This is a genomic window from Siminovitchia jepli (assembly GCF_047228825.1).
Taxonomy (GTDB): Bacteria; Bacillota; Bacilli; order Bacillales; family Bacillaceae_C; genus Siminovitchia.
Genome location: NZ_JBFEGN010000017.1, coordinates 1 through 51,319 on the forward strand (window position 1 = coordinate 1; position 51,319 = coordinate 51,319).

56 protein-coding genes and 1 other RNA gene are annotated in these 51,319 nt (G+C 44.2%); 51 read left to right on the forward strand and 6 right to left on the reverse strand.

Going from position 1 to position 51,319, the window contains the following annotated elements:
- The first annotated feature begins 363 nt into the window (after window positions 1–363).
- The 30 genes from sleB (at window position 364) to AB1L08_RS08795 (ending at window position 25,402) form a co-directional block, all read left to right on the forward strand.
- Entirely contained in the window at window positions 364–1,167 is an 804-nt protein-coding gene (gene sleB, locus AB1L08_RS08650) for a spore cortex-lytic enzyme (protein WP_413064261.1), read from the forward strand.
- A 14-nt stretch (window positions 1,168–1,181) separates the two neighbouring features.
- Entirely contained in the window at window positions 1,182–2,531 is a 1,350-nt protein-coding gene (gene ypeB, locus AB1L08_RS08655) for a germination protein YpeB (protein WP_413064262.1), read from the forward strand.
- 111 nt (window positions 2,532–2,642) lie between these two features.
- On the forward strand, window positions 2,643–3,293 hold the full coding sequence (locus AB1L08_RS08660) for a flagellar brake protein (RefSeq protein WP_413064263.1): 651 nt from the start codon (window positions 2,643–2,645) through the stop codon (window positions 3,291–3,293).
- Window positions 3,294–3,350: 57 nt separating this feature from the next.
- Window positions 3,351–3,518 carry a DUF5359 family protein gene (locus tag AB1L08_RS08665; RefSeq protein ID WP_413064264.1) on the forward strand — a complete coding sequence of 56 codons (168 nt, stop codon included), beginning with the start codon at window positions 3,351–3,353 and terminating at the stop codon, window positions 3,516–3,518.
- Window positions 3,519–3,615: 97 nt separating this feature from the next.
- Window positions 3,616–4,296 carry a (d)CMP kinase gene (gene cmk, locus AB1L08_RS08670; RefSeq protein WP_413064265.1) on the forward strand — a complete coding sequence of 227 codons (681 nt, stop codon included), beginning with the start codon at window positions 3,616–3,618 and terminating at the stop codon, window positions 4,294–4,296.
- A complete protein-coding gene (locus tag AB1L08_RS08675; protein WP_413064266.1) occupies window positions 4,293–4,877 on the forward strand; it encodes a lysophospholipid acyltransferase family protein in 585 nt (194 codons plus the stop codon). The genes cmk and AB1L08_RS08675 overlap by 4 nt, the downstream gene beginning before the upstream one ends.
- A 139-nt stretch (window positions 4,878–5,016) precedes the next feature.
- On the forward strand, window positions 5,017–6,159 hold the full coding sequence (gene rpsA / locus AB1L08_RS08680; RefSeq protein ID WP_413064267.1) for a 30S ribosomal protein S1: 1,143 nt from the start codon (window positions 5,017–5,019) through the stop codon (window positions 6,157–6,159).
- Between the two features lie 111 nt (window positions 6,160–6,270).
- Window positions 6,271–6,867, forward strand: coding sequence for a YphA family membrane protein (locus AB1L08_RS08685; RefSeq protein ID WP_413064268.1), 597 nt, complete (start codon window positions 6,271–6,273; stop codon window positions 6,865–6,867).
- Between the two features lie 539 nt (window positions 6,868–7,406).
- The gene (gene der, locus AB1L08_RS08690) at window positions 7,407–8,717 is read left to right on the forward strand and encodes a ribosome biogenesis GTPase Der (RefSeq protein ID WP_413064269.1); all 1,311 of its coding nucleotides are present in this window, start codon (window positions 7,407–7,409) and stop codon (window positions 8,715–8,717) included.
- Window positions 8,718–8,740: 23 nt separating this feature from the next.
- The gene (locus tag AB1L08_RS08695; protein ID WP_413064315.1) at window positions 8,741–9,793 is read left to right on the forward strand and encodes an NAD(P)H-dependent glycerol-3-phosphate dehydrogenase; all 1,053 of its coding nucleotides are present in this window, start codon (window positions 8,741–8,743) and stop codon (window positions 9,791–9,793) included.
- A gap of 369 nt (window positions 9,794–10,162) precedes the next feature.
- Window positions 10,163–10,363 carry a DUF2768 domain-containing protein gene (locus tag AB1L08_RS08700; RefSeq protein WP_413064270.1) on the forward strand — a complete coding sequence of 67 codons (201 nt, stop codon included), beginning with the start codon at window positions 10,163–10,165 and terminating at the stop codon, window positions 10,361–10,363.
- A gap of 47 nt (window positions 10,364–10,410) precedes the next feature.
- The gene (locus AB1L08_RS08705) at window positions 10,411–11,121 is read left to right on the forward strand and encodes a hypothetical protein (protein ID WP_413064271.1); all 711 of its coding nucleotides are present in this window, start codon (window positions 10,411–10,413) and stop codon (window positions 11,119–11,121) included.
- A 153-nt stretch (window positions 11,122–11,274) separates the two neighbouring features.
- Window positions 11,275–12,753 (forward strand): stage IV sporulation protein A, encoded by a 1,479-nt coding sequence (spoIVA, locus tag AB1L08_RS08710; protein WP_413064272.1) that lies wholly within the window; start codon window positions 11,275–11,277, stop codon window positions 12,751–12,753.
- A 234-nt stretch (window positions 12,754–12,987) separates the two neighbouring features.
- On the forward strand, window positions 12,988–13,260 hold the full coding sequence (locus AB1L08_RS08715) for an HU family DNA-binding protein (protein WP_413064273.1): 273 nt from the start codon (window positions 12,988–12,990) through the stop codon (window positions 13,258–13,260).
- Window positions 13,261–13,456: 196 nt separating this feature from the next.
- Window positions 13,457–14,023, forward strand: a complete 567-nt coding sequence (gene folE, locus AB1L08_RS08720; RefSeq protein WP_413064274.1) for a GTP cyclohydrolase I FolE — start codon at window positions 13,457–13,459, stop codon at window positions 14,021–14,023.
- Window positions 14,024–14,039: 16 nt separating this feature from the next.
- The gene (mtrB, locus tag AB1L08_RS08725) at window positions 14,040–14,273 is read left to right on the forward strand and encodes a trp RNA-binding attenuation protein MtrB (protein WP_413064275.1); all 234 of its coding nucleotides are present in this window, start codon (window positions 14,040–14,042) and stop codon (window positions 14,271–14,273) included.
- Window positions 14,274–14,338: 65 nt separating this feature from the next.
- Complete coding sequence (locus tag AB1L08_RS08730; RefSeq protein ID WP_413064276.1) at window positions 14,339–15,145, forward strand: heptaprenyl diphosphate synthase component 1; 807 nt, start codon at window positions 14,339–14,341, stop codon at window positions 15,143–15,145.
- On the forward strand, window positions 15,114–15,824 hold the full coding sequence (gene menG, locus AB1L08_RS08735) for a demethylmenaquinone methyltransferase (RefSeq protein ID WP_413064277.1): 711 nt from the start codon (window positions 15,114–15,116) through the stop codon (window positions 15,822–15,824). The genes AB1L08_RS08730 and menG overlap by 32 nt, the downstream gene beginning before the upstream one ends.
- 15 nt (window positions 15,825–15,839) lie before the next feature.
- Window positions 15,840–16,802: a heptaprenyl diphosphate synthase component II gene (hepT, locus tag AB1L08_RS08740; RefSeq protein WP_413064278.1), complete on the forward strand. Its 963-nt coding sequence runs from the start codon at window positions 15,840–15,842 to the stop codon at window positions 16,800–16,802.
- 75 nt (window positions 16,803–16,877) lie between these two features.
- Window positions 16,878–17,324: a nucleoside-diphosphate kinase gene (ndk, locus tag AB1L08_RS08745; protein WP_413064279.1), complete on the forward strand. Its 447-nt coding sequence runs from the start codon at window positions 16,878–16,880 to the stop codon at window positions 17,322–17,324.
- A 62-nt stretch (window positions 17,325–17,386) separates the two neighbouring features.
- Window positions 17,387–18,466 carry a 3-dehydroquinate synthase gene (gene aroB / locus AB1L08_RS08750; RefSeq protein ID WP_413064280.1) on the forward strand — a complete coding sequence of 360 codons (1,080 nt, stop codon included), beginning with the start codon at window positions 17,387–17,389 and terminating at the stop codon, window positions 18,464–18,466.
- A gap of 111 nt (window positions 18,467–18,577) precedes the next feature.
- Window positions 18,578–19,831: a tetratricopeptide repeat protein gene (locus AB1L08_RS08755; protein ID WP_413064281.1), complete on the forward strand. Its 1,254-nt coding sequence runs from the start codon at window positions 18,578–18,580 to the stop codon at window positions 19,829–19,831.
- Between the two features lie 37 nt (window positions 19,832–19,868).
- On the forward strand, window positions 19,869–20,417 hold the full coding sequence (locus AB1L08_RS08760) for a ReoY family proteolytic degradation factor (protein WP_413064282.1): 549 nt from the start codon (window positions 19,869–19,871) through the stop codon (window positions 20,415–20,417).
- Between the two features lie 102 nt (window positions 20,418–20,519).
- A complete protein-coding gene (locus tag AB1L08_RS08765; RefSeq protein ID WP_413064283.1) occupies window positions 20,520–20,987 on the forward strand; it encodes a YpiF family protein in 468 nt (155 codons plus the stop codon).
- Window positions 20,988–21,116: 129 nt separating this feature from the next.
- Window positions 21,117–21,632, forward strand: coding sequence for a QcrA and Rieske domain-containing protein (locus AB1L08_RS08770; protein WP_413064284.1), 516 nt, complete (start codon window positions 21,117–21,119; stop codon window positions 21,630–21,632).
- Window positions 21,633–21,646: 14 nt separating this feature from the next.
- Entirely contained in the window at window positions 21,647–22,321 is a 675-nt protein-coding gene (gene qcrB, locus AB1L08_RS08775) for a menaquinol-cytochrome c reductase cytochrome b subunit (protein ID WP_413064285.1), read from the forward strand.
- 53 nt (window positions 22,322–22,374) lie between these two features.
- Complete coding sequence (locus tag AB1L08_RS08780; RefSeq protein WP_413064286.1) at window positions 22,375–23,154, forward strand: menaquinol-cytochrome c reductase cytochrome b/c subunit; 780 nt, start codon at window positions 22,375–22,377, stop codon at window positions 23,152–23,154.
- 59 nt (window positions 23,155–23,213) lie between these two features.
- Window positions 23,214–23,804 carry a lipoprotein heptaprenylglyceryl N-acetyltransferase LhaT gene (gene lhaT, locus AB1L08_RS08785; RefSeq protein WP_413064287.1) on the forward strand — a complete coding sequence of 197 codons (591 nt, stop codon included), beginning with the start codon at window positions 23,214–23,216 and terminating at the stop codon, window positions 23,802–23,804.
- 80 nt (window positions 23,805–23,884) lie between these two features.
- A complete protein-coding gene (ypjB, locus tag AB1L08_RS08790; protein ID WP_413064288.1) occupies window positions 23,885–24,670 on the forward strand; it encodes a sporulation protein YpjB in 786 nt (261 codons plus the stop codon).
- A gap of 57 nt (window positions 24,671–24,727) precedes the next feature.
- Window positions 24,728–25,402, forward strand: a complete 675-nt coding sequence (locus tag AB1L08_RS08795; RefSeq protein ID WP_413064289.1) for a zinc metallopeptidase — start codon at window positions 24,728–24,730, stop codon at window positions 25,400–25,402.
- 422 nt (window positions 25,403–25,824) lie between these two features.
- Here AB1L08_RS08795 and AB1L08_RS08800 read toward each other — a convergent pair whose 3' ends face one another.
- Complete coding sequence (locus AB1L08_RS08800) at window positions 25,825–26,703, reverse strand: YitT family protein (protein ID WP_413064290.1); 879 nt, start codon at window positions 26,701–26,703, stop codon at window positions 25,825–25,827.
- A 134-nt stretch (window positions 26,704–26,837) separates the two neighbouring features.
- Between AB1L08_RS08800 and AB1L08_RS08805 the strand changes: the two genes are divergently transcribed.
- The 13 genes from AB1L08_RS08805 to nth all read left to right on the forward strand — a co-directional run bounded on the left by AB1L08_RS08805 (window position 26,838) and on the right by nth (window position 40,410).
- Complete coding sequence (locus AB1L08_RS08805) at window positions 26,838–27,185, forward strand: nucleotide pyrophosphohydrolase (protein ID WP_413064291.1); 348 nt, start codon at window positions 26,838–26,840, stop codon at window positions 27,183–27,185.
- Window positions 27,178–27,981, forward strand: coding sequence for a 4-hydroxy-tetrahydrodipicolinate reductase (dapB, locus tag AB1L08_RS08810; RefSeq protein WP_413064292.1), 804 nt, complete (start codon window positions 27,178–27,180; stop codon window positions 27,979–27,981). Before AB1L08_RS08805 ends, dapB begins: the two co-directional genes overlap by 8 nt.
- A gap of 15 nt (window positions 27,982–27,996) precedes the next feature.
- Window positions 27,997–28,710: a bacillithiol biosynthesis deacetylase BshB1 gene (gene bshB1 / locus AB1L08_RS08815; protein WP_413064293.1), complete on the forward strand. Its 714-nt coding sequence runs from the start codon at window positions 27,997–27,999 to the stop codon at window positions 28,708–28,710.
- A gap of 3 nt (window positions 28,711–28,713) precedes the next feature.
- Entirely contained in the window at window positions 28,714–29,841 is a 1,128-nt protein-coding gene (bshA, locus tag AB1L08_RS08820) for an N-acetyl-alpha-D-glucosaminyl L-malate synthase BshA (RefSeq protein ID WP_413064294.1), read from the forward strand.
- A gap of 18 nt (window positions 29,842–29,859) precedes the next feature.
- Entirely contained in the window at window positions 29,860–31,044 is a 1,185-nt protein-coding gene (locus AB1L08_RS08825; protein ID WP_413064295.1) for a CCA tRNA nucleotidyltransferase, read from the forward strand.
- Window positions 31,029–32,015 (forward strand): biotin--[acetyl-CoA-carboxylase] ligase, encoded by a 987-nt coding sequence (locus AB1L08_RS08830; protein WP_413064296.1) that lies wholly within the window; start codon window positions 31,029–31,031, stop codon window positions 32,013–32,015. Before AB1L08_RS08825 ends, AB1L08_RS08830 begins: the two co-directional genes overlap by 16 nt.
- Window positions 32,016–32,454: 439 nt before the next feature.
- Window positions 32,455–33,291, forward strand: a complete 837-nt coding sequence (gene panB, locus AB1L08_RS08835; RefSeq protein ID WP_413064297.1) for a 3-methyl-2-oxobutanoate hydroxymethyltransferase — start codon at window positions 32,455–32,457, stop codon at window positions 33,289–33,291.
- A gap of 1 nt (window position 33,292) precedes the next feature.
- Window positions 33,293–34,138: a pantoate--beta-alanine ligase gene (gene panC / locus AB1L08_RS08840; protein ID WP_413064298.1), complete on the forward strand. Its 846-nt coding sequence runs from the start codon at window positions 33,293–33,295 to the stop codon at window positions 34,136–34,138.
- 123 nt (window positions 34,139–34,261) lie between these two features.
- Complete coding sequence (gene dinG / locus AB1L08_RS08845) at window positions 34,262–37,063, forward strand: ATP-dependent DNA helicase DinG (RefSeq protein WP_413064299.1); 2,802 nt, start codon at window positions 34,262–34,264, stop codon at window positions 37,061–37,063.
- Between the two features lie 179 nt (window positions 37,064–37,242).
- Window positions 37,243–37,719, forward strand: a complete 477-nt coding sequence (locus AB1L08_RS08850; protein ID WP_413064300.1) for a cell wall elongation regulator TseB-like domain-containing protein — start codon at window positions 37,243–37,245, stop codon at window positions 37,717–37,719.
- Window positions 37,720–37,740: 21 nt separating this feature from the next.
- Window positions 37,741–38,925, forward strand: a complete 1,185-nt coding sequence (locus AB1L08_RS08855; RefSeq protein ID WP_413064316.1) for a pyridoxal phosphate-dependent aminotransferase — start codon at window positions 37,741–37,743, stop codon at window positions 38,923–38,925.
- Window positions 38,926–38,997: 72 nt separating this feature from the next.
- A complete protein-coding gene (locus AB1L08_RS08860; RefSeq protein ID WP_413064301.1) occupies window positions 38,998–39,726 on the forward strand; it encodes a DnaD domain-containing protein in 729 nt (242 codons plus the stop codon).
- An 18-nt stretch (window positions 39,727–39,744) separates the two neighbouring features.
- Window positions 39,745–40,410: an endonuclease III gene (gene nth / locus AB1L08_RS08865; protein WP_413064302.1), complete on the forward strand. Its 666-nt coding sequence runs from the start codon at window positions 39,745–39,747 to the stop codon at window positions 40,408–40,410.
- 47 nt (window positions 40,411–40,457) lie between these two features.
- On the opposite strand, the gene AB1L08_RS08870 is transcribed toward nth, so the two are convergent.
- Together AB1L08_RS08870 and recU are read right to left on the reverse strand one after the other, a co-directional pair.
- Window positions 40,458–43,139, reverse strand: a complete 2,682-nt coding sequence (locus tag AB1L08_RS08870; RefSeq protein ID WP_413064303.1) for a PBP1A family penicillin-binding protein — start codon at window positions 43,137–43,139, stop codon at window positions 40,458–40,460.
- A gap of 47 nt (window positions 43,140–43,186) precedes the next feature.
- Window positions 43,187–43,789, reverse strand: a complete 603-nt coding sequence (gene recU, locus AB1L08_RS08875) for a Holliday junction resolvase RecU (RefSeq protein ID WP_413064304.1) — start codon at window positions 43,787–43,789, stop codon at window positions 43,187–43,189.
- 424 nt (window positions 43,790–44,213) lie between these two features.
- On the opposite strand from recU, the gene AB1L08_RS08880 reads away from it, so the two are divergent.
- Together AB1L08_RS08880 and AB1L08_RS08885 are read left to right on the forward strand one after the other, a co-directional pair.
- Complete coding sequence (locus AB1L08_RS08880; RefSeq protein ID WP_413064305.1) at window positions 44,214–44,420, forward strand: hypothetical protein; 207 nt, start codon at window positions 44,214–44,216, stop codon at window positions 44,418–44,420.
- 94 nt (window positions 44,421–44,514) lie between these two features.
- Complete coding sequence (locus AB1L08_RS08885; protein WP_413064306.1) at window positions 44,515–44,886, forward strand: YppE family protein; 372 nt, start codon at window positions 44,515–44,517, stop codon at window positions 44,884–44,886.
- 109 nt (window positions 44,887–44,995) lie between these two features.
- On the opposite strand, the gene yppF is transcribed toward AB1L08_RS08885, so the two are convergent.
- A complete protein-coding gene (gene yppF, locus AB1L08_RS08890; protein WP_413064307.1) occupies window positions 44,996–45,202 on the reverse strand; it encodes a YppF family protein in 207 nt (68 codons plus the stop codon).
- Window positions 45,203–45,487: 285 nt separating this feature from the next.
- On the opposite strand from yppF, the gene AB1L08_RS08895 reads away from it, so the two are divergent.
- Entirely contained in the window at window positions 45,488–45,892 is a 405-nt protein-coding gene (locus AB1L08_RS08895) for a YppG family protein (protein WP_413064308.1), read from the forward strand.
- 76 nt (window positions 45,893–45,968) lie between these two features.
- Here AB1L08_RS08895 and AB1L08_RS08900 read toward each other — a convergent pair whose 3' ends face one another.
- Complete coding sequence (locus AB1L08_RS08900) at window positions 45,969–46,436, reverse strand: Hsp20/alpha crystallin family protein (protein WP_413064309.1); 468 nt, start codon at window positions 46,434–46,436, stop codon at window positions 45,969–45,971.
- A gap of 286 nt (window positions 46,437–46,722) precedes the next feature.
- Here AB1L08_RS08900 and AB1L08_RS08905 point away from each other — a divergent pair, with 286 nt between their 5' ends.
- The 5 genes from AB1L08_RS08905 (at window position 46,723) to AB1L08_RS08925 (ending at window position 49,933) form a co-directional block, all read left to right on the forward strand.
- Window positions 46,723–47,022: a CotD family spore coat protein gene (locus tag AB1L08_RS08905; RefSeq protein WP_413064310.1), complete on the forward strand. Its 300-nt coding sequence runs from the start codon at window positions 46,723–46,725 to the stop codon at window positions 47,020–47,022.
- A 176-nt stretch (window positions 47,023–47,198) separates the two neighbouring features.
- Window positions 47,199–47,504 carry a cell division regulator GpsB gene (gene gpsB / locus AB1L08_RS08910; RefSeq protein ID WP_413064311.1) on the forward strand — a complete coding sequence of 102 codons (306 nt, stop codon included), beginning with the start codon at window positions 47,199–47,201 and terminating at the stop codon, window positions 47,502–47,504.
- A 67-nt stretch (window positions 47,505–47,571) separates the two neighbouring features.
- Window positions 47,572–47,962: RNase P RNA component class B (rnpB, locus tag AB1L08_RS08915), an RNA gene on the forward strand.
- A 140-nt stretch (window positions 47,963–48,102) separates the two neighbouring features.
- Entirely contained in the window at window positions 48,103–48,282 is a 180-nt protein-coding gene (locus tag AB1L08_RS08920; protein ID WP_413064312.1) for a hypothetical protein, read from the forward strand.
- Window positions 48,283–48,421: 139 nt separating this feature from the next.
- The gene (locus AB1L08_RS08925) at window positions 48,422–49,933 is read left to right on the forward strand and encodes a carboxypeptidase M32 (RefSeq protein WP_413064313.1); all 1,512 of its coding nucleotides are present in this window, start codon (window positions 48,422–48,424) and stop codon (window positions 49,931–49,933) included.
- A gap of 59 nt (window positions 49,934–49,992) precedes the next feature.
- Here AB1L08_RS08925 and AB1L08_RS08930 read toward each other — a convergent pair whose 3' ends face one another.
- Window positions 49,993–51,081 (reverse strand): bifunctional 3-deoxy-7-phosphoheptulonate synthase/chorismate mutase, encoded by a 1,089-nt coding sequence (locus tag AB1L08_RS08930; RefSeq protein WP_413064314.1) that lies wholly within the window; start codon window positions 51,079–51,081, stop codon window positions 49,993–49,995.
- Window positions 51,082–51,319: the final 238 nt, after the last annotated feature.

Sequence of the window (51,319 nt, forward strand, 5' to 3'; positions counted from 1 at the left end):
TTTCGCAGGGAAATCGTTCAGGCAGCAGGCGTATTTGTGTCTCACGCCAGGCAAATCCTGTTAAAGATACAAGAAGGTTACCTTCATAAACAGGCTTTTAGATTCATGGTTCAAAGTGTACAACAACTTGAATGAACAGCTGTAACTGAATAAATTGGAAGTTATTGGCCCCTTCATTTTGGGGAGGGGGGAGAACTGTCCAATTTTCCAGTTTCTCTTAAATTTAGTACCCAGATTTGTAAATTGTTCCCAAAAGAGCGCTGAATTAGTTTTCGGCAAATTTACTTTCGTAATTTGGGTGAATAAAAAATGTGTCAATCCTAATAATATCTTCATGACAATCTAATCTTTGGAGGGTATGACATGAGGTTTGGCGCTAAATATAAGCTGGTTCTTATCATTTTTTTGTGCTGTATCGGTTTATCAGCCGTACCTGCCCCAAAAACAGATGCCTTTACGAATCAAGTGATCCAAAAAGGAGCTGTCGGGGATGATGTGATCGAATTACAGGCGCGGCTTCAGTATTTGGGCTATTATCATGGAAAAATAGATGGCGTATTTGGTTGGGGCACATATTGGGCACTTAGAAACTTCCAGGAACGTTTCGGATTAAAAGTGGATGGTTTGGCCGGTGAAGACACGAAAGCGAAGTTGGTAAAAGCATCCAAGTACAACAAGCAGTATGTTAAGGAACAGATCAATAAAGGGAAAAAGTTCACCCATTACGGTGGAACGGACGTGTCAAAGCAGAAGGGATCGGCTCCTTCGCCCAAAAAGCAGACGCCAACAGCGGTAAACACCCCTGCCGGTTTTTCGCAAAATGATATACGGCTCATGGCAAATGCTGTCCACGGTGAAGCAAGGGGCGAACCTTATGAAGGGCAGGTTGCAGTGGCAGCCGTAATATTAAATCGTGTCAACAGTCCGTTATTTCCAAATACAGTTTCAGGAGTCATTTTTGAACCGGGTGCATTTACGGCGGTGGCAGACGGACAAATATGGCTGACGCCAAACGAAACGTCAAAACGTGCCGTGTTGGATGCCATTAACGGCTGGGATCCCACGAGCAGCGCACTGTACTACTTTAATCCTGACACTGCAACGAGCGCGTGGATCTGGACAAGACCGCAAATTAAACGAATAGGGAAACACATCTTTTGTAAATGATGGAGGTGCCACAATTGCTTAGAAATATATTATTGGTTGTTCTTGCCATTGCCGCGGTCGGGGCCGGTACGTGGGGATATCAGGAACATCAGGAGAAAAATGCCATCCTTATAAATTCCGAAAATAACTATCAGAGAGCGTTCCACGATTTGACGTACCAAATGGATTTATTGCACGATAAAATTGGCAGTACACTCGCCATGAATTCCGGCAAGTCATTGTCGCCCGCATTGGCAGACGTTTGGAGGATTACTTCCGATGCCCGGGGACAGGTGGGGCAGTTGCCTCTTTCCCTGCTTCCTTTTAATAAAACGGAGCAATTTCTGTCCAACATCGGTACTTTCAGCTATAAAACGGCCGTCCGAAATTTGGACGATGACCCGCTTTCTGCAAAAGAGCAGCAAACATTGAAAAAACTATATCATCAAAGCGGGGAAATCCGCAATGAGCTAAGAAAAGTTCAGCACATGGTCCTCAAAGACAACTTGCGGTGGATGGATGTTGAATTGGCAATGGCATCCGGAAAAGAAAATGCAGACAATACGATTATAGACGGTTTTAAAACCGTCGAGAAAAAGGCAACAGGGTATGACGAAAAAAACCTGCAAAATCCGTCCATAGTCAATTTTCAGGAGCGTGACGAAAATTTTGAGCACTTAAAAGGAGAAAAGATCTCCAAAAACGATGCCGTGAAATTGGCGAAAAAATATAGCGGGATTCAAAACCCGCGGGATATCAAAGTAAACGAAAACGGAAAAGGAGCGGCATACGGGTTTTACAATGTCGTATTGAGTAATGGGAAAGGCCATGAGGCTACACTGGATATTACGAAGACAGGTGGATATCCAATCTGGTTTATCGATAACCGCACGGTAAAAGATCAAAAAATCAGTTTGAATGAAGCAGCCAGGAAATCGGAACAATTTTTAAGAAAACACGGTTATAAACAACTTCAGCTCGCAGAGAGTGTCCAGTATGATTCGACCGGACTGCTGACATATGTTACGATGCAGGATGATGTTCGTATTTACCCTGAATCCATTAAAATCAAAGTAGCACTCGATAATGGGCAAATTGTCGGCTTTTCGGCAGACGATTACTTGAAAAGCCATCGGAAGCGGGATCTTCCTTCTCCGAAAATCACGCCAAAAGAGGCCCGCGGGAATTTAAATAAGAATGTAAAAATCATGGAAGACGGCCTTGCGGTCATTACGAACGATCTTGGGGAGGAAGTGCTCTGTTACGAATATATCGGTACCATGGATGACGATACGTATCGAATATATATCAATGCAAAAAACGGCTTTGAGGAAAAAGTGGAAAAAATGCAAAATGCCGAACCCGTATATGAAAACGTAATTTAAAGCAGCCAGCCTATGGCTGCTTTCTTTATAACCAATCGGAATGTTATGTGGAAAAAGTGGCCTTTTCGTGACATAATAGATGTAATTAGAACGATTAGGAAGTGCTTGCCCATGCTGTATATAGGATTGGATTTAACAATGGAATTGCATGAGGAAGGAATGGTAAAAAAATATAAAGGAAAAATTGCCGATTTGAATGATGCGCATTTTTATATTTATTATCCGATCAACATTGATACAAAAAAAGTGGCATTCTTACCGCCTGGTACTAAGCTGACCGTTTTTTTTACAGATGAAAACTCGGCAAGTTATTGTTTTCGTACGGAAGTAAACCGAACCGTGAAAGATTCTGTTCCATTGGTTGAGCTTACCCACCCCGGCGATCAAATAAAAAGAGTGCAAAGACGTGAATACGTCCGGGTGGAAGCAGCGGTCGAAATTTCCTTTCATTTCCCGGAAAGGGATATTGATTTTTCAACTTTTACTGATAATATCAGTGCAGGAGGCTGTGCCGCCATCCTTCCCGACGGCATACATTTGCAAAAAGGTGACCGCGGAACCGTTGATTTGTCCATTAAAATGGAATCCGGCAAACTGTATCAATTGACGTTTCATTGTGTAGTAATCCGAATATTTACAAAAGGAGATAAGCAGTATATTTCCATAAAGTATGCTAATCCCGATCAAAAGGATCAACAAATCTTAACGAAATTCTGTTTTGAAAGGCAGCTTGCCTACCGCAGAAAAGGATATTGGCATTAAGATTCACCGAATAATACTCCCGAATTTATCGCATAATATGTAAAAAGGAGGGAGTCCATGTCTGCTTTTGAACGGGTATTATGCAAATTGGTCATTGTTCACCTCTTGATTCTCATTCTTGTGCAAGGTTTTTTTCACCCGTCTACTTATCTTTTAAATTTAAACAAAGTATTTCTATATGAAGGGGTATCTTCAGGGATGTCCGAACCACCCTTCAATTTATGATCATCATTTTCGGGATTTTTTAATATTTGTTTGTGATGGGCGTGTATAGATTATGGTAAAATAAAACATGTCCATAAACAAAAAGCAGGTGAACAGGTTGACAAAAAAAATAAGCATTGCCATTGACGGTCCTGCCGGAGCCGGGAAAAGCACCGTGGCAAAGATTGTGGCGGATCGTCTTTCCTACACGTATATTGACACCGGCGCCATGTACAGGGCGTTTACATACAAGGCAATAAAGGAAAATATAAACATGAGCAGCGAAGAAGAACTGGTTCGCATGCTCAAAGAAACGACAATCGAATTAAAAAATGGCGGAGGAAAACAGCTCGTACTCCTTGACGGGGAGGATGTTACGAAAGAAATCCGCCAGCCGGATATAACCAATAGCGTTTCCGAAGTTGCTGCCCATCCATTCGTTCGGGAAGAAATGGTTGCCCGCCAAAAAGCTTTAGGTGCTGAAGGCGGCGTTGTGATGGATGGAAGGGATATCGGGACAAATGTACTGCCGCATTCGGAACTGAAAATTTTTTTGTCGGCGAGTGCGGATATCAGGGCCACCAGGCGCCATAAGGAGAATATTGAAAAGGGCTATCCGTCCGATCTGGCCAAAATCAAAAGCAACATTATGGTTCGGGACAAGCAGGATACGGAGCGCAAAGTATCGCCGCTCAGAAAGGCAGAAGACGCCATCGAGATAGACACTTCATTTCTTTCTGTGGATGAGGTCGTTTCCCGAATCATTCAATTGGCAAAAGAAAGGATCGAAGCGTCTTGAAGATTTATATGTTTGCCAAAACGGTCGTGAGCGGCATTTTGAAGCCTTTATACCGCATTGAAACAAAAGGCATTGAACATTTGCCGAAGTCAGGCGGGGTACTGCTTTGCGCCAACCATATCTCCAATCTTGATCCCCCTGTTGTAGGGATTACCTGCCCGCGCCCGGTCTTTTTTATGGCGAAAGAAGAATTATTCAAAGCTCCGATTTTAAAATGGGTTTTGCCTCATTTGCAGGCATTTCCGGTAAAAAGGGGCATAAGTGACAGGGGAGCATTAAGAACTGGATTGAAAATATTAAAAGAGGGGCATGTAGTTGGCCTTTTCCCGGAAGGTACACGCAGCAAAACGGGGGAACTGGGCAAGGGGCTTGCCGGAGCCGGATTTTTTGCTTTAAGGTCAGAGGCGAGTGTTTTGCCTTGTGCGATTGTCGGAACGTATAAACCTTTCCGGAAAGTCAGGGTCATTTACGGGCCTCCCATCGACTTTGAAGAAATGAGAAGAAATAAAGTTTCTGTGGAAGAGGCAACCGAGGCCATCATGGCGCACATAAAAAAATTAATAAACGAAAACAAAGGCTGACGTGTATTGCTTGACAAAGGTTCTTATTTGTAAGAAGTTAATAACAAGACGATTTTAAAGATTGTGCCGATTGGGTGTTCCCCTTTTGCTCGGGGAATCCTTTCACACGCACCTTTAAGCCGGATAGGAGGAGTAAATAGTGTCAGAGGATATGAACAATGTTGAAGTAATAACATTTAACGAAGGTGACAAGTTAAAAGGAACAGTTACAAAAATTGAAGAAAAGCAAGTGCTTGTGGACATTGAAAACAGCAAAGTAAATGGAATTATCCCGATCAGTGAACTTTCCAGCCTCCATGTTGAAAAAGCATCTGATGTTGTATCCGTGGGGGATGTCCTTGATTTAATCGTTACGAAAGTGGAAGAAGATTTGCTCATTCTCTCAAAGCGCAAGGTAGATGCTGAAAATGCATGGGAAACATTGGAAAGGCGCTTTGAAAATAATGAAATGTTTGAAGCAGAGGTTAACGAAGTAGTCAAAGGCGGTCTTGTGGTTGACCTGGGGGTTCGCGGCTTTGTTCCGGCGTCTTTGGTTGAAGATTATTATGTTGAAGATTTCAGCGAATATCAAGGGAAGACCCTTGCTTTTAAGATTGTGGAGCTGGACAAAGAAAAAAACAGGCTCATTCTTTCGCATCGCGCTGTCGTTGAAGAAGAAAAAGAACGTGAAAAGAAGCAATTGCTGGAAAATCTTGAAGTTGGCCAAGTACTTGAGGGAACCGTTCAACGCATTACCGACTTCGGTGCATTCGTCGATATTGGAGGGGTCGATGGATTGGTGCATATTTCCCAGCTTGCCCACCATCATGTTGAAAAACCTTCAGACGTCGTAACGGAAGGCGAAAAAGTACAAGTAAAAGTATTGTCCGTTGACAGGGAAAACGAAAGGATTTCCTTGTCCATAAAAGAAACTTTGCCTGGGCCTTGGACAAATATATCGGAGAAAGCCCCGAGGGGAACCGTTCTCGAAGGAACAGTGAAGCGCCTCGTATCATTCGGCGCCTTCGTTGAAGTCTTTCCGGGTGTAGAAGGACTCGTCCATATTTCCCAAATTTCCCATAAGCATATCGGCACTCCGCATGAAGTGCTTCAGGAAGGGCAAACAGTGAAAGTAAAAGTTCTTGACACGAACGAAAAGGAACAAAGAATGTCATTAAGCATGAAGGAATTGGAAGAACAGGATTACAGCCGGGATAATCATTATGAACCGGTTGAAGAGGCAAAAGGGTTTCAGCTCAGTGACATGATCGGCGACAAACTGAAAGATTTTAATAACGAATAAGCCTGTCAACCTTCCGTTGTACGACGGAAGGTTGTTATGTAAAAAAACGCTTAACGGTTTGATTAAAGCCCTCATTTGTATCCCATAATGAGACAAATGGGGGTGATTTGCATGTCAGGAATGATATTTATATTTTTTTTATGGAGCGCATGGATTGTTTCCACCTTTATATTAAATAAAGAAGATCCGGCAAGGCTGCCGATTGCTGCGCTTTCTCTGTTGCTGCTCATTTTTTCATCGGTGTCATTTTCCGTAAAATCCATTACCGTAAACGGAGCCGCCATATTGCTCATAACGGGAGGCTGCATGGTGATCTCGAAATGGCCCCTTGTAAAAAAAGTGTATTTCTTCTTTTCGGCACTGACGGTCATGGTGGGCTATACAGGTTTTTATTTACTGGAATTATACGATCCCGTGTGGGTTCTTATAGATAGAAGGATCGTCCTTTCGTGCGCTCTGTATATCGTTGGCTATCTTCTATATCCCGCCTCATTTTTTAACCGGTTTTTGGCAATTGTTGTTGGATCCTTGTTTGGAGAGGTTTTTTTGGGAATTTTTTTGTCCCGATGGAGCATGCCCTACACCGTTGGATCGATGGAATATTTGGACATCCTTGGACTGACCACCGCCCTGCTTTGCGGTTCCCGTGTATTGGCAGCCTTCAGGGGAATCATGAAGCAAAACACCGGTCAAAGGATGATGCAGTGAACCGCCCTCAGGCGGTTTCTTTTTGCAAGCAAAGTATAACTTGCTAAGAAATTTTTTTCTTCAAAAAAAGCTTTACTGTGTCCAGCTCCGACGCCCAGGACGGGCTAGTGCAGGCGAAGCGATAGGACGTCGCTGCCTGAGCCTGCCGACGCCCAGGACGGGCTAGTGAAAGGCGAAGCGGCAGGACAAGGAAAGCTTCGACAGCATCATCATCGCACGAAGAAAAAAGTGTAAGCTTTTTCGAGGACGCCGCTGCCTGAGCCTGCGTTCCTCGCCGTGTTTCCTTTATCTTCTCAGAGGCACTCTGTCTAGCTTTCAACGCCCAGCCCCTCGAGGTCATAAGCCAATTCCCTGCGGTGGCTGGATTACACCCTCCTCGGGAGCCGTTTTATGCTTGCCGGGGCTGATCAAGGCGTTTTCGCATTTCGGTCCGGTCTGTACGTCGCTGGACAAGGCGCTTGCACTTTTCTTAAGCGCTGGGATACCATGTATGAATGTTATATAATAAGTTCTGATATTGACTAAAGTGAGTGATGAGAATGGCAATGCCGACCGTAGCAATTGTTGGAAGGCCCAACGTTGGAAAATCTACGATCTTCAATCGGATTGTAGGAGAAAGAATTTCAATCGTTGAAGACGAACCGGGCGTAACGAGGGACCGGATATATGGAACCGGAGAGTGGCTGACAAAATATTTCCATGTGATCGACACCGGCGGAATTGATATCGGTGATGCTCCATTTCTTGATGAAATCCGCCGGCAGGCCGAAATTGCCATAGAAGAGGCCGATGTCATCATTTTTATCGTCAATTCCCGTGAAGGGATTACGTCGGCCGATGAAGAAGTGGCAAAAATTTTGTTCAGGTCCAAAAAACCGGTCGTCCTGGCAGTCAATAAAGTGGACAATCCGGAAATGAGAGCGGAGATTTACGATTTTTACTCCCTCGGTTTTGGCGAACCTTTCCCGATTTCAGGTTCTCACGGTTTGGGACTCGGAGATTTGCTTGATGAAGTCGTGAAGCATTTTCCGGCTGATCCCGGAGATCCCTATGATGAAGATGTCATTAAATTTTGTTTGATCGGCAGGCCTAATGTCGGAAAATCCTCCCTTGTAAACGCCCTGCTGGGCGAAAAAAGGGTCATTGTCAGCCCGATTGCGGGTACAACCCGCGATGCAGTTGATACCCCATACATATTTGACGGACAGGAATACGTTATTATTGATACAGCCGGCATGCGCAAAAAGGGAAAAGTATATGAAAGCACGGAAAAGTATAGTGTGTTAAGGGCATTAAAAGCAATTGAACGATCTGATGTTGTTCTTGTTGTGCTGGATGGGGAAGAAGGAATCCGGGAGCAGGACAAACGGATTGCCGGATACGCCCATGAGGCCGGGCGTGCTGTCATCATTGTCGTTAATAAATGGGATGCCGTTGAAAAAGATGAGAAAACGATGCGAAATTTCGAAGCGAAAATAAGAGACCAGTTTCAGTTTCTTGATTACGCACCGATCGTCTTTCTTTCCGCCAAAACAAAGAAAAGGATCGGAACCTTGCTTCCGGCCATTCAAATGGCCAGTGAAAATCACGCCAGGCGTGTCCAATCAAGCGTTTTAAATGAAGTGATTTTGGATGCGGCAGCGATGAATCCGGCGCCAACCGATAAAGGAAAAAGATTGAGAATTTATTATGCCACCCAAGTTTCAGTCAAGCCGCCAACCTTTGTTGTTTTTGTAAATGAACCGGAATTAATGCATTTTTCATATGAAAGATTTCTTCGAAACACGATTCGGCAAGCATTCGGATTTGAAGGGACGCCGTTAAATATTATTGCCCGCAGAAGGAAATAAAGCAAAAGAAGGTGAGTCTAGTGATCAATCATAAAGAAACTGTCGCAGTGATCGGTGCCGGGAGCTGGGGAACTGCACTGGCACTGGTTTTGGCTGATAACGGACACCAGGTAAAGCTGTGGCTTAGAAATAAAGAGCAGCAAAAGGAAATAAATGAACAGCGCACCAACCCCAAATATTTGCCGGGGGTTGAACTGCCCGAGAGCATTCAGGCATTTGTTTCCCTGGAGGAAGCCCTGAAAGGAGTCGAAACCGTCATTATCGCTGTTCCGACAAAGGCAGTGAGGGAAATGGCAAAAGAGATTTCAGCCATCACTGCCAAGCCGCTGACTGTTGTTCATGTAAGCAAAGGGATTGAGCCGGATACACATAAAAGAATATCGGAAATGATCGAAGAGGAGATCCCGGCGCATTTGCTGAAAGATTTGGTCGTCCTGTCGGGGCCCAGCCATGCGGAAGATGTAAGTGCGAGGCATCCGACAACAGTGACGGTTTCCTCCAAGAACATGAAGGCTGCCGAAAAAATACAAGATTTGTTTATGAATCAGCATTTTCGGGTGTATACGAATCCTGACCTCATCGGGGTGGAAATAGGAGGAGCGCTAAAAAATATTATCGCGTTGGCAGCCGGCATTTCAGATGGACTCGGATATGGAGATAATGCCAAAGCGGCATTGATTACAAGAGGACTTGCCGAAATATCCCGGCTGGGAACGAAAATGGGCGCCAATCCATTAACATTTTCCGGATTGGCAGGCATCGGTGATCTGATCGTTACGTGCACCAGTGTCCACTCCCGCAATTGGAAAGCCGGAAACCTGCTCGGAAAAGGGCATAAACTCGATGAAGTATTAGAAAATATGGGGATGGTTGTGGAAGGTGTACGCACAACAAAAGCCGCCTACCAGCTTGCCAAAAAATATGAAACGAACATGCCGATCACGGAAGCGTTATACGATGTATTGTTTAACGCTGTCAGTCCGAAGGATGCAGTCGACCAATTGATGGGAAGATTAAAGAAACATGAAATGGAAGATCTCGTAGGCATACTGAGTGAGCAGATGGAACAAAGATAGCGTTCATGGGCATACGAGGATGCGTTCTATTTCGTGCAACATATGCTGTATTGAGATTCGCATAAACCGTGGGCTTGGGTTTTTTTGTCCAAATACTTTTGATGAAGCAAAAAATCCAATTTTTTTGCTTCATTTTTTTGTAAGTAAAAGATGACTTGCTAAGCAAATTTTTCTGCAAAAGAAGTTTTCTGTGTCTGGCGCCGGCGCCGGCCCCTCGAGGTTATACATCAAAACACTCCGGAGGAGGCGGTCTCCTGCGTGTTTCGCCTTATTTGCCCGTACTGTATGGATTTTCATTTTCCGATAATTGCCTGGGGATATGTTATAATGATTTCGAACTTAAAACAGAGTGTCTGGGGGGACTTTTTCGTGTCCGTATCAATGCAAAAAATGTGGATATCGATTATCGCCATGGTGCTTATGGCACTTGCCATGCTCACCATATATATTAGCAGATTCAAGCTTAATAAAGGATTTCTAAAAATTGTTACCGCCCTCACCGCATGGGCATTCATGATTATCGGGGGATTGCTCATGCTGTTTGTCGTATTGTCAGGCCCGACTTATTAAGGAACAGAGTATCAAGATCAGGCGCAGGTTAAGGGGTGTACATATACATGAAAAGGCGATTGTTAAAATCACTGCTTACGATGGCGGTTGTGCTCGTTTTACCCGGATGTTTTTTTCCTCAGGAACGGAAAGTGGAAAATCAAATCCCGTATGAAGAGCAGATTGCAACAGTACAGCGGGCAGTGGACCAATATCAGGAAGCAAGCGGAGGGCTGCTTCCCATTAAAACCAGGGAGATGGACACACCCATTTATCAAAAATATCCGATCGATTTTGCAAAGCTGACTCCGCAATTTTTAGAAGCCCCTCCAGGCAACGCTTATGAAAGCGGGGGGGTATTCCAATATGTATTGATTGATGCAGAAACAAATCCAACGGTCAAAGTGTTTGATCTGCGCATGGCGGAAAAAATAAGGGAGTTAAAGATCAGGATGCAGGCGCACCGCTACCCGCCGTTTAAAGATGCTCTGGCGGATAATATCTATACTTTGGATTATAAAAAGCTGGGATACAAAGAGGAACAATATGTCACCTCTCCTTATACGAACAATAATCTGCCATTTGTTGTAAATGGGAAAGGTGAAATTTTTGTAGACTACATTTCGGATCTTAATAGTGCTCTGCAGAATGAGAAAATAACATTCAAACAGGGAGACGATATCAGGCCGGTTTTACACAATCACTCACCGATTGTGCCTGCATTTTCCCTTCCCTATACAATTGATGAGAATAACAAGCCAATATATATGGTGAAATAGGCATAATCCTTCTTCTGCTAAATATAATGTGGAAGAAGGATTTATATTATCATCAATTAAATTTAAATCGGACAACATCATGCACCTTCCAGGTCTTGCTTCGATAAAACGGGATCATGTTGTCCCTTGAACTCTAGGATAGGAGGGAAACTCTTGGAAAAGGTCGATATTTTTAAAGACATTGCGGAAAGAACGGGCGGGGATATTTATTTGGGAGTTGTAGGGGCCGTTCGAACAGGAAAATCCACTTTTATAAAAAAATTTATGGAATTGGCCGTAATGCCGAATATTAAAAGTGAAGCCGACCGGGCACGTGCCCAAGATGAATTGCCGCAAAGCGCCGCGGGCAGAACAATCATGACGACTGAACCGAAATTTATCCCGAATCAGGCGGTTTCTGTTCATGTTGACGAAGGGCTTGAAGTGAATGTAAGGCTGGTGGACTGCGTAGGGTATACTGTACCTGGCGCAAAAGGGTATGAGGATGAAAATGGGCCGAGGATGATCAATACCCCATGGTATGAAGAACCGATTTCCTTTCATGAAGCTGCTGAAATTGGAACAAGGAAAGTGATTCAAGAGCACTCTGTATTGGGAATTGTCATTACAACGGACGGAACCATTGGAGAAATTCCCAGGCAAGATTATGTAGATGCTGAGGAGCGCGTCATCGAGGAATTAAAAGAAGTGGGCAAACCGTTTATCATGGTCGTCAATTCGGCAAGGCCGCATCACCCGGAAACAGAAGCGCTCCGCGGCGAGCTTCAGGAAAAGTATGACATTCCGGTGTTGAGCATGTCTGTCGAAAACATGAGGGAAGATGATGTATTGGATGTATTAAGGGAAGCGCTCTATGAGTTTCCGGTACTTGAAGTCAATGTCAATCTTCCAAGCTGGGTGATGGTGTTAAAAGATCATCATTGGCTCAGGACAAATTACCAGGAGGCCGTCAAAGAAACCGTTAAAGACATTAAACGGCTCCGGGATGTAGACCGGGTGGTCCAGCATTTTACCGACTACGAATTTATCGAGAATGCCGGCCTGGCCGGAGTGGATATGGGCCAGGGAATCGCGGAAATAGATTTATTTGCCCCTGACGCACTTTACGATGAGGTTCTTACGGAAATTGCCGGGACTGAAATCAGGGGAAAAGATCATTTGCTGGAGCTGATGCAGGACTTTTCGGAGGCGAAGCGGGAATATGACCAAATATCCGACGCGCTTGTCATGGTAAAGCAAACGGGTTACGGGATTGCGGCCCCATCGTTGCAAGATATGAGTTTGGATGAGCCTGAAATTATCAGGCAGGGCGCACGCTTTGGCGTCAGGCTGAAAGCGGTGGCTCCTTCGATCCATATGATCAAAGTAGACGTGGAATCCGAGTTTGCCCCCATTATCGGAACCGAGAAGCAGAGTGAGGAACTCGTTCGTTATTTAATGCAGGACTTTGAAGATGACCCGCTTTCCATCTGGAATTCCGATATTTTTGGAAGAAGCTTAAGTTCTCTTGTCCGGGAAGGTATCCAGGCGAAGCTGGCAATGATGCCGGAAAATGCCCGCTATAAACTGAAAGAGACATTGGAAAGGATTATTAACGAAGGTTCCGGAGGTTTGATTGCCATCATTTTATAGGAAAAAAGGCGCTGAATACAAAAATTCGGCGCCTTTTCCATTAATTATTGTATTTATTGTTGCTAACATAATTTTATTATGATAATCTGTTAAGCAGAAAAGCTCGTTGAACCTTGATTCAAAAGCTTTTTTGGCGATTTCTGGCATAAAAATGTTTAGAAATCCAATAAATTGATTACACAAGTAATAAGACTTGCGAAAGGTATAATTGTACCGGAAGAGGAGGTGAACAGAATGAACAAAACAGAACTGATCAATGCCGTGGCAGAAGCAGCGGAACTTTCCAAAAAAGATGCTACAAAAGCTGTGGAAGCTGTTTTCCAATCCATTCAAGACGCTTTGTCCAGTGGAAATAAAGTTTCCTTAATTGGATTTGGCAACTTTGAAGTGCGCGAGCGTGCAGCCCGTAAAGGACGCAATCCCCAAACTGGAGAAGAAATTGATATCGCAGCAAGCAAAGTCCCTGCATTTAAACCGGGTAAAGCGCTTAAAGATGCGGTAAAATAATTACATACATCGTTGAGCGTATGAGGAACTGCCCAAGGCAGTTCCTTTTTATTAAGGAAAGAAATTGGCAGTTCGCCAATTTCATCAAATTCCCCCACCTCCAACTTGTAAGAAAGAACGCGTCAGCGTTCTTTCTAATTATATATTTGTATGGTAATATTGGACTGTTAGTGAAAGTATGGCAGGAGGATATCGTATGGCGAAATTTGATAAACCCAAAATTGAAGAAGCGGTTCGGATGATTTTGGAAGCAATTGGTGAAGATCCGGACAGGGAAGGGCTGGCTGATACGCCGAAGCGGGTCGCCAATATGTATGAAGAGGTATTTGCAGGCATTGAAATCAATCCGGAACACTATTTTGAAACCATTTTCGGAGAAGACCATGAAGAACTCGTTCTCGTTAAAGATATTCCATTTTACTCATTATGTGAACACCATTTAGTTCCTTTCTTCGGGAAAGCCCATATTGCTTATATTCCCAGGAATGGAAAAGTAACTGGTTTAAGCAAGCTTGCCAGAGCTGTTGAGGCCGTTGCGCGGCGTCCGCAGCTTCAGGAAAGGATTACATCCACAGTGGCAGACGCAATGATGAATAAATTGGAGCCTTACGGTGTTATGGTGGTGTTGGAGGCTGAGCATATGTGCATGACGATGCGAGGCGTTAAGAAGCCTGGCTCCAAAACAATCACATCCGCGGTAAGGGGAATCTTTTTAAAAGACATCCAGGCACGGAATGAAGTTCTCTCTTTAATTAAGCAGTAGAATAGAGGGTGTTATCATGAAAAGCCAGTTTGGACTAGGCGAATATATCGTTATAAAAGCTTTGGAGAACGGAGTTAACGTGATGGGCTTGACGCGTGGAACGGATACAAGATTCCATCATGCAGAAAAGTTGGATAAGGGTGAAGTATTGGTAGCCCAGTTTACCGATCATACATCAGCCATCAAAATAAGAGGAAATGCCAAAATCATCACAGCGGTCGGTGAAATCGAAAGTGAAAGAAAAGAATGATCATGTTATAATAGACAGATTGAACCGGAAAGGAATGCTGTACAAAAGAAAAGGGGAAAAAGGATATGGGCCTTTGTTTAAATGAACAGAAAATCGATTCAATTAAAGCGATTGTTGAAAAGAAATTGAGCCATCATTTTCTTTTCCGGCAGATTGAATTTCCGGCTGTTGATGAAGACCGTATCCTTATGTTGGCGATGGCAGTGAATCGGTCGAAACTGCCTGAAGCACAAACCGACCAATATGTCACATCTGCGATGCTCGTCCAAGCTGCGCTGGATACGCATGAGAATGTGACGAATCAATTAGCATCCATGAAGGAGAGGCAATTAACGGTTTTGGCCGGCGACTATTTCAGCGGCTTGTACTACCACCTTCTGGCCGACTGCGAAAATCTTGATTTAATCAGAACGCTTGCAAGGGCGATCCAATTAATCAATGAGTACAAAGTTTCCCTGTATCAATTTGAAATGGATGACATAGACACCTTCATGCTGTATTTAAAGAAAGTGGAAACGACGGTCATCGAACAATTTTGCGGCCATTTTAAATTTGCCCAATACCATTCGCTCTTTACCGAGCTGTTATTCTTTAAAAGGCTTGCATCAGAATGGGAGAAATATAAGCGCGGCAGTTTTTCCATCCTATTTGAAGGCCTTAAAAAATACGCCGGGCATGATCAAAATGAGAACGGGCAAAGCTTGGAAGGCATTTGCCAAATGCACCTGGAAAAAAGCAAAAATGTCTTGCTCGATACGATGAGCCGCCTGGGAACATTGCCGTCCATCCTGCAATCACGGGTTGCCGATCTGATACAACATAATTTGGAAGAAGGTTACCATGATGCAATCCAAAGAAGAACGTGTACATAACGTATTTGAAACAATTTACAAAAACTACGATAAAATGAATTCCATCATCAGCTTTCAGCAGCATAAAAAATGGCGCCGGGAAACGATGAAAAAAATGGACGTACAAAAGGGCAAAACGGCGCTGGACATTTGCTGCGGCACCGGGGACTGGACGATTGCACTGGCAGAAAGCGTCGGAAAAGAAGGACGGGTGTTCGGGCTGGATTTCAGCCAAAATATGCTGAAAATTGCCGAAGAAAAGAAAGAACAAAGGGATCTGGACCAAATAACGCTTATTCATGGAAATGCGATGGAACTGCCTTTTGAAGATGACCGTTTTGATTATGTCACTGTGGGATTCGGCCTCCGCAACGTCCCTGATTACATGCAGGGATTAAAAGAGATGTACCGGGTGACAAAACCTGGCGGAATGGCAGTTTGCCTGGAAACGTCCCAGCCCACCCTGCCGGTTTACCGTCAGCTCTTTTATGCTTATTTCCGGTACATCATGCCCGCGTTCGGGAAAATGTTTGCCAAAAGCTATCATGAATATTCATGGCTGCAGGAATCTGCACGTGATTTTCCCGGAATGGAAGAACTGGCCCAAATGTTTTGGCGAACCGGTTTTACAAACGTCATTTACAAGTCCTTTAGTGGAGGGGCTGCAGCGGCCCACATCGGATGGAAAGAGAAAAAATAGCTGGGTGGAAACGACATGAAACTGAAATGGCTTTATTCGACCTTCAAATCGGATTTGGAATTAATTGAAAAAGAACTGGAAAAGGCCGTTTTTTCCGATTCAGAATTACTTCAAAGCACCTCCCTCCAATTACTGAAAGCCGGCGGAAAAAGAATACGGCCTGTCTTTGTATTGCTCTCCGCCAAATTTGGCGACTATAAAATCGATATCATCAAAAATGTGGCGCTTGCTCTTGAATTAATTCACATGGCCTCCCTTGTCCATGACGATGTCATTGACGGCGCCGATACGAGAAGGGGAAGGCCGACCATCAATCATACATGGGACGACCGGATCGCGATGTATACAGGGGATTATATTCTTGCACGTTCACTTGAATACATGACCAATATTCCCAACCCGCTTGCACATCAAAAGCTGGCCCGGGCGATCGTTGAAGTTTGCATCGGGGAAATGGAACAGATCAAGGATAAATATCGCTTTGATCAAACTTTAAGAGATTATTTGCGGCGGATCAAAAGAAAGACGGCTTTGCTTATTGCGGTAAGCTGTGAATTGGGGGCTATCGCAGGGGAAACGGAAGAGCATATATACCGGCGCCTTTACAGATTTGGATATTTCATCGGAATGTCCTTTCAAATTACGGATGACATATTGGATTTCACCGGAACAGAAAAGGAACTCGGCAAACCTGCCGGAGAAGACTTGCGGCAAGGGAACATTACCCTCCCGGCTTTATACGCCATGCAAAATCCCGAACTGAAGGCTGAAATTATAAAAGTAAATGAACATACGAATAAAGAAGAAATACAAAACATCATTCACCTTATCAACCATTCCGGTGCGATTGAAAAGTCCCGCCGGCTTAGCCGGTGCTATCTTGATAAGGCGCTTGAGATTTTACAAGAGCTGCCGGACAACCGGGTAAAAAACCCCCTTAAAGAAATTGCCAACTATATCGGAAAAAGAACACATTGATGATTCAAACAAAATTTGCCAGCTTGTTTAAAAAGTGATATGATTCTATTTGATTTTATGGCAGGAGTGAATGAAATGGAAAAAACATTTTTAATGGTAAAACCCGATGGAGTACAAAGAGAATTGATTGGTGAAATCGTCTCCCGTTTTGAAAAGAAAGGTTTTCAGCTAATCGGAGCAAAGCTCATGCAAATTTCCAACGAGCTTGCCGAAGAGCATTACGGAGAGCATAAGGAACGCCCTTTTTTCGGGGAGTTGGTTGATTTTATCACATCCGGCCCTGTATTTGCCATGGTGTGGCAAGGAGAAAACGTCATTGCTGCGGCGAGGCAAATGATGGGTGCCACAAATCCGAAAGATGCAGCCCCAGGCACGATCCGCGGTGACTTTGGCGTTACGGTCGGCAAAAATGTCATTCACGGGTCTGACTCGCCTGAAAGTGCCAAAAGGGAAATCGGCCTCTTTTTTAAGGAAGAAGAGCTGATCGAGTACTCCAAGTTAATCAATAACTGGGTGTATTAAAACGAATAAAAACCGCCTGCGTTCAGCAGGTGTTTTTTCATTTTTATATCGGGGTGATTTGATTGAAAATTCACGTTCATGCTGCATCTAAAAGCTATCCGGTGTTCATAGGCCCGCTTGCATTGAACGAGCTTGGAAATCTGATAGCCAAAAATAAATATACGAAATTGCTTGTCATTACCGACGGGATTGTCGGGCCCCTTCATTTGGATGCTTTAAAAGCCGCCTTACCGAAGGAAATTCCATCAGGCGTTTATACAGTGCCGGCCGGAGAAAAGGCGAAGCAAATGCCCGTTTTCGAAGCATGCATTACGTACGCACTTAAGCAGGGCCTCGATCGGAAATCTTGCATCATTGCCTTTGGCGGAGGAGCTGTCGGTGACTTGGCCGGCTTTGTGGCCGCGGCATTTATGCGGGGGATTTCCTTTATCCAGGTTCCGACAACGATTCTTGCCCATGACAGTGCCGTTGGCGGAAAGACGGCCATAAACCATCCGCTTGGAAAAAACATGATCGGCGCGTTTCACCAGCCTGATGCCGTGATCTACAATACGCAATTTTTACAGACGCTTCCGATCAAAGAAAAAAGATCGGGCTTTGCGGAGGCGGTGAAGCATGCATGTATTTCTGATGCCGCGTTTTTAAAATACTTAATGACAGAAATTGCCGATCTCGCTGCTGTAACAGATGAACAACTGGCATATATTTTGCGGCGGGGGATTGAAATTAAAGCGCAAATCGTTTCCGTGGATGAAAGAGAAAGCGGACTGCGGGCTGTTTTGAATTTTGGCCATACACTTGGGCATGCCATTGAAATGTCCAAAGGGTATGGCACTTTTACCCATGGAGAAGCGGTCATGATTGGCATGGTATATGCACTCCATTTGAGTAAGCAAGTCACCGGATTGACATTTCCAATCGCGGATTTTGTCCAATGGGCCGGGCAATTGGGATATGAGACGAAAATACCGGAAGATCTAGTGTTTCAGCAAGTATATGAAACGATGCTGCGCGATAAAAAATCGGTGGCAGATCAGACGCGCTTCGTACTGCTGGAAGAAATAGGCAGACCCGTAATTGTTGGCATGGATCAAAAAATACTGGAAAGTACGTTTGCCGACTTAAAAAAATCGACCCATTAAAACCCCTTCGTATATTAAACATAAAAAAGAGGATTTTTGAAGGACGATGTAGAAAATATAATATAATCTGGCTCATGGAACCCATGGATCGATTTTGGAAGGATTTTGCATATGACAGATGCTGAGTTAATGATACAATATATACAAACGCAAAATGTCGACAAAGCCATGCAAATATTTTCTAGGGTAAAAAAATACAGTTCCGAAGAGGAAAAATATTCGCTTGCCGATCAATTGGCCCATTATGGGTTCCTGGAAGAAGCGATTGAGCTTTATCAATCGCTCCTGGAAAAACACCCCTTTGTAAGTGACATTAAATTGTCCCTGTCCGAACTGCTCATCGAAATCGGCCAGGAGGAAAAAGCGTTGCTCCTTTTGAAGGAAATACCTGATACGGATGACCTGTATGGGGCCGCGCTTCTCCTGGAAGCGGATTTATACCAGATGCAGGGCCTCTACGAAGTGAGTGAACAAAAGTTGCTTGCCGCGAAACAGAAATACCCTGATGAACCGATTGTTGTTTTTGCATTGGGGGAACTGTATATGTCTCAGGGCCGCTTTCTCGATGCTGCCATGTGCTACAGGCAATTATTAAGCAAAGGGGAACACGCGGCAGCCGGCCAGGACATCCATGCAAAGCTTGCCGAAGCTTTAAGTGCGGGCGGTGCCTTTGAGGAATCCATCCATTTTTATGAGAAGGCGCTGGAAAAGCATCAGGAACTGAACGTGCTTTTTGGCTATGGCCTGACATGTTACCAGGCAGGAAATTATCACAAAGCGATAAAGGCATTCAATGAATTGAAGCAGCTCGATCCTGATTATACTTCACTTTACTTATATTTGGCCAAATGCCACGAGCAGGTTCACGAATTGGAAAAGGCCATACAGGTTGGGAAAGAAGGATTGGCTGTCGATGAATTTAATCCCGATTTGTGCGCCCATACCGGAACATTATTATTAAAAGCCGGCCGGAATGATGAAGCTGAAAGCTATTTGAGAAAGGCGCTTTCACTGGATCCGGAACTGTTGGAAGCAGCCAAACGGCTGACGAGGCTTCTTATGAAACAGGAAAGGCATCATGAAGTGCTCGAAATTACAGCCATGTTTCAAGATTCACAGGATGCCGAAATACACTGGGATGCAGCATACAGTTATCAGCAGGTGGAACAATATTCCGATGCATTAAACGAGTACAAGCTGGCATATAATGATCTCAAGCACAACTCGGAGTTTTTAAAAGATTTTGGATATTTTCTTGTTGAGGAAGGAAAGACGGAAGAAGCGGCGGGTATCTTTCAATCTTTGGCTGAATTGGAGCCTTGGAATGAAGAATGGCACGAATGGATTGACCGCCTGAAAGATTAGCCTTAGGGACTCTATCTTCTGCAGAGGAGGGAATAGGATGGCCACCCCTGTATCTGTCAACGAAAAAAAGGATTTTATTCGCTGGTTTTTAAATCGTTATCAACTCAAAAGGAGAGAATCTGTCTGGATTCTGAATTATTTGATGAGCCACGATCAGTTGATGGAGAAAGTTCATTTTGTTGAAGAAGCCCAGTTCTGTCCTAGAGGGTTAATCATGTCTACCCATTGCACCAGAGAAGTGCCTTTTCGGTTTTATAAGGATAATATCATGACAACCGATGCAGAAAAATCATTTCATGACATTAGATTGAACCGTGATGAGGACATCTATATTCAAATCAACTTCCGCGGCTCACAGTTGTCCCATCAATATGCTGCGGTATTGGAAGAAAATCCATTCATCAAAAAGACCGTTTTAATCAGTGAAAAAGATAAAGCCATTGCCGAACAGTTTTTAAAAGCAAGCCTGCTGAAATTTCAAGAAGACAAACTTTTAACGGCCATTGATGAGGCGCTCGATCATCACGATAAGGATCTTTTTGAAAAGCTGTCGCTTCAGCTGAAGGAACTTAGAGAACAAAAGTAAACCTTCCGGAAACGGGAGGTATTTTTTTGTCTCAAACCTGTTCTTTTGGTAGAATGATAACCAGTGTAATGGAGCATACTATAAAACAGGAGAGTGGAAGAAATGGAGTGGAAGGCAAAAGATATTGAAATTTACTTGAAAGAAAAGAGTTATATTGATACTGCAGTTGTTCCGCTCATGCCGATCACCTTTGGCTCCCAAATGAAACAGGTTGTTGAAAAGGGAGAGTTCATTCAGTTGTTGTCGCTGCACCTTGAAAGGCAATTTAAGGGAAGAATGCTTATTTTGCCGCCTTTTACATATTTGAATGATTTGGCGGACGGCGATAAAGTTCCATTGATTAATCAATGGGCCAAGCAAATGAAAGAAAATGAAATGAAATATATCTTTTTACTGACTTCCGACGAGAGTTGGCGCAATCTGGCCGATCAGCTTTCCGCTACTTTGCTGTTTGCCGCATCTGTTCCATTGGCGCATTTGGACGAGAAATATCAACAGTCCATCATGGAAAATCAGGTAAAGCAGCTGATGAACGAGATCGTACAAGGCTGGCAGGGAATCGCCACATAGTTGACACGGTTTGCGATTGTATTTTATTGATTTTCATGATTTATTGATATATCATAATGATGTCCTAGTTTGTAAATGTGCGCAATAATTGTCCGATGGACTAACCTTACTGACAGAGGGGGGATAAGGATGAGCAAAAATCCTGTAACACGACGCCAATTTCTAAGCTATACGCTAACCGGAGTGGGCGGCTTTATGGCGGCTGGAATGCTGTTGCCGATGGTCCGGTTTGCAGTGGACCCTGTATTGCAGGCAGAGGCTGCCGGCGATTTTAAAATGACCGATAAAAAGATTGCCGATATTACAGAAGAACCTGTCCGTGTTGACTTTAAGTATGAACAAAAGGATGCATGGTACACTTCCGAGGTCACACAATCAGCTTGGGTTTACAAAAACGAAAAAGGAGAAATTGTGGCGCTGTCTCCGATTTGTAAGCATTTGGGGTGTACGGTTAACTGGGAAGGCAGCGAAGACCATCCAAATATGTTCTACTGCCCATGCCACAACGGCCTTTATACAAAAGATGGAAACAATGTTCCAGGAACTCCGCCCAGGGGACCGTTGGATGCTTATCCAGTAAAGGAAAAAGACGGTTTTTTAATGCTGGGTAATCCAGAGGAAAATCCGTTCGTAAGAAAGAAGTAAAGGAGGCGTAATCATTGCTGAACAGAATGTACGACTGGATTGACGAGCGATTGGATATTACGCCGATATGGAGAGACATTGCAGACCATGAAGTGCCTGAGCATGTTAACCCGGCACATCATTTTTCTGCGTTTGTTTACTGTTTTGGCGGATTAACATTTTTTGTTACAGTTATCCAAATATTATCGGGAATGTTTTTGACGATGTATTATGTTCCTGATATCAAAAACGCATGGGAATCGGTCTATTACCTTCAAAATGAAGTGGCGTTTGGGCAAATTGTCCGCGGAATGCACCATTGGGGTGCCAGCCTTGTGATCGTTATGATGTTTTTACATACTTTGCGTGTGTTTTTCCAGGGAGCATATAAGAAGCCTCGTGAGCTTAACTGGATTGTCGGAGTCCTTATTTTTTTTGTCATGTTGGCCCTTGGCCTTACAGGCTACTTGCTTCCTTGGGATATGAAGGCATTGTTTGCTACAAAGGTTACATTGGATATTGTCGAATCACTTCCGTTTATTGGAGTTGCCATGAAAACTTTAATAGCAGGAGACCCGACGATCGTCGGTGCACAAACGTTGACCCGCTTTTTTGCCATACACGTATTTTTCCTTCCTGCTGCATTGCTGGCTTTAATGGGTGTTCACTTTATCCTGATTAGACGACAAGGAATTTCCGGTCCACTATAAAATTGACCCATTATCGCATTACTGAATCGTAACTGATTAAAGGAGGGGATAATATGCGACGAGGAAAAGGGATGAAGTTTGTCGGCGACTCCCGTATTGTGAGTCCGGAGCTGCGGGAGAAGAAACTTCCTAAAGACTATTCCGAATATCCAGGAAAAACGGAAGCATTCTGGCCGGACTTTCTATTAAAAGAATGGCTTGTTGGCGCTGTATTCCTGATCGGCTTCTTATGTTTGACAGCAGCCCATCCGGCACCGCTTGAACGGATTGCCGATCCTACGGATACAGGGTATATTCCAATGCCTGACTGGTATTTCTTGTTTCTTTATCAATTAATCAAATACACATATGCTTCAGGGCCGTATAACATCATAGGTGTCATGGTTATTCCGGGTCTTGCATTCGGCGCTTTGTTGCTTGCGCCATTCATTGATCGGGGGCCGGAACGCCGGGCATTAAAGCGGCCATTTGCAACCGGCTTTATGCTGCTCGGATTTGCTGCCGTGTTTTATCTTACTTGGGAAGCTGTTGTGAACCACGACTGGGCAGCGGCTGAACAACAAGGGAAAATTGTCGAAGGCGCAGATGTTGAAATAGATCAAGAGGCAGAAGGTTACAAAGTGTATGCGGGCCAAAGCTGTATTAACTGCCACGGCGAAAACCTCGAAGGCGGACCTGCAGCGCCGCCGTTGGTGAATCTGGACCTGAAACCGGAAGAAATCAAAGAAATTGCCCATAAAGGTATCGGTGCAATGCCTCCGGACCAATATCAAGGGTCTGAAGAAGATTTAGACAAGCTTGCAGAATTCATTGCCAGCCTGAAAAGTGAATAATGTACGCTGAAAGCCGGCAAATTTGCCGGCTTTTAATGTAAGGGAAGGCGGTGCCCCCCGTGAATTTGTTGTTAACGTTTTTGATGGATCGGCGAATATTGCGGATTTTATTAATGGCCAATACAATTGGCACAATTTATGGATATTACTGGTATAAGGGACAGTTGGAAGTCACGCCCTGGCTGTTTATACCGTTTGTTCCGGACAGTCCGACAGCCAGCCTTTTTTTTGTTTTCGTGCTGCTTGCTTTTATCAAAAATAAAAACTGCCCAATCAGTGAAGCGTTTGCATTCGTGACGCTTGTCAAATATGGGATTTGGGCGGTAGTGATGAATATCCTGACGCTGAATGTCACGGGAGCTCTGCCCTGGCAAGGATATATGCTGATAGCCTCCCACGGGGCGATGGCTCTTCAGGCTGTTTTATATGCACCATTTTATCAATTAAGGGTCAGGCATGTTTTGGCAGCTGCAGTATGGACTTTCCACAATGACGTCATCGATTATGTTTTTATGCAATATCCAAAATATCCCGGACTCGAGCTGTATGTACGTGAAATTGGCTATTTCACGTTTTGGCTGAGTGTTTTTTCGGTCGGGATGGCGTATTTCGCAGCCCGGAGAAATCGGGAAACGATACATATTCAATAATATTTTTGCAAACTATAAAAAAGGTCTATTCTTGTCCACTTTCTCATACATTTTTACAAGTAGTATGAGGAGGGGCAGTTATGAAATTGTTATCCGGGATCGTTCTGAGCCTGACTCTTTTTTTAAATGCCGGTATCGCCGATTCAAAACCCGATCCTGTCGTTGACGAGCTCGATCAACTGGCTGACGAGGCCTTGCAATTAACAAAATTTTCACGGTTCGAAGAGGCAAAGTCCCTTTTGGAACGTTATGCCGTGCTATTTTCCGAGCATGGGATGAAAGAACAAACATTTACAATGGATGAATTGAGAGTGCTTTCTGCTGCTCATCATGAGGCGCTGAGAGCGGTCACGAGCGTTGACGGGGAAAAGGAAGAAAGGATTCGTTTGGTAACAGCCTTCAGATTGGCCAATGACGCCGTCCAATCCAATCACCAGCCCATGTGGCTTGAAATGGAAAGCCCTGTCATGGATGGATTTCGGCAAGTAAAAAATGCTGCGCTGGACGGTGACCGGGAATCATACGATCGGCATTTAAACGCATTCCTTTCAACATATAGAGTCATCCAACCAAGTTTAAAAATTGATCTCCCTGCTGAAAAACTCCAGAAAATAGATTCCAAAATTGCGTTTTTAGACAAATACCGCTCAAATTTTACTGAACAAGATTGGGCATCCCAACTGGAGGATTTTGAAGCCGATTTGAAAAGCCTCTTTACCGGGGTGGATGAGGATGAGGCGGATCCGTCATTATGGTGGGTCATATCGATGACTGGAAGCGTGATTATTTTGACGCTTTCCTATGTCAGTTGGCGCAAATATAAAGGCGAGAAGAAAGAGATGAAACGAAAAGATCGAAATAATTGACCAGCCTGAAGGAATCACATAAAATAATAGTAAAGATATTTATATTGGAGGGTAAAAATGGGAGGATATTTAATTTACTTTTTGTTGATCATGATCATCCCCCTATGGGCGCAATTTAAAGTGCAGAATACGTATAAGAAGTTTTCAAAAATTCCAACAACCGCCGGCATTACAGGAGCAGAAGTGGCCCGGAAAATTTTGGATGCCAACGGTTTATATAATGTCCAAGTAAAAGAAACTCCCGGCATGTTAAGCGACCATTACAACCCGATTACGAAAACGGTGCATTTGTCATCAGACAACTTTCATCGCCAATCGGTTGCCGGTGCGGCTGTGGCGGCCCATGAAGTTGGACACGCCATTCAAGACCAGCAGGGATACGCGCCTTTGCGCTTTCGGCACGCATTGGTCCCGGTGGCAAACATCAGTTCCAACCTTGCCTGGATTTTTATTATCATTGGGCTGATCTCCACTGCGTTTTCCAACATGCTGCTGATCGGGATTATCTTGATGTCAGCGGGAGTGTTATTCCAGCTTATTACGCTGCCGGTCGAATTCAATGCTTCTTCCAGGGCCATGGACCAAATCGTTACGCTGGGCTTAATTAGCAATACGGAAGAACGCGAGGCAAGAAAAGTATTGAATGCTGCAGCGATGACATATGTTGCGGCAGCTGCTGTCGCCGTGTTGGAATTGCTCAGATTAATTCTGATTTTTACAAATCGTGATTAGGGAAGAGCCCGGTGCTTTAGGCACCGGGCTTTTTTACATACAAGCGGGAGACCAGCGCCTCAGGTGCTCCTGCGCATAGCATATTCGAGGAAGCTTCGTTCAGCTCGTCGCAAAGCTGCAGAATGGTTACTCGAAGAAGCGGCTTTCCTGCGATAAGTCAACATCGGCTCGACGTACAGGACATGCTAGTGCAGGCGAAGCGACAGGACAAGGAAAGCTTCGACAGCATCGTCATCGTGAAGAAAAAGCGTAAGCTTTTTCGAGGACGTCGCAGCCTGAGCCTGCCGACGCACAGGACGTGCTAGTGCAGGTGATGCGACAGGACGTCGCAGCCTGAGCCTGCCTTTCGTCGCCGTGTTTCCTTTATCCTATTGCGGAGTGCTCCAGTCTGTACGTCGATGGGCAAGGCGCTTGCGTTTTCTTTATATATCAAGCGGCCTTTTGTTTTCATCCAGCGTGAATCCTTCGCCCATCACATCGTGGACGACAATGACAGACACAAATGCCTGAGGGTCAATCGTTGTAATGATTCGTTTTAAATTTACAATTTCATTTCGGCCAACCACACAATAAAGAACATCTTTTTCTTCTTTTGTAAAAGAGCCCCGGCCTTTTAGTACGGTTACGCCCCGCCCCATGTCTTTCATAATGGCATCGGCCACCTCATCATGATGATTCTCGGAAATGATCATGGCACCTCTTGCTGCATAAGCACCCTCCTGCATGAAATCAATCACCCGGGCTCCGACAAAAACAGCTACAAGCGTATACATCGCTTCGCGATGGTCCAAGTATGTCATCAAAGATACAAGGATGACGCATGCATCAAATACGAACATTGTCCTGCCCATGCTAATGCCTTTATATTTGTATACAAGGCGGGCGATAATATCAACGCCTCCCGTCGTTCCACCAAAGCGAAAAATCATCCCGAGGCCGATCCCGGCAAACACCCCGGCAAACAGCGCAGCGAGAAAAAGGTCCCCGTCCAATGGAATGGAAAGCTGGAACCTTTGAAAAATGAATAAAAATATGGATACGGCTACCGTTCCAATCATGGTATATAGGAAAGACCTTTTACCCAGCAATTTCCAGCCAATTAAAAATAATGGCACATTCAACAGCAAATTTGTGATGGAAGGATCAATGCGAAACTGAAAATAGAGAAGAAGGGTAATCCCCGTAAATCCGCCTTCAGCCAAATGGTTTTGCATGTTAAAATGGACAAGTCCGAATGCAAAAATGCCCGCCCCCAATAAAATAAACAGGATATTTTTTACATTTAATTGAAAAGGCACCATGTCTTCTCTCCCTGTAATTTTTTTCACCAAGCATTTCACATTATATCCAATAAACCCATTGAACGGCAACTTGAGGCATTTTCATTTGTATAAAAAAAAGGAATTAGCTAACATATGGTAAGAAGGTGAAAATCATGGATCATGAAAAAACGTTAAAGGAAATGCAAAATGAAGTGGATGACTATATTGGCCAGTTTAAGGAAGGGTATTTCAGCCCATTGGCCATGACAGCCAGACTAACGGAAGAATTGGGGGAATTGGCAAGAGAAATCAATCATTATTACGGAGAGAAAAAGAAAAAAACGAATGAGAAAGAAAAAACGATAGAGGAAGAACTGGGCGATTTGCTGTTTGTCGTTATTTGCCTGGCCAATTCCCTCGGTATCGATTTGCAGGACGCTCACGACCGTGTCATGCATAAATTCAAAACGAGAGATAAAGACAGATGGACTAAAAAAAGCGAAGGTGAACAAAATGAATAATATGATAAACATTGTTGTAGCCGGTCCGCGGGGAAGAATGGGCAGGGAAGCGGTCAACCTTGTCAAAGAAACACCGCATTTTCGGCTCGCCGGCGTCCTTGACCGAGTCAATAACAGGAAGCTGTTATCCGATGTGGAAGGTTTTGCAGGATTGGACGTTCCTGTTTTTACCGATATACATGAATGCTTCCAGCAAATAGAAGCCGATGTGCTGATCGATTTAACAACACCCGATATTGGTTTTTTACATACGAAAACAGCTTTGGAAAACGGGGTGCGCCCCGTTGTCGGCACGACGGGTTTTACACCGGAGCAACTTGAAGAGTTAAAGGAGCTTGCCAAGCGGAACGGAATTGGCGGCATCATCGCTCCGAACTTCGCTGTCGGCGCCGTGTTAATGATGAAGTTTGCCCAAACGGCCGCAAAATATTTTGAAGACGTTGAAATCATTGAAATGCACCATGATCAAAAATTGGATGCACCGTCCGGGACTGCCGTTAAAACGGCAGAAATGATTAGTGTAAACAGGGAACCTAAAAAACAGGGGCACGAAAACGAAAAAGAAACGATTTCAGGTGCAAGAGGCGCCGATGTTGACGGCATGCGGATCCACAGCGTGAGACTCCCCGGATTGGTTGCGCACCAGCAGGTGATCTTCGGGTCTGGCGGACAAACATTAACGATCAGGCATGATTCATATAACCGGGCATCTTTTATGTCGGGAGTGAAAGTATCGGTGGAAACTGTTCTTAAATTAGATACCCTTGTCTACGGTTTGGAATCAATCATAGACTAAAAAGGGGGATTATTGTTGAAACTGAATCACATTGATATACTCGCTTTTGGGGCCCATGCCGATGACGTAGAAATCGGCATGGCCGGTTCTTTATACAAATGGGCGAATGAAGGCAAAAAAATTGTCATCTGCGATTTAACCGAGGCAGAGCTATCTTCCAACGGAACAGTAGAAACAAGACGTGGAGAAGCATTGGAAGCTGCACGCAGGCTGCATGTGCAGGAGCGGATTAATTTGCATTTCCCGGATCGGGGCTTATTCCTGAAAGAAGAATACATCAGAAGCATCGCGGGGGTTATTCGCCGTTATAAGCCTGTTCTTGTTTTTGCCCCCTTTTGGGAAGACCGGCATCCTGACCATGGCAATTGCAGGAAGCTGGTGAAGGAAGCGTTTTTTTCGGCCGGTATTCAAAAATATGAAGCAGATGGCCGAAGTGGACATAAAGCAAGGCAGTTACTATACTATTTTATAAACTGCCAGCCGCGGCCTGATTTTGTCGTGGATATTTCTTCGTTTATCGAACAGAAGCTGTTTGCCTTGCGCGCATACGAATCGCAGTTCATGAAACGGCCAAATGGGGTAGAGACAGTGCTTACAAGCGGTTATTTGGAAAGAATCGAGGCAAGGGAGAGGCTTTATGGCCTTGAAGCGGGTGTTGCTTTTGCAGAGGGGTTTAAAACGGATCGCCCTGTACTTGTAAACAACAACATATTTGGGGAAGGCTTATAGCTTATGAAACTAAAAATTGGCATTACATGTTACCCGACGGTGGGAGGCTCGGGTGTCGTTGCGACCGAGCTGGGTAAACTGCTGGCAGAAAGAGGGCACAAAATTCATTTTATCTCTTCCAATATTCCGTTTCGGCTGAATAGATGGGATCCCAACATTTTCTTTCACCAAGTAACCGTAAATCAATACTCTCTTTTTCAATACCCTCCATACGACATTGCCCTGGCCAGCAAGATGGCTGAAGTGATCAAACGGGAGCGATTGGATATATTGCATGTCCATTATGCGATCCCCCATGCAGTTTGTGCGATTTTGGCAAAACAAATGTCGGGGCGGGATGTCAAAATCGTAACAACGCTTCATGGAACCGATATATCCGTATTGGGTCATGATTCAACCTTGGCGGATGCCATCCGTTTTGGCATTGAAAAATCTGACCGGGTAACAGCCGTATCATACGCCCTTGCCGAACAAACCCGAACGGTCGTATCACCTGATAAAGAAATTGATGTCATTCACAATTTTATCGATGACAGGGTGTACAAAAAGATCCGTGTAAACGGATTGAAAGAGGCATACAACATATTACCGGATGAAAAAGTCATCATACACGTTTCCAATTTCCGGCAGGTTAAAAGGGTGCCGGATGTTGTTTTGGCTTTTTCAAAAATCGTTGCCCGCATGCCGGCCAAATTGCTGCTTGTCGGTGACGGGCCGGACATGACAGAAGTGTGCAATCTCGTAAAAGAATTATCCTTAGAGGGCAAGGTCTTGTTTCTTGGCAGGCAAGACCACTTGGAAGAATTATATTCAATGAGTGATTTAATGCTGCTTCTGTCGGAAAAGGAAAGCTTTGGACTGGTAGCACTTGAGGCCATGGCATGCGGTGTCCCTTGCATCGGAACGAGAATCGGCGGGATTCCCGAAGTTATTGAAGAGGGGTACAACGGTTTTCTCTGCGATCTTGGAAACACCGACGAGGCAGCAGAAAAAGCATTGGTGCTTCTGCAAAATGAGGAGGTGCTGGAAACTTTTTCAGCGAATGCCGAACATACCCCGCACGAACGGTTTCAGGCCGATCACATCGTATCCATGTATGAAACGCTGTATACGTCGCTCCTTAATCATTGAGAAGGAAGGATCAACGGAATGAAAGAACCTTTTTTGTCTGCATTGCCGCTTATTCATGAAATTGAAGCGGCAGGTTTTGAAGCATGCTTTGTCGGCGGGTCTGTGAGAGATTTTTTGCTTGGCAGAGAGATTCATGACGTCGATATTGCAACATCGGCGACACCGGATGAAATGAAAAAGATATTTTCAAAAACAGTCGATGTCGGGATTGAACACGGGACGATTATGGTCATTCATGGTGGAAAAGGATATGAAGTTACGACTTATCGTTCTGAACATGACTATAAAGACTACAGAAGGCCCGAATCTGTTACATTTGTCCGGAGCTTATACGAGGACTTGAAAAGACGGGATTTTACGATGAACGCCATCGCCATGGATAAAAAAGGAAATTTCATTGATCCTTTTGAAGGCCGTTCGGCACTTTCCAAAAAGGTCATTGCAGCAGTCGGTTCGGCCGATGAGCGCTTTCGGGAGGACGCCTTGCGGATGATGCGGGCAGTGAGATTTGTCAGCCAGCTCGGTTTTCATTTGGACGAAAAAACTGAAAATGCGATGAAACAACATGCCCGATTGCTTCAGCATATTTCCGTTGAAAGAGTAACGGCTGAATTTGCAAAACTGTTAAATGGAAAGCATAAAAAGAAAGCTTTTGAATTGCTTCTCAAAACAGGCATTTACATGTATTTGCCTTCTTTATTCAATAAGGAAGAGGTTGTGCGTTCGGCGTCCAGGCTGGAAATCTCTTCTTTAAAAGAAAATGATATGTGGCTTTTGGCTTTATATTTGTCCGGGGAAAATCCTGTTACAACACTGAAAAAATGGAGACTTCCTTCCAAAAAAATCAAGCTGCTTGCCCAGGCTCTTCCGTGCCTGCTGCGCCGCCAGCACCACGATTGGAGCGGTTTTGAGTTGTTTGCTGCCGGAAAAGAGATGGCCATTCTTGTAGAATCGGTTTTTTTGACGATAGGGGGGGAGGAGGCTGATGTAGCCCATCTGATGGACATGTATGATAATCTGCCCATTAAATCGTTGAAGGAATTAGCCGTAAACGGCCATGATCTGATCCGCTGGACGGATAAACAAAGCGGGCCCTGGATGGGAAAAGCCCTCCATGAGGCGGTACATGCAGTCATAAATGGAGAAGTCGCAAATAATAAACAAGAGATCAGGAGTTGGATGGAAAATTGTCGATTGATATAAGGAAACAATTGATCAAAGCTCTTTCCGATGCCGATGGCGAATTTTTGTCCGGCCAGGCGCTTGCCGAAAAAATCGGTTGTTCCAGGACGGCTATTTGGAAACATATTGAAGAATTAAGGAAGGACGGCTTTGTTTTGGAAGCTGTCAGAAACAAAGGCTACAAGATCGTAAATACACCGGAAGACCTGACTGAAAGCGAAATTTTATTTGGCCTGGAAACTGATCGGTTTGGACGGTACATACACTTTTATGAATCGGTTGAATCGACCCAAAAGGAAGCACATCGGCTCGCCTATGAAGGAGCTCCCGAGGGGACAATTGTCGTGTCTGAAGAGCAGAGAAAGGGCAGGGGCCGGCTTGGAAGGGACTGGTCTTCATTGCCGCAAAGGGGTATTTGGATGAGCATGATTGTCCGCCCGGATCTGCCTCCCCAAAAAGCCCCGCAGTTTACTTTGATCACGGCTGTTGCAGCAGCCAATGCCATCGATGATGTGACCGGTCTCTACCCGGAAATTAAATGGCCGAACGATATTTTAATAAACGGCAAAAAAGTGGTCGGGATCTTGACGGAGCTGCAGGCGGAAGCGGATAAAATTTCTTCTCTTATTATCGGTGTGGGGATGAATGTGAATCATGGTCGCGACGATTTTCCCGAAAGTGTGAGAAAGACAGCCACTTCTTTGTCCATTGAAAAAGGAAACCAGGTTTCCAGGGCCAAAGTGATCCAGGCATTTTTGAAACACTTTGAAAAATACTATCAATTATATTTGGAAAAGGGATTTGCACCCATTAAAATATTATGGGAAACGTATGCGGTCAGCATTGGAAAAGTCATAGCCGCAACTACCGTTACAGGCAAAATTGTCGGCAGGGCCCTGGGAATTACGGAAAATGGCGTATTATTGGTTGAGGATGAAACAGGTACGGTCCATGAAGTTTACTCTGCCGATATTGAACTATCGGATTTTTAGAGGATGTTCGAAAAGTCGCCAAATGATCAGCGGCGAATCTCTTCGTTGGCTCGTTTCTGGCAGCTCTTATTTAAAAACATGCATTCCGTTGCGGAAAACAAGCCGCCTCTACCTGCTTGCGGCGCACACGATGTGCTGGTGCCGACGTTGCCACAGCGGCCTTCTGATTTTGCCAACTTTTTGAACACGCACTTATAGAATTTTTTTATTTATTTTGCTATGATGTTATTGGGCGGTATCATAACGAGCTGCACCTTTTGGTTGATTTGTCATTTATATTTTTTTCTGCCTTGATCCATGGGGACGGGGACAGAGGACCGAAGCGAGTGAAATGGATGTTACGGGAGTCCTTCTGCCTTTTTGGAGAGGGACTCCTTTTGTATTTTTATCATCCAATTGCTCGAAATAATTCGCTCCTCTAAAAAAGGAGGAATGGAAGATGAAAACAACGGTTGATTTTTTGAAAATGAAACAGGCGGGGGAAAAAATTGCCATGGTAACCGCGTATGATTTTCCCCAGGCCAAGCTTGCTGAAGCAGCAGGGGTGGACATCATTCTTGTTGGGGATTCTCTTGGGATGGTTGTGCTCGGCTATGATTCCACCGTACCCGTTACTGTGCATGACATGGTTCATCACACAAAAGCCGTAAAACGGGGGGCAACAGATACGTTTGTTGTAACGGATCTTCCTTTCATGTCTTTTCATATCAGCAAGGAAGAAGCGATGAGGGCGGCTTGCCGCATCATGCAGGAAACCGGCGCCAATGCTGTCAAAGTAGAGGGCGGCGGCGAAGTGATCCAGACAATCCGGGCCTTGACAAAAGCGGGGGTTCCCGTCATGGGGCATTTGGGATTGTTGCCGCAGACTGCAGGAGTGCTCGGCGGCTATAAGGTGCAGGCCAAGACAGCGGAAGCTGCAGAAGAGCTGATGAAAGAAGCCAAAAAGTGTGAAGAGGCGGGTGCCTTTGCACTCGTGCTTGAGTGCATTCCCCAGCAGCTCGGCCAAGAAGTATCGAAGCAATTGAGCATTCCGGTTATTGGGATTGGTGCCGGTCCCGGCACGGATGGACAAGTTCTTGTTTTTCATGATTTGGCATCATTTGGTGTTGACAGAATCCCGAAATTTGCCAAAAAATATGCCGATGCCAATGAATTGGTTACCGGCGGATTGAAGCAATATGTTCACGAAGTAAAAAATGGCGTATTTCCCGATGCACAATTACACACATTTAATATGGAACAAAGCCAGTTGGCTTCTTTGTACGGAGGAAAATAAATTGAAAATCATCAGCCATAAAAGAGAGATGCAGCAAATGGCGAAGCAGCTTTTGTCCAGCGGCAAAACGATCGGATTCGTCCCGACGATGGGATATCTCCATGAAGGGCACCTAACCCTTGCACGTGAGGCGAAACGGAACAATGATATCGTTGTCATGAGCATTTTCGTCAATCCGCTCCAATTTGGACCGGGAGAAGATTATGAAGCATATCCCCGGGATCAAAAAAGAGATGAATTGCTTGCGGAAGCTGCGGGTGTTGATCTTTTGTTTATTCCGAGTGTTGCGGATATGTATGATGCCGAAATGTCAACAAAAATGACCGTCGTAAAACGCAACAATGCTCTATGCGGGAATGACAGGCCCGGACATTTTGACGGGGTGGTCACCGTACTGGCAAAATTGTTTCACATCGTTATGCCGGACAAGGCATACTTCGGCCTGAAAGATGCCCAGCAGTTTGCCATAGTTTCGGGCATGGTAGCCGATTACGATTTTCCGGTACAGCTTGTACCCCTTGAAACCGTACGGGATTCAAGCGGACTTGCTATCAGTTCGAGAAATGTTTATTTATCCGATCGTGAAAAAGAGCAGGCACCATCCATTTATAAGAGCTTGCTATTGGCAAAAAACAAGATTGAAAATGGGGCGACAAACATCGGGGAAATAAAAAGCGTAGTCACAGATTATTTAAAGTGCCATACGGATGCCACGGTCGATTATGTGGACATCTTATGTTATCCGGAGCTTGCCCCCCTTGAAAAAGTACAAGGGCGTGTAATCATTGCCTTGGCCGTCAAATTTTCAAAGGCCAGGCTGATTGACAACATCATCCTGGATGTATAAAAAAACTGCCCGCAGCCACCGGAGGCTGCGGGCATTTATATTCTGTTCCTGTGGCTGAATCAACGATCGTATGGTACACTATCATGGAGCCGGATACCGGCAGCGATTAAAGGTGTGAAAGAAATGGATAAAAGATATGTCACGGTGGATCTGGAAACGACCGGCAATTCTTTTGAAAAGGGCGACAGGATCATCCAGATTTCGATCGTGATCCTCGAAAAAGGAAAAATGATTGATCAATATACATCACTTGTAAACCCCGGGAAGCCCATTCCGGATTTTATTCAAGAATTGACGGGAATTGATGATCAAATGGTGTCCAAGGCCCCCAGATTTGAAGATATTGCCGATGAAGTATGGACGATTCTCGATCAGTCCATTTTTGTTGCCCATAATGTCAAATTTGATTTGGGGTTTTTGGGCGGGGAACTTACAAATGCAGGAAAACATCGCCCAATGAACTTGACCCTGGATACCGTCGAGCTGGCGAAAATCCTTCTTCCCTGTTCACCAAGTTACAAACTGCAAGATTTAAGCGATCAGATGAACTTGATTCATAACAATCCCCATCAGGCGGACAGTGATGCCATGGCAACCGCGGAACTTTTTCTCCTTTTGCTGAAAAAAGCGGAAAGTTTGCCCTTGGTTACGTTGGAAATGCTAAATCGCCTGGCGGAAAATGTGGACAGCGGCCTGGCTTTTTTATTTGGGACAATACTTGCCCAAAAACAGAAAAATACGGAAGACCTTCCTGCGCATCTGGAAATATTCCGCGGCATTGCTTTAAGAAAAAGCGCAGATGCCAAAAAAGAGGTTGCCTTAATACCGGAAAAGTTTCCGTCGCAAAGAGATGAGAAGGCCAATCTATTTCAGCAGTATTTTCACCATTTTAGCCTTCGTGAAGGACAATTTGAAATGATGGATACAGTATACGAGGCGTTGACTTCGAATACCCATGCCCTGATTGAAGCGGGGACGGGAATTGGCAAAACAATCGCTTATTTGTTTCCTGGCATTTATTTTGCAGTCAGCCACAATAAACAAGTAGCCATCAGTACGTATACGGTCCATCTTCAACATCAATTGATCGAAAACGAACTGGACAAACTGAAAAATCTGATCCCCTTTCCTTTTACGACGGCCCTTTTAAAGGGAAGGGACCATTATATAAGCCTCTTCCGGTTTGAACAATCACTGCGGGAAAATAATGACTCTTTTGACGAGGCCATTACAAAAATGAAAATACTTGTATGGCTTGTTCAAACGGAAACGGGCGATGTGGATGAATTGAATTTATCAGGCAGCGGTACACTTTTTTGGGAAAAGATCCGCCACCCAAACAGGATCGTACATCAACCGAAAGACCCGTGGCACAAAAAAGATTTTTATTTGCGGGCAAAAAGACAAGCGTTCCAAGCCGATATCATCATCATGAATCATGCCAGCCTGATCAAAAGCCTGGAAGGACGGATGGATATCCCGCCGGTTGAATACTTTATCATCGATGAGGCACACCAGCTTGAAAAAGCGGCACGAAATACGTATGGTGCCCGGTTGGGATATCGGGATGTCAAAATCATGTTGGACCGAATGGGTACATCCGAAAAACAAAAGCTTTTATATAAGCTGGAAAAAAGTGTAAAACGGCTGAACCTGGAGCCAAATATACATGTATTGGAATTGGACGAAGCCCTGAAAAGTTTGGATTTTGAATTAAAAGATTTATTTTTGCTAATGGAACAATTGCTTTTGCAGCAATTCAAGAAAGGTACTAACAAAGCTCAGGTAAGCATCACAAACGAGACAAGGCTTGAAAGGAAATGGCAATCGATCGTTCTAAGTGCGGAAAGGATGGCGGCCGGACAGCGCTTCATCCAAAAAGGAATGGAAGAGCGGCTTGCCCTGTTGGAAAAGTCGGCTAATAAGCTCACACCGGAAGAGCTGGCACTGATTGGGGAAACGGCGGGTTTTTGTGAACAATGGAAAACCATTCAGACAAATCTCGACAGATTGATGATTCATCCGAAAGGTGAAGAAATTGTCTGGATTGAAGGCGAGAAAAAACAGTTGTTAAACAGGACATTCATTTATGGACAGCCGCTTGAGGCCAATCGTTTTTTATCCGAAAAGCTGTTTGCTGCGGCGAAAAGTGCCGTTTTAACCTCGGCTTCCATGACCGTAAACCGTTCGTTCAAATTTTTTGCCGAAGAATGCGGCATCCAGCCATTTCAAAAGATCGAAAAAATCATTGAATCTCCATATGATTATAAAAAGAAGGCAAAGCTGTTTATACCAAGCGACTTGCCTGAAATTCGCACGGTCACGGGCGATGAGTATGCAGAAGCGATTGCTTGTCATTTAATTGCCATTGCCAATGCAGTCGGGGGGCGAATGCTTGTTTTATTTACTTCCCATGAAATGCTGAGAAAAACGCATAATTTGCTGAAGGACAGCAATGAGCTGAATGAATACGTCCTTCTGGCTCACGGAATATTATCGGGAAGCCGCCAGCGCCTTCTGAAAACTTTCCAGCAGTTTGCAAAGTCCATTTTGTTGGGTACAAACAGCTTTTGGGAAGGGATTGACATGAATGGGGAAAGTTTATCCTCGATTGTCGTCATCAGGCTTCCTTTTTCACATATCCACGAACCGGTAGCCGCAGCGAAAATGGCGGCTATCAAGGCGGCGGGAAAAAATCCGTTTTCCGCATATTCGCTGCCTAACGCCATCATACAATTTAAACAAGGGTTCGGAAGGTTGATCCGGAACGAGGCGGACCGGGGGGCATTCTTTGTGTTTGACCGCCGAATCGTTACAACGATGTATGGAAACGCGTTTCTGCGTTCACTTCCCCCGATTGAGGTGGAACAAAAACCTTTAAAGCAGCTTATCCCGGCAATTGAGCAATGGTTGGCCAACCAATAGAACGCCGCAATTGCGGCGTTCACGGATGTGGACTAGAATTTATTTTAACGTCATTCCCATCATGTTATAATGATGAGTGAACAATGCGTTGTTTAATCATATTTTGGCTTTTAAACCGACGGTTATGAGTAACAAATTTTGTGTATGTGACGGATACCGCGGTAAAAGAGGGATGGTAAATGTACAAATGGCTTACGATCGTTTTTTCGGGCCTGCTGCTGCTCGCAGCAGCGGGAGGATACATATACAAAAAGGCGATGGATCCAATCAAGCAGGCCAGACAAGAGGCGGAACAAAGAGTAAACGCCGATAAAAAATTGAAGCAGGTCGATGATTTTTATCTATACAATGGGTCGGAAACGTATTATGTTATGATTGGTGAAGAAAAAAACGGCGAAAAAGTCGTATTTTGGATTCCGGAAAAAAAAGATAAAAAAATCATTGAAAAAAAACTGGCGGACGGGATTTCCAAGCAGGAAGCCATCGAAAAGCTGGTGAAAGAAAAACAGCCCAAAGAAATTCTTGGCGTCAGGCTTGGAATGGAAAAAAAACTTCCCGTATGGGAATTGTCGTATTTGGACAAAAAATCCAATTTAAATTATTATTACATTCATTTTGACACCGGAAAATGGTGGAGGAACATTGAAAATTTATAAGGAAGAAGGGATCGCATGAATATTCAATTATCAAACCGTGTTTCAAAAGTAACACCTTCATCCACTTTGGCCATCACAGCCAAAGCAAAGGAATTAAAACAGAGCGGGCTTGATGTCATTGGCCTTGGTGCCGGAGAGCCTGATTTTAATACGCCGGAAAACATTATTGAAGCGGCTTGCCGCTCCATGAAAGAAGGTCACACAAAATACACGGCAACCGGCGGTTTGCCCGAATTGAAGAAAGCCATCATCGACAAGCTCAAAAGGGATCAGGGGCTTGATTACAAACCGTCGGAAATTATTGTGACAAACGGTGCCAAACATGCTTTGTATACCCTTTTTCAAGTGATTTTGGATGAGGGGGATGAAGTCATTATTCCGACCCCGTATTGGGTAAGCTATCCGGAACAGGTAAAGCTGGCTGGAGGAAATCCAGTCTATATTGAAGGAGAACAGTCCCGTCATTTTAAAATAACAGCCGACCAGCTGAAAGCTGCCATTACGCCAAAAACAAAAGCTGTCATTATCAACTCGCCGAGCAATCCGACAGGGATGATTTATACGAAAGAAGAGCTGGAAAAAATCGGGGAAGTTTGCCTGCAGCATCACATTGTTGTCGTATCGGATGAAATTTACGAAAAACTTTTATATGACGGCAACCAACACGTATCCATTGCGGAAATTTCCCCTGAACTGAAGCAGATAACCGTGATCATTAATGGTGTTTCAAAATCGTATTCCATGACGGGCTGGAGGATCGGGTACGCTGCGGGTGATGAGAAGATCATTAAAGCCATGACAGACGTTGCCAGCCATTCCACATCCAATCCGGCTGCGGCATCCCAGTACGGGGCTATTGAAGCCTACAACGGAACACAGGAACCTGTTGAACGGATGAGACAGGCCTTTGAAGAAAGAATGAACATCATCTATAAAAAGTTAAATGAAATACCGGGAGTCACATGCCTGAAGCCGCAGGGAGCCTTTTATTTGTATCCCAACGTAAAAGAGGCTGCCCAGATGACCGGGTTTGAAGATGTGGACAGTTTTGCCGGAGCATTGCTGGAAGAAGCGCTTGTTGCCGTAGTACCCGGATCCGGCTTTGGGTCACCGGAAAACATCCGGCTTTCTTATGCCACTTCCCCGGATCTGCTTGAAGAAGCAATCCGCCGAATTCATTCTTTTGTTGAGGAAAAGAGCCGATAAACGATCTTGCGTTGATAAATGCCACGTGCGTGCTGTACGTGGTTTTTCCATCAGGAGACTAATAACCTCCACATGAAAAAAGATGAGGTGCTGAATGTGGATAAAGAAATTATCGTGTCGTGGATGGAAGCCGGTATGATCCAATTACCAGGTATACTGTTAAGCAAATATAGACAAATCGGCCTTGACGAAAAAGAGTTGGTGCTGCTTTTGCATATCCAATTCTTTATTGAAGGGGGAAACGGATTCCCGACGCCCGAGCAGTTGTCTGAACGGATGACCATTTCTGCGGGAGAGTGTTCCGCCATGTTAAGAAAGCTCGTCCAAATGCAGCTCATTGCGATAGAAGAGGGACTTTCCGAGGACAAAATCCGTTTTGAAAAGTATTCTTTAAAGCCGCTCTGGATTCGGCTTGCAGAAGAACTGAGCGCTGAAAAAAAACAGCAAAACCTGGAAAATACGCTTCATGATGAGCATGATTTATACACGGTCTTTGAGCAGGAGTTTGGCAGGCCCCTTTCCCCGATGGAATGTGAGAACCTCGCCATGTGGCTGGACGAGGACCACCAGGACCCGGCGATTATAAAAGCGGCATTGAGAGAGGCGGTCATATCGGGGAAACTGAATTTTCGTTATATTGACCGCATATTATTCAATTGGAAGAAAAATGGGATTAAAACGATTGAACAGGCCCGAATGCACGGAATCCAATTCAGGCAAAAGACTGCTAAACAAGGGCCCAAAACCATTTCAAACGAACCATCCAATACAATCCCGTTTTATAACTGGCTGGAACAATAAAGGCAGGTGATTGCAGAATTGCTGAATAAACAAGAAGTTCGCCATTGTCTTGACACAATGGGCGAGATGTTTCCCCATGCCCGGTGCGAGCTGAACCATTCCAATCCTTTTGAACTTGTGATTGCCGTACTGCTTTCCGCGCAATGTACAGATGTTCTCGTCAATAAAGTAACGAAAACATTGTTTGAAAAATATAAAACACCCGCAGATTATTTGGCAGTTTCCGAAGAAGAACTGCAAAATGACATCCGTTCGATCGGCTTGTTCAGGAATAAGGCGAAAAACATTCGCAAGCTGTGCAGCATTCTGATAAACGAATATAATGGCGCCGTACCGGGTGACCGGGACGAATTAATGCGCCTTCCCGGAGTGGGCAGAAAAACAGCCAACGTCGTCGTATCGGTAGCATTTGGAGTCCCGGCCATCGCTGTGGATACACACGTGGAAAGAGTCAGTAAACGCCTTGCTTTTTGCCGCTGGAAAGACAGCGTACTGGAAGTCGAAAAAGCATTGATGAGGAAAATACCGAAGGAAGAATGGTCCATCAGCCATCACCGGATGATCTTTTTTGGCCGCTACCATTGTAAGGCGCAAAACCCGCAATGTACCGTTTGTCCGCTGCTGGACCTTTGCAGGGAAGGGAAAAAAAGAACGAGGAAAATGGAAAAACAGCTAGCTGATTAAAGAAAACAAGGAAAAGAGGGCGCTTTGCGCCCTCTTTTCCATGGATTTTACTCATTATCTCTATTTGCCGGACGATTGGCTGGTGGAGGGGGAGGACCGCCGGATCCGTCCGGATTGTCATCCGTGCCCTCGTTTGAATCGCCTCCGGTCTGATTGCCTCCGTTTCCTCCGGAATCACCGTTATTGTTTCCGTCATCCTTATTTTGATTACCGTTATTGCTATTCTTGTCCTCGCCATTTTGATTGCCGTTATTGTTTTGATTGCCATTGTTGTTTTGATTGTCGTTTCCGTTGTCAATTTCTTCATCAACAGGCGGGTTTTCGTCATCTGCCGGTTCTTCTCCATTTACTTGATCCTCGTCTTCCTGATCCTCTTCCTCTGCCGGGACAGTTACACTTGCAGAACCAGAAGAGCTCGTTTGCGAATCCCTGACGGCAGTCACCCGGATGGAATACGTTTTGCCGGGTTCGACATCGCTTATTGTATAACTCGTATCGGTTATTTGGCCAAGATCTTTTTCTGTTCCGGCGATATTCACTTTTACTTTAAACTTTAGGTCTTTTTCCCCTGAGTCGGGATGATTCCAGGTGAATACAACAGCGTTTTCCGCTTCTTTATATTCGCCGGATACGGACGGGGCATCCAGTTTGTCATAAGCCTGTGATACTTCTTTCGGTTCGGTTCCGGCTACAAACAGCTCATATACGATATTACTTTCCGGCGTATACTTGCTCGGTTTTTTCGCCGGGTTGGAGCCTTTTTCGACAGCTGCCCGTACTACGCTTTTTGGCATTTTGAAGTCCGGTGTATCCATTCCGGAAGAAGCGTGAGTCATCAGGTTTTTAAACAAGTGCTGGGCAATTTTTAAATCTTTCGGCAGGATCGGATTCTCGCGTTTTTCATATCCGGTCCAAACAGCAATCGTATAGTTCGTTGTATAACCGGCAAACCATGAATCCGGAGAACTTCCATCCGGAATATTATGTTTAATTATGTCTTCTTTGGAATAGTTGGTCGTACCCGTTTTTCCGGCTACCGGAAGCCCCGGAATAGCAGCTGCGCTTCCCGTTGCCCCGGCCTTTCCGGAAAGGACATCCTTCAGCATGTCGGTAACCATGTACGCGGTGGAATCCTTCATGGCAATTTTCGGTTCCACTTTGTTTTTAATGTCCGTTTCACCGTCCATCAACACGATTTTTTTGACCGTGTGCGGTTTATTGTACATGCCGTTGTTGCCGAATGCCGCAAAAGCTCCGGCCAATGTATAGGGTGACGGATGCTGCTTGCCCCCGCCGATCGAGTCGGACTCTGTCATAGCGATATCTTCAAAGCCCAATCCAGCCGCAAACTTTCTGACATTTTCTGCTCCCACTTCCTGGAAAGCTTTTAATGCCGGGATGTTTCTGGAACGGTATAAGGCTTCCCTGATCGACATTTGCCCTAGATGACTGTTGTCGTAGTTGTTGATCGGTGTACCGCCTGTATACGTATAAGGCTCGTCCTTGATTTGTTCGTACGTTGACCAATTTAAATTTTCAATGGCCGGGCCGTAATCGAAAATCGGCTTCACTGTCGATCCCGGCTGTTTGTCGCTGAGCTGTGTAGCGTAATTCCGCCCGCGTTTTACGTCTTTGTTCCGGCTGCCTCCGATCGCTCTTACCTCGCCGGTTTTGGTATCCATTAACACGATTCCCGCTTGAAATTTATCATCGGGATATTGAACGACCTCATCCGTATATAGCATTTTTTCGGTATATTGCTGTGCATCGGGGTCAAGGGTTGTATAAATCTTTAACCCGTCGGAAAATACGTTATAATCCCCGAGCTCCTCCACTTCTTTGATCACTTGGTCAACGAAGGAATCATATTTATATGTGTCCTTCTTGTTTTCCTCTTCGGGTACGAGCGTTTCAGTGACAGATATTTTCTTTGCCTTTTCCATTTGTTCTTTGTTAATTTTGCCATGCTGGTGCATAAGAGACAGGACAACATTTTTTCTTTTGTCGGCATTTTCCGGGTGCTCGTACGGATTGTATCTGTTCGGGCTTTGCGGCAATCCGGCCAGGAATGCAGCCTCTTGGAGCTCAAGTTCATCAAGCGTTTTGCCAAAATAGTACTTGGAGGCTGTTTCAATTCCGTGAATACCGTTGGAATAATATATTTTGTTTACATACATCTCAAAAATCTGGTCTTTGGTAAAATTCTTTTCCAGTTGAATCGAAAGCCATGCTTCCTGTGCTTTTCTTTTCAATGATTTTTCATCTGACAAGAATGAACGCTTTACAACCTGCTGGGTCAAAGTGGAAGCCCCTTCGGATCCAAAACCGCGGGAGACGTTCGCAAGTACAGCCCCTGCAAGCCGCCTGAAGTCAATCCCGTGATGCTTATAAAAACGAACGTCTTCAGTGGCAAGTACAGCATCTTTTACTTGCTGGGGAATATCATCAATTTCAACATAGTCCCGGCGTTCCGTTCCAAGTGTCGTAAATACCTCCCCGTTCATATCCAGCAATTCGGATGCGACGGGATCAACAAGCAGCTTTTTATCCAGTTTCGGGGCATCTTTCACGTACCATGCAAAGGCAGCGGCCCCTGTAGCCAATCCGGCAAAGAAAAGTAAAGCAACAAACAGAAAGACTTTTTTTAGAAAGCCTCTCGGCTTTTGTTTTCCCTTTTTTTGTTTTGTCGATTTTCGGCGTTCTGTCCGTGTTTGAAACTTGTCTGCCATATAAAAAATCCCCGCTTTCAATATTAAAGAAGTTCTTGTGTTTTCTGTTAAAATTCATAAATCTCCCGTACAACCTTCAAATAGTCGATTTTTGGCCGGTAGCCGAGCTTAATTTTATGGCCATGGGCGACGATCTCTTTTTTGGAGATCGACTTTCGCCCTCCGGAAACCATGCGGTCCCAAAATTCAAATAAAAACTTGCTTTCCAGCAAAAATATTTCTTCAGTTGCCGAAAATCTGATGATGACGAATGCTATGCCATTCTGATTGACAACATGATGCATATGTTCGATTTGATGGGAGTGAAAGTTTTTTAAAGGGAATGATGTCCTGCTTTTTGTTTCTTTTGCTTCAAAATCTATATACCTGCCTTCACAGACGCCGTTGTAATCCGTCGTCGACGCCTGTCGAAAGTACGCTTCCTTGATGACGGCAGTGCTTCTTTTGGCATAGTCCACATGGACAATTTGGACCGGCGTCGGTTTTTTGTGAATGACAGCCATTCCGTTTGCCAAATAATATTGGTTTGTTTCATTCAGATCTTCCTCCAGTGTCATGCCCCTGTTGCTGTAGTTGGCTGCGGCCGGGCTTTTTTGGTTCCCGGCGGACAGGTTCTCGTATTTACGGCCATTAGGATAATGAAATTCCATGTTTCATCCCCCTTTATGGACTAAATTATATCATAGCAGAAAAAAATGAATAAAAATAAGAAAATGTGACCATGAAAAAATAAAGGAACGAGAAGATCCATCGGTTTCGTAAGATACCCCCATATTCCAATGATCATTTTATAATAAATTCAATCTGCCAGAAAGTATTATAAGGGAATATGGATCATATATCACGGACAAAATGTTGTCAATCACGCTTTCGTTTTTAATGGGCGGGCAACACCGGTTTTCAGACAGAGGTGATTCAGCATTCTCCTGTCTTTATCTTCATCATCTTTCATGTTTTTCGATAATGTGAATAAAAAAGGAACATTTGGCGATTTGCTTCTAGTTTTGTCACCAAGGCAGGAAGATCATTGAAAAGGGAGAATACGTTACCCAACAGTTTCGTGGAGGGATCAAAATGAATAAGCAGGAGTGCATCGGCAAATTGGAGGAAATCAAGGCGCAATTGGAGCAGTTGGAACACCAAATTGCCCGGCGCGTAAAAAGCGAGGAAACCAGATTGGGTGCGGAAATGACAAAGGAAAATATGGAAGTTGGGAAAAAGCTGGCTCATTTGGAATTGACGAGTGCAAGAGAGAAGATCAGGCGCTACCAGGTTTCTTGAAATGTCCATGACACTTGAATTGCATGCCGGGAGCTTGTAAGATAAAACAAGCAGCCTCAAAGCTGCTCCTTTTTGTTATAGGAGCTGATTGAAATTGGATGAGGAACAATTAAAAAATTTGACGGATCAACTTCTTCATTATTGCCATGAAGCTTCATCAAACTTTCAGCGCACACGGGAAAGCGGGGCGGAGGGGGATTTTTATGGAGAGGTCAAGCCTTTTGCCGATCAAGTGAAAAAGCTGTGTGAAAAATGGGAACCTCTGGCTGTAAAATGGACGATTGCCCGCAAGCCAAAAAAAATTTTTCCCCAGCAAATCAAAAACACGGCCGAAAACATCCAAATGGTTTCCGTCCGCTCCTTTTATCCCGATTCAAGTTTAAAAAGATTCAAGAGCCATATACAATCGGTCGAATATGTGTTAAACCGCATTGTGGAAGAAATCAATAAAAATAAATCCCGCTGACAACCGTCAGGGGATTTATTTTTACTTGAAAGTCGAGAAAGTATTAATGTCTTTTTTTAAAATGTAACCGCTTCCAAAGGCGTGATTTTTCCATCCTGATCAGCTTCTGTCAGTTACCTGATTTTTCATTTTGATAAACGGGGTCCGGATTTTTTGCACCGAGTGCTTCCAATTCACGAATTATGTTTCGAAATTCCTTTACGGTCATTTCATTGTTAATGTATGTTTGCTTCGCAAAGTCCAACAATTGGCTGACATCCTCAATTGCATGTGATCTCTTCTGCAAAAACCTTTGCTTTAATTCGTGAATTGTCATGTACATTCCTCCTAAGCTTTTTTTTCATAGTAACATAATTTTTCCTGTTTGCTTTTTTATAGAAAAATAAGACTTCAGACAAAAAACCTGACAATTCGACATTGTTTCATATACGATTTTGATCGTGGCACAAATATTTGCCTATGGGCATAAAATTATAGTGACTTAAGCAGAAGGCAGGGGAGGATTATGCATTTCTTTCACGGTCATTATCCACATTTTTTTCGGTATACCCCTTCTCCATACCAGCATTATGCAGCGCCCTACGGGCCGGGAGGGTTTCAAATGCAGCCAATTGAATTGCAAGGTTATGGGGGATTTCCCAATTATTCGTTCCAGCAGCAAACGTTAAATGGCCATTACATTGCCGGTGCCGGCCAGCCCCACCATTATGGTCCGCCAAACACTCAGCCGCAATTGTTTCAAAATCCACTGCAGCCCGAGGATGACAAGGGGGCTTCACAGCAAGATTACGGGGTAGGCCCTCAACCGTACCAAGTTCCAAACCAGCCGCCGGGTTTTTTTCCAAAACCTCCTCCGAGCCAATTGGGAACGATTCTGAATTCATTTAAATCACAAAGCGGAACTTTGGATATTAATAAAATGGTTGATACTGCCGGCCAGATGATGAATGCATTGACACAATTGTCCAATATGGCAAAAGGAATAGGCGGGCTTTTTAAAGGTTAAAGATAGGGCATTTTGGACAATATAAACAAGAGATAACAGAATGAAAAAAGGAATCGGTGTTTCGAACCGGTTCCTTTTAAGATATTTCGATTCTTTTTCCCTTTATTTTTGGAATTTGAATATTCAGCAAGCCATTTTTGAAAGAAGCTTTTACACCCTTATTGTCAATTGGTTTGGCCAAGGGAATCGTCCGTGTGGATTTTTTCATTGTTTCTTTTCGCTGGATGATTTCCTTATATTCATTTTCCGCGGTGAAAGATTCATGGTGAAGCACCGATATCGTTACGTGTTGATTCCATACGTCGATGGCAATTTGTTCTTTTTGAATTCCCGGAAGTTTGGCATCAATGATATATTCCTTCTCCGTTTCTTTCAGTTCTGCCGGAAAGCTGCTGAACGGGGTGGATGAAAATAATTCGTCCATGCTTTCCAATAATCCTTTTACGGGGCGGTGTTCAAAAAAATCATTCATTGCTTTCAAAAAGTAATTAACGGTTTCAGATGGATGTCCAGGCGATTTTTTATCTGGGGATTTATCCGTCATCTTATGTGCTCCTTTCCTTTTTGTGTTAGTGTATGACGGATTTATAAAAAAGTTCTTTGGGGAATGTCTCCGTCATTTCCCGGGCAAGCGCAACTTTCGACTTTCTCGCGGGTTTTTTATCGGGATTTGTTGAAATGGAAAGAAAATTGAGCGAAAGTTTTCAAAGTCGGGCCTGGCGGAAGCCGCGAACGGAAAGGGAAAATAGGTGTTTGTATTAGTACATGGTTTCATTTTCCTCATAGGTTATAGTGTAAACAAATTAACCCATACGGAAAGGAGATTTATTATGTTTTTAAATTGCGGAACCCAGGTTTTGCCTGCGGTTGTCCATCCAACAAAATGCTGTGTAAAGCATAGACTTTATAATTATGTCATTCCGGAAATCCATCCTTCACATACGACAACGGTCAATCATATTAATTATCAGCACCAGCATTCGTTCCCGCACACCGAATCTGTCGTGAATGAAGTGACAAACACTCAATCTTGCGCTCCACCACCAGGACCCGGAATGGTTCCGCCCCAAGGCTCCGGATTTGGCCCTCCAATGCCAGGATTCGGCCCCGGACCGATGATCCCTTATTAGCGTTGACAATAGTCCGGACTGATACAAGGATGAATGAAGGGCATATTCATCCTTGTAATCGGCTGATCCCAAATGCACGGATTAAGCGAAATGAAAAAGTGCTGCTGTAAAATTGACAAATGCTTTATATTTTGAAAGAATAATAGTAATGTCGTTGGAATTTGAGGTGGTCTCGAATGATGGCTGATAAATTAAAATTAACTGCCAAGGAAATATTGGAAAAAGAATTTAAAACGGGTTTTCGCGGTTATAAACAAGAAGAAGTTGACAAGTTTTTGGATCTGATTATTAAGGATTACGAAGCAATGCATACAATCATCGATGAAATGCAGCAGGAAAATGTAAGATTAAAAAAGCAATTGGAGGAGAGTAACCGGAAGCAGCATGTACAGCCGGCCGGCACGACGAATTTTGATATTTTAAAACGGCTGTCGAATTTGGAAAAACACGTATTTGGCAGCAAGCTCGATGAAAATTATTAACATTTCCAATTAATGGCGCTTGTATTTTTGCTCTCTACATACTATAATAATTATTCAACGTAAAATAACATTCGGGTAATCGCTGCCATGTTTCCGTGGCAGAGGAAAGTCCATGCTCGCACGGTGCTGAGATGCCCGTAGTGATCACGCCTGGCGAAACAATAAGCCAGGGCAGCCAGAAATTTGGCTGACGGCAGGGAAAGCATCTAAGTCTTTGATATGATGCGAATACCTTTAAAGTGCCACAGTGACGAAGCCTTGCCGGAAACGGCAGGGGTGGAACGAGGTAAACCCCGTGAGCGAGAAACTCAAATGATGGTAGAGGCACTCTTTCCGAGGAATTAAGGAACGAGGAAAGAGGCGGGCGATTGACGCCTGCAGATAGATGATTACCGCCGGAGTACGAGATCGGCCTATGATCACATGCAGTACGATGGCACAGAACATGGCTTACAGAATGTTATTGGATAGGCAAGAAACATTTTCAATGAACAACCTTCCCGAGCCGGAAGGTTTTTTTAATTATCGGTCGAATAAAAAAATAATCATTGGAATATACTTTTTTTGTATACTTAACAAAAGAGGGAGTGATATTTTCGTGCCGCAGCCAATAAATGAACTGCAAAAAATCTCCAAAGCACTCATTTTGTCTTATGAAATCCTGCAGAAGGAAAATGTGCCGGACCTGGCCGCAAAGAATCTCCAAGATGCAGAACAAAGTCTTACTAAAGCGCTGCATTACGTATTGTCCAACAATGGCAGCCTAAGGGTAAAATGAAACGCTATGATCTTCCATCGCCGCGTTTCATTTTTTATTTGCCGATCTGCTGGACGATGGGACTCATATTATACTAATATGGTTAAAGGGAAGCCTTTGTCATTTGTTATGCAATGATTATTTAGAAGGGGGCTGTCACATGGCGGATTGTGTACTTGAAAAGGAAGGAAAATTCTTGAATTATGTAAAGAAAATGGAAGCCTATGATGAAGCACTTCAGCTTATTTATTGGGATATGCGGACAGGCGCGCCGAAAAAAGGGCTAAAGCAGCGGTCACAAGTGATCGGTGTCCTTGCTTCCGAACATTTTAACATGTCTACGTCTGAAGAAATGGCTGCATTTATTGCAAATTTATCAGGCAAAAAAGAGTCTTTATCAGATCTTGGCCAAAAAACGCTGGAAGAATGCACAAAAACTTATAATCAAAATATAAAAATACCCGCGGCAGAGTATAAAGAATATGTCATTTTGCAATCCGAAGCCGAATCGGTTTGGGAAGAAGCCCGGGCCAAATCCGACTTTGAGATGTTTCGGCCTTATTTGGAGAAGCTGGTAGCGTTTAACAAAAAGTTTATTGGCTATTGGGGCTACAAGGAAAATAAATATGATACATTACTGGATCTTTTTGAACCAGGGGTAACGGTAAAGACGATTGACAAGGAATTTGCAGCCTTGAAGGAAACGATTGTTCCGCTTGTAAGGAAAATTGCCGAGTCAGGGAAAAAACCGATCAAGGATACGCTTTGGCAATCCATGCCCATCAACAGCCAAAAAGAATTCAGCCTGAAAATATTGGAGCAAATGGGCTACGATTTTCAAGCCGGCCGGCTTGATGAAACGGTCCATCCATTTGCAACGGGACTAAATCCCGGAGATGTTCGTGTTACTACGAGATATAATCCAAACGACTGGCGGACTGCTGTATTTGGAACGATCCATGAAGGCGGACACGCCATTTATGAGCAAAATATTTCACAGCAATTGATCGGAACCCCGCTTTGTACCGGGACATCGATGGGCATTCATGAATCCCAGTCGCTTTTTTACGAAAATATTGTGGCGCGGGACCGGTCATTTTGGGTCCACAATTATGAACTGCTTAAAGCTTATGCCGACGGACAATTTGATGATGTTTCCCTTGATGATTTTTATTTCGCCATCAACGAGGCAAAGCCTTCCCTCATCCGGATTGAGGCGGATAATTTAACATATTCTTTACATATCATCATCAGGTATGAAATTGAAAAAGCATTGTTTAACGATGAAGTCCGCGTAAGAGACTTGCCGGAAATATGGAACGCCAAGTATGAGGAATATTTGGGGATCCGCCCGGATAACGATGCGGAAGGTATTTTACAAGATGTACATTGGTCGTCAGGCAGTTTTGGTTATTTTCCGTCCTACGCACTTGGTTACATGTATGCCGCCCAAATCAAACATGCAATGCTGCAAGATCTGCCTTCCTACGATGAGCTGTTGAAAAATGGCGAGCTGCTGCCCATAAAAGAATGGCTCAATAAAAAGATCCACCAGTTCGGAAAAACGAAAAAACCATTGGAAATCATTCATGATGTAACGGGTGAAAGCTTAACTGCAAGATATTTAACGGATTATCTCGTTGATAAATATTCGGCACTGTATGAATTATAATCTCTCGTCAATAAAAAAACGATTCGTTTTGCATATCGCGAAACGAATCGTTTTTTTTATTAAACTCCGGCCGGTGCTTTTTGGATTTTCCCTGCAAACGCCTTGGCATCTTCCATGTATTCGTTGAATTGGTCGATGTCCATTTGCTGCGCCGAATCGGAAAGGGCAACCGCGGGATCAGGATGAACTTCAGCCATGACTGCATCCGCTCCGATCGCAATGGCCGCTCTCGTGGCAGGAAGCAGGAGATCTTTGCGGCCGGTTGAGTGTGTAACATCCACCACCACAGGCAAGTGGGTTTCTTTCTTCAAGATTGGAACAGCAGAAATGTCGAGCGTATTTCTAGTTGCTCTTTCATATGTGCGGATCCCTCTTTCACAAAGAATGATCTGGTTGTTTCCTTGGGCATGGATGTACTCTGCCGCATACATGAACTCTTCAATTGTGGCAGCCAGTCCGCGTTTTAACAATACAGGCTTGTTGACTGCCCCGGCTACTTTTAATAATTCAAAGTTTTGCATGTTGCGGGCGCCGATTTGAATAACGTCAACGTACTCCAATGCCGTTTCCATGTCGTATGGGTTTAAAATCTCGCTCACAACGGCAAGGCCTTCTTCATCGGCCACTTGTTTTAAAATTTTTAATCCGTCCAAACCAAGTCCCTGGAAGTCATATGGAGATGTTCTCGGTTTGAAAGCTCCCCCGCGTAAAAGCTTGAGCCCGTGTTTTTTCAAGGCTTCCCCGACAACTTTTACTTGATCGTAGCTTTCAACGGCACACGGTCCCATAATAAAATGAGTCTGCCCGTCCCCTATTTTTTCCCCGTTTACCTCGACAATCGTGTCGTCGGCCTTTTTCTTTCTTGATACAAGCAGTGCCTGACGGTGATCATCTTCCTGCAATTCGAGGCTTGCTTTAAAAATTTGTTTAAAAATATGCTGAACAGTAGCAGTTGAAAATGGGCCTTCATTATGGTCGGCCAGCAAGTTCAGCAATTTACGCTCCTGAACAGGGTCAAAGCGCTTAACGCCCTGCATTTCTTTCAATTTCCCAATTTCTTGGGCAATACGGCCGCGTTCATTCAACAGTTCCAACATTTGCAACGTCGTTTTTTCAATTTGGGAACGCAATGATTCAAGATCAGACAACGATAAGCCCTCCTTATAAAATTTAACTTAACCTCTCCAATTTTGTTGAAGTTTTTTAACTTCAGGACTTCAACGCTGTAAAGCAGGTGTGTTATAATTTTTATTGATAGCTCAACACATTATACCGTTATTCATTTTTTGTCAATAGACTTTTTTAAATTAAGCTTTTTGCGATGTTCCCTTTTTTCGTATATACCCACAAAAAGAAAGCACGCTTTCAGAGGGCGGTGACAATGAA

Bases quoted from the DNA above. Each gene is read 5' to 3' on its own strand.
- sleB (WP_413064261.1), top strand. From the start codon at position 364: ATGAGGTTTGGCGCTAAATATAAGCTGGTTCTTATCATTTTTTTGTGC.
- AB1L08_RS08660 (WP_413064263.1), top strand. From the start codon at position 2,643: ATGCTGTATATAGGATTGGATTTAACAATGGAATTGCATGAGGAAGGA.
- AB1L08_RS08665 (WP_413064264.1), top strand. From the start codon at position 3,351: ATGTCTGCTTTTGAACGGGTATTATGCAAATTGGTCATTGTTCACCTC.
- AB1L08_RS08685 (WP_413064268.1), top strand. From the start codon at position 6,271: ATGTCAGGAATGATATTTATATTTTTTTTATGGAGCGCATGGATTGTT.
- der (WP_413064269.1), top strand. From the start codon at position 7,407: ATGGCAATGCCGACCGTAGCAATTGTTGGAAGGCCCAACGTTGGAAAA.
- AB1L08_RS08705 (WP_413064271.1), top strand. From the start codon at position 10,411: ATGAAAAGGCGATTGTTAAAATCACTGCTTACGATGGCGGTTGTGCTC.
- AB1L08_RS08715 (WP_413064273.1), top strand. From the start codon at position 12,988: ATGAACAAAACAGAACTGATCAATGCCGTGGCAGAAGCAGCGGAACTT.
- folE (WP_413064274.1), top strand. From the start codon at position 13,457: ATGGCGAAATTTGATAAACCCAAAATTGAAGAAGCGGTTCGGATGATT.
- mtrB (WP_413064275.1), top strand. From the start codon at position 14,040: ATGAAAAGCCAGTTTGGACTAGGCGAATATATCGTTATAAAAGCTTTG.
- AB1L08_RS08730 (WP_413064276.1), top strand. From the start codon at position 14,339: ATGGGCCTTTGTTTAAATGAACAGAAAATCGATTCAATTAAAGCGATT.
- menG (WP_413064277.1), top strand. From the start codon at position 15,114: ATGATGCAATCCAAAGAAGAACGTGTACATAACGTATTTGAAACAATT.
- hepT (WP_413064278.1), top strand. From the start codon at position 15,840: ATGAAACTGAAATGGCTTTATTCGACCTTCAAATCGGATTTGGAATTA.
- ndk (WP_413064279.1), top strand. From the start codon at position 16,878: ATGGAAAAAACATTTTTAATGGTAAAACCCGATGGAGTACAAAGAGAA.
- AB1L08_RS08755 (WP_413064281.1), top strand. From the start codon at position 18,578: ATGACAGATGCTGAGTTAATGATACAATATATACAAACGCAAAATGTC.
- AB1L08_RS08760 (WP_413064282.1), top strand. From the start codon at position 19,869: ATGGCCACCCCTGTATCTGTCAACGAAAAAAAGGATTTTATTCGCTGG.
- AB1L08_RS08765 (WP_413064283.1), top strand. From the start codon at position 20,520: ATGGAGTGGAAGGCAAAAGATATTGAAATTTACTTGAAAGAAAAGAGT.
- AB1L08_RS08770 (WP_413064284.1), top strand. From the start codon at position 21,117: ATGAGCAAAAATCCTGTAACACGACGCCAATTTCTAAGCTATACGCTA.
- AB1L08_RS08780 (WP_413064286.1), top strand. From the start codon at position 22,375: ATGCGACGAGGAAAAGGGATGAAGTTTGTCGGCGACTCCCGTATTGTG.
- ypjB (WP_413064288.1), top strand. From the start codon at position 23,885: ATGAAATTGTTATCCGGGATCGTTCTGAGCCTGACTCTTTTTTTAAAT.
- AB1L08_RS08795 (WP_413064289.1), top strand. From the start codon at position 24,728: ATGGGAGGATATTTAATTTACTTTTTGTTGATCATGATCATCCCCCTA.
- AB1L08_RS08800 (WP_413064290.1), bottom strand. From the start codon at position 26,703: ATGGTGCCTTTTCAATTAAATGTAAAAAATATCCTGTTTATTTTATTG.
- AB1L08_RS08805 (WP_413064291.1), top strand. From the start codon at position 26,838: ATGGATCATGAAAAAACGTTAAAGGAAATGCAAAATGAAGTGGATGAC.
- dapB (WP_413064292.1), top strand. From the start codon at position 27,178: ATGAATAATATGATAAACATTGTTGTAGCCGGTCCGCGGGGAAGAATG.
- bshA (WP_413064294.1), top strand. From the start codon at position 28,714: ATGAAACTAAAAATTGGCATTACATGTTACCCGACGGTGGGAGGCTCG.
- AB1L08_RS08825 (WP_413064295.1), top strand. From the start codon at position 29,860: ATGAAAGAACCTTTTTTGTCTGCATTGCCGCTTATTCATGAAATTGAA.
- panB (WP_413064297.1), top strand. From the start codon at position 32,455: ATGAAAACAACGGTTGATTTTTTGAAAATGAAACAGGCGGGGGAAAAA.
- dinG (WP_413064299.1), top strand. From the start codon at position 34,262: ATGGATAAAAGATATGTCACGGTGGATCTGGAAACGACCGGCAATTCT.
- AB1L08_RS08850 (WP_413064300.1), top strand. From the start codon at position 37,243: ATGTACAAATGGCTTACGATCGTTTTTTCGGGCCTGCTGCTGCTCGCA.
- AB1L08_RS08860 (WP_413064301.1), top strand. From the start codon at position 38,998: ATGAAAAAAGATGAGGTGCTGAATGTGGATAAAGAAATTATCGTGTCG.
- AB1L08_RS08870 (WP_413064303.1), bottom strand. From the start codon at position 43,139: ATGGCAGACAAGTTTCAAACACGGACAGAACGCCGAAAATCGACAAAA.
- recU (WP_413064304.1), bottom strand. From the start codon at position 43,789: ATGGAATTTCATTATCCTAATGGCCGTAAATACGAGAACCTGTCCGCC.
- AB1L08_RS08880 (WP_413064305.1), top strand. From the start codon at position 44,214: ATGAATAAGCAGGAGTGCATCGGCAAATTGGAGGAAATCAAGGCGCAA.
- yppF (WP_413064307.1), bottom strand. From the start codon at position 45,202: ATGACAATTCACGAATTAAAGCAAAGGTTTTTGCAGAAGAGATCACAT.
- AB1L08_RS08895 (WP_413064308.1), top strand. From the start codon at position 45,488: ATGCAGCCAATTGAATTGCAAGGTTATGGGGGATTTCCCAATTATTCG.
- AB1L08_RS08900 (WP_413064309.1), bottom strand. From the start codon at position 46,436: ATGACGGATAAATCCCCAGATAAAAAATCGCCTGGACATCCATCTGAA.
- AB1L08_RS08905 (WP_413064310.1), top strand. From the start codon at position 46,723: ATGTTTTTAAATTGCGGAACCCAGGTTTTGCCTGCGGTTGTCCATCCA.
- gpsB (WP_413064311.1), top strand. From the start codon at position 47,199: ATGATGGCTGATAAATTAAAATTAACTGCCAAGGAAATATTGGAAAAA.
- AB1L08_RS08925 (WP_413064313.1), top strand. From the start codon at position 48,422: ATGGCGGATTGTGTACTTGAAAAGGAAGGAAAATTCTTGAATTATGTA.